We start from the raw sequence: 56,577 nt of genomic DNA on the forward strand, positions 1-56,577 counted from the left end.
TACTGTGTGAGGCTTCTGATACTTTTGCCTTGCAGCAGATCCATACGGATCCGCCGCCGCATTCCGCATCAAGCGCCCACACTTATCGGCTGTTAGTTTTTAAAGATCGATCCGCCCAACCCGCAGCACCTGAACCACCACCCGGCACCGCTTCGTTTGCGTCGCTGCGTCTGCAGCAGAGAAACGAGATTATGGAGAGCGGTCCGCGCCGCGTCAATACCCTTCTCACAAATTATTTTAAAAAGTTGAAGAGCTTAAAAATTGAGCAGTGCCGCGTACAACATGAATTAGTTAGGCGTCCAATAGGATTCCCATAGGCGCCGCGTCGAGTGAAGGTGCGAAAAGCCGTTAAGCAGCTTTTCCACAGAAAATGTTCGCAAGGCTGTGGATAACCGCTCCACAACCGCGCCAAGTACTTGATCCAAAACCATTCTCGCGCGTTGCGCGCGAAGCGTCGCCGCTTGCGCGGCCACGCGTCACCGTCCTATTCAGGCGGACTTCATCGTCACCCGCGCATTCGTACGCATAAAAGCACTGCGCTCGACCATCGCGCCGAACAACAGCCCGATCGTCGTCCACATGACCACCTGCATGCCGATCGCCGCAACGCGGAACTTCCACAGCAGCACGGCCGGGAACGTGGCCGGCACTTCATTGATGACCGGCATCGACAGTTGTACGGCCGCGATGATCGCGACGAATAGGAGCCCCGCGACGATCGAGCCGTTCCATGCACCCAGCTTCGCCGCCGCGCGGCGCCGCACCTTCAGCGAAAACACCATCGTCGCGAGAGAAATCGCGATCATCAGAAAGAATAGGCCCGTGCGCGCGCCGATCGTGTCCGGGTCACCGACCGACGGCGGATTGGCCGGATACTTGATATTCGGCACGACCACGATGGCGATGAACGCGCCAAGCGCGAGCCACGCGGACAGCGCGCGCACGCTCAACGAACCCGCGCGTCCATACGCATAAGCAAACACCAGCGAGAACAGACCGCCGAATGCCGCGCCATATGTGACCACGCCAGTCAGCAGGCCGAGGCCAGCCTGCGTCTCACGGCTCACGATTTCGGGCTCGGGCGCCTCGCCGCGCGCGGCGGCCGCTTTCTCTTCGAATGAAATCGCCTGATCGACCTGTGGTTCACCGACGATTCGCGCGAACGCGAACGTGAGCAAGCCCGCGACGATGCCCGCGAGCATCCCGCGCACCAACAATTTACCTACCATGTCGAACTCCGTTAGTGGCAGGGAAAGCCAAGCAGATGGCGGCCGTCGTGCACGAACTCATGCACGTACATGCCAGGCACGAGCGACGTCGCACCCTGTTCCGCACCAACGAAGTAAAGCGCGAACAACAGCAGCAAGCCGCCGAACACGACCCACGGCAGCAGTTCACGCAAGGGAATGGGAGTGGGCTGGACCGCCGGTTGCGCGGCGCGATCGAAAACAGCTTTGGTCATGATGGACATCTCCTGGGGTAACGCGCCCCGATAGTCGATTGCAGAGGAATGGTGCGAAGCTCAGGTCTGGCTTTCGGCTCTTGTGGATTGCAAGGCCGATTACAGTGGCGCGACCGCGCCGGGCTCTCACCGGCTTCCGTGCTTCGCAGTGTCGGTATTCTACGCGCTAAACTGCGGCTTCCGCGACGGCGAGGGCACGCCGCAACGCGCAACGCACGCCGCGAGCCCGTCAAGCCACGCAGGCAAGTGCGAATGAGGCGCTAACGCAAAGAATGGATACGCGACTATTACTGGTGAGCCATGCGGCAACGGCCGCGCAGCGCGCGGGCCGCTTCCCCGCCGACGATCCGCTCGACGCGCGCGGCCGCGCCGAAGCCGAAGCGGCGCGCGCCCGTCTCGCGCTTCCCGCCGACGCCACCGTATTCACCAGCCCCGCCGCCAGCGCCCGCGAAACGGTCGCCGCGCTCGGTCTGAGCGCCACGCCTGCCGACGCATTGGCGGATATCGACTATGGCAAATGGCGCGGCCAGCGCCTCGCGGACATTGCCGACGAAGCCCCCCGCGAACTCGCCGCCTGGACGCGCGAGCCCGACGCGGCACCGCCCGGGGGTGAATCGTTCGATCGACTTGTGCGGCGGGTCGGAGAGTGGCTCGACGCGCAACAGGCAGACGTACGTTCATGCAACGCGGTCAACGAAGCAGGCTTCGCGGCCTCTGCACACGGTCGCACCATCGTCGCGATCACCCACGCAACGCTTCTTCGAGCGGCAATCGTGCATGCCCTCGGCGCATCGCCAACCGTGTTCTCTCGCATCGAGATCACGCCGCTGTCGGTCGTCGAATTGCACCACTCGCGACGCGGCTGGTCATGGTGGCCGTCTGCCACCGCCTGAACGGAACCGTCGCTTACCTGCCCGATACCACCAGCCGCAACCGGTTCGCCCCCTCGGGAGTCAGCGTGATTTCGGTGCGTCGATCCTTCGCGCCGAGATAAAAGTGCTGACGTCCCGGCGAATTCTGATCGTGCGTTGCATCGGGCAGGCACGACGCGATGTCGGCCGCGACCGCTTCCAATGCATCCCCGTTCGAGCCCGCCGCCTGATGCGGTGTCCAAGTGCACCGGAAACTACGATGCGCGGCTGAACATTGCGCGTCGTCGCCATAAGGTTGCGCGACGCCTTTGCCGTCGTCGGGCGTCAGCGAGGTGAAGCCGTCCGGCGCCGCGGCGACGATCCGTTTGAGCGCGCCGCAAGGTCTGGGGCTGTCGTCGGCGGATGCGCCGACCGGCAGCAGCGCAACGAGCGATGCCGCGGTAAGCGTGATAGCGGAGAGTCGATAGGTTTTCATGTTGCGCGTGAAGCTTCTAGAGGGCTGCTGAAAAAGCTCGCAGCGAGCCACCCTCAACAGCACGCTTCATGCCCATGCGCGCGAACACCCAGCAGGCAGGCGGCGCAGGACGGCACACAAATTGCATGGCGCCATATCGGCCGCAACATCACGCCGCTTCCGAACAAAGCCACTGCCGACGTCATTTCAACCATCATGTCGACTACCACCGCCGCCCCCAGCCCCGCCCGCTTATCGTCGGGCATCGCAGGAATCGACGACATCCTCGGCGGTGGTCTTACGCCGAACCGCATGTACCTCGTAGAGGGTGCGCCAGGCACGGGCAAAACGACCCTGGCATTGCAATTCTTACTCAAGGGCCTCGACGAAGGGCAGACCGGTCTTTACGTCACGCTGTCCGAAACGCGTGCCGAACTGCTCGCGATCGGCGCGAGCCACGGCTGGGATCTGAGCCGCTTCAAGATACTCGAACAGCTGCCCGAAGAAGGGCTCGAACCGCAATACGAACAGAGCGTGCTGCACCCGGCCGAAGTCGAACTCGGCGAAAGCGTGCGCAACGTGATCGAACACGTCGACGAACTGAGACCCGCGCGCGTCGTGCTCGACAGCCTGTCAGAACTGCGTCTGCTGGCGGAGAACCCGTTGCGCTACCGTCGGCAGATTCTCGCGCTCAAGCACCATTTCTCGACGCGCGCATGCACGGTGCTGCTGCTCGACGACACGTCGGCCAGCGCCTCTGGCATTCAGCTTCACAGCATCGTGCACGGCGTGATCAGCCTCGACAACATTGCCCAGGATTACGGCGGCAACCGCCGGCGTCTGCGCATCGCGAAGATGCGCGGCATCAAGTTCCGCGAGGGCTATCACGACGTCACGCTGAACACCGGCGGACTGCGCGTCTATCCGCGCCTCGTCGCCGCCGAGCATCACCGCGAATTCGGCACGAGCCCGATGAGCACCGGCACGCCCGGCCTCGACGCGCTGCTCGGCGGCGGCCTCGTTCCCGGCACCAATTCGCTGATCATCGGCCCGTCGGGGGTCGGCAAAACCACCACCGTCGTGTCGTGCCTGCTGGCCGCGCTCGAACGCGGCGAGCGCTGCGCGTACTACGTGTTCGACGAAACGCTCAGCACCCTGGTGACGCGCTGCGCGACGCTCGGCATGGATCTCGCAACGCATGTCGACAGCGGCCTGCTGACGCTGCGCCAGATCGATCCCGCGGAAATTTCGCCGGGCGAGCTGTCGAGCGACGTGCGCAACGCGGTCGAAAACGAAGGTGTGCGCTATGTCGGGGTCGACAGCCTGAACGCCTATCTGCAGGCGATACCCGGCGAGCGTTTCCTGCTGCTGCACATGCACGAGTTGCTCGGCTATCTGAATCAGCAGGGCGTGGTCACGATGCTCGTGCTCGGGCAGCACGGCATCATCGGCGAGGTGCAGACCGAGGTCGACATCAGCTATCTGAGCGACGTGGTCGTGCTGTTCCGCTACTTCGAGCATCACGGCGAAGTGCTGACCGCGGTAACCGCCGTCAAGAGCCGCGCGAACGATCATGAACGCACGATCCGCCAGTTCCGACTCGGCACCAAAGGCGTCGAGGTCGGCGAAGCGCTGCGTGACTTCGAGGGCGTGCTGTCGGGCCTGCCCTCGTATCGCGGCAGCACCGCGATGCTCGGTGCGGCGAATCTGATCGACACGTCGAGACAGTAAGCGATGGAGCAGCGCGTCCTCATCCTCGCACCGTTCGGCCGCGACGCCGAAGTGATCGCCGCTGTGCTGCACAACGACGCACGCGCCTGCGTGACCTGCGACGACGCCGACGCGCTCACCAGCGAGCTCGACGCCGGCGCGGGCACCGCGCTGCTCACCGAGGAAGCGCTCGCGAACGGCCACGGCTCGGGCCTCTTTGCGTGGCTCGAACGCCAGCCCGCATGGTCCGACTTCCCGTTCATCCTGCTCGCCGCGCGCAGCATCGGCCATCGCTCGACGCGCGGGCTCGAAGTGCTCGAACGGCTCGGCAACGTCGTCGTGCTCGAACGTCCGCTCAATTCGGAAACCTTGCGGCGCGCGGTCGCGTCATCGTTGCGCGCCCGCGGGCGGCAATATGAATCGCGACGGCTCCTTGCCGAGCGCATCGAGGCACAGGACGCGCTGGAGCAGCTGAACGATTCGCTGGAAAGCCGCATCGCCGCGCGCACGCACGAACTCGCGTCAGCCAACGACCGGCTGATGGCCGAGATCCACGAACGCGCGAAGGTGCAGGCCGTGCTCGTGCAATCGCAGAAAATGGAGGCGCTCGGCCAGCTGACTGGCGGCATCGCGCACGACTTCAACAATCTGCTGAACGTGATCATGGTGAACGCGGAACTGATCGCGCGCGTGAGCGGCGACGAACGCCTGCGCGGCATGGCCGCCACCGTCAAGCGTGCAACCGAGCGCGGCGCGAAGCTGACCGGCCAGCTGCTGACCTTCTCGCGCAACAGCAACCCGAATCTGAAAGCGATCGACGTGGTCGCGCTGCTGCAAGGCATGCGCGACATCATCGCGGTGTCGCTCGGCTCCAGCATCCGCTATAGCAACGACTTCGAGCGTAATGAAATGTGGACCCGGGCCGACGCGAATCAGCTCGAGCTCGCGGTGCTCAATCTCGCGATCAACGCTCGCGACGCGATGCCGGATGGCGGCCGCCTCGACATTCACGTGGCCCTGCGCGATGCGCCCGACCAGACGCTGAAGCAAGGCCGCTACGTCGTGATCGAAGTCACCGATACCGGAGAAGGCATTCCGCCCGACGTCCTGTCGCGCGTGTTCGATCCGTTCTTCACGACCAAGCCTGTCGGCAAGGGAACGGGGCTCGGCCTGAGCCAGGTGTATGGCATCGCGAGGCAGGCGGGCGGCACCGCGCGCATCTTCAGCGAAGAAGGCACCGGCACCACGGTGCAGATCTGGCTGCCGATGCGCGAGCGGGTGGTCGCGCACAACAAAGCGGAGTCCGACGCGGAAGCGAACGCAGCCGGCGACAAGCACGTGCTCGTGGTCGAGGACGACAATGAGGTGCGCGCGATGCTCGTTGAATCGTTGCGCATGCTCGGCTATACGGTGACCGAGGCCGCCGACGGCCAGGCGGGCCTCGACCGCCTCGTCGACGATCATCCCGATCTGCTGATGGTCGACTTCGCGATGCCGGGCATGAACGGCATCGACGTGATCGCCGCGGCTCGCAAGCTGCGTGCCGATCTTCCGGTGATCCTCGCGACCGGTTATGCGGACGTGAACATTTCCGATCTCGCAGTCAAGCATTGCACGATCCTGCGCAAGCCGTTCCAGCTCGACGATCTGGCGCGCACGGTGCGGATCGGGCTGGTTGCGTGATTCGCACCGCAGACTGCTCCGGTTCGGCCACGAATTCCAAAATCAATAGTTTGCTAACGAATATTTTGGAAATACAATACCGGCCATGTCGAGTCTCGATGCCTTGCGCCGCACCGTCAGCAGCACGCTGGTCCTCGCCGCCAGAAAGTGGCGGCGCACGAGTCATGGTGTCCTCGCGGCCTTCAACGTCTCCGAAGCGTGCGCGACGCCGCTTCTGACCGCAAGCCGGCTCGGCTCGGCGGTGCGTCAGGTCACGCTCGCCGATCACATCGGCATCGAGGGGCCATCGCTCGTGCGGCTGCTCGACCAGTTGTGCGCGGCCGGCCTGATGCGCCGTGACGAAGACCCCGAAGACCGCCGCGCGAAGACCGTCGTCCTGACCGACGAAGGCCGGGCCGTCACCGCGAAGATGGAAGAAGAGCTCGTCACGCTGCGCGCGCAGGCGCTCAAAGGTGTATCGCGCGACGATCTCGAAGCTGCGCTGCGCGTGCTCGCCGCATTCACGACCGATGCCGCCGCACGTGCCGAACCAGGCGGCGGCGGCGAGCCCGAGCCGGCCAAAGGCGAGGCGCTTGCCAGCAAGGTCAAACGGACGAGCGGCAAAAGCGCGGCCAAACCGGCCGGCAAATCACGCGGCACCGTCAAGGCGCGCAAGTCCACCAGGCGCGGCGCGCGAGCCAACGCGCCGCACAACGCCGATTCCGCGTAACGGCTTATGGTCTATCCCACTCTCCGCGACTGGCTGTTCTCCGTCAAGACGTTCGCCGCGGCCATGCTCGCGCTCTACATCGGCCTCGCGTTCCAACTGCCGCGGCCGTACTGGGCGATGGCCACCGTCTACATCGTGTCGAACCCGTTCGTCGGCGCGACCCGCTCGAAGGCGATCTATCGTGCGCTGGGCACGGTGCTCGGCGCGTCGGGCGCGGTGCTGCTGGTGCCGCCGTTCGTCGAATCGCCGTACCTGTTCAGCGTGATCGTCGCAGCGTGGACCGGCACGATGCTGTACCTCGCGGTATCGGACCGCACCGCTCGCAGCTACGTGTTCATGCTGGCCGCCTATACGATGCCGATCATCGCGCTGCCATCGGTGACGAATCCGACCGGCGTCTTCGATCTCGCCGTGAGCCGGACCCTCGAGATCCTTGTCGGCATCGTCTGCGCGAGCATCGTCGGCAGCGCGGTGTTTCCGAGCCGGCTCGCGCCGACGATCATCGAGCGCACCGACGCATGGTTTCGCGACGCCGCGTTCTACGCGACCGAAACGCTATCGGGCCGTATCGCAAGCTCGGCGATTTCCGGCGCGCGGCAACGGCTCGCGAGCACGATCAACGGTCTGGAACTGCTGCTGAGCCAGCTCGCCTACGATCACACGCGGCCCGACGTGCTCGCGCGCGCGCATGAACTACGAGGCCGCATGCAGTTGCTGCTGCCTATCATGTCGTCGCTCGCCGATCCGCTTCTCGCGCTTTACAACAACGGCCCGCAACACTGGCCCGAAGGGCTGCAGACGCTGATCGACGACGTCATCAAGTGGTTCGACCAACCGCTGCCCGAGCCGAGCGAGGGCTATCACGCGGACGAAACCGCCAACGCGCTGCGCGCGCGCATCGCCGCGATGCGCCCGCCCGCCGCCGCGCTCGCGCATTGGGACGGCGCGCTGCTGTCGAATGCGCTGTGGCGCCTGGGGCAAGTGATCGACGTGTGGCAGGACTGCCGCTCGCTGCGCATCATCATCACGCGCGAGGAAGGTTCGTGGCGGCCGCATTTCCGTCACTGGCGGCTCGGCGGCACCGAGCGCTTCTACGATCGCGGCATGATGCTGTTCGCGTCGCTGTCGGCGGGCGCGGCCGTGGTGCTCGCGTGCGCGCTGTGGATCGGCTCGGGCTGGAACGACGGCGCGAGCGCGGTCACGCTGGCGGCAGTGGCCTGCTGCTTCTTCGCCGCGCTCGACGAGCCCGCGCCGTTCGTGTTCCGCTTCTTCGTCGCGACGGGCGTCGCCGTCGTGGCCGCGGGCCTCTATCTGTTCGTCGTGCTGCCGCAGGTGCACGACTTCGCGATGCTGGTGATCCTGTTCGCCGCGCCGTTCATTCTGGTCGGCACGCTGATTCCACGCCCGCAGTTCAACATGGTGACGGTGCTGGTCGCGGTGAACACGGCCACCTTCATCAGCATTCAGGACGCTTACGACGCGAACTTCCTGACGTTCCTGAACGCCAACCTCGCGGGCCTTTCCGGCCTGCTCTACGCCTATCTGTGGACCCGCGTGACGCGCCCGTTCGGCGCCGAGCTCGCCGCGGCGCGCCTGTTGCGCTCGAGCTGGGCCGACGTCGCGCTGACCGCATCCACGCGGCCGATCGAAGATCCGCGCAACCTCGCCGCGCGCATGCTCGACCGGTTGATGCAATTGATCCCGCGCCTCGCGGCCACCGACGATTACCGCCATCCATCGATCGAGAGCTTCCGCGACCTGCGCATCGCGTTCAACGCGCTCGATCTGCGCCGCCTCACACGCAAGCTCGGCGGCGAAGCGGCCGGCGCGATCGAGCATGTGCTCGATGGAGTGCGTACATACTACGAGAGCTGCGTCGCTCGACGCCACCGCGAGCCGGTACCGGACAGCCTGATGTCGTTGATCGACGTGGCCGTCGCGCGCGTCACCGCGCAGGGGCTCGCCAACGCCGCGGCGCCGACCGAGACCTCGCCGACCTCGGCGCGCCAGTTGCGCGATGCGCTGCACGCGCTGGTCGGCTTGCGTCTTTCGCTGTTTCCGGCGACCCTCACGAAACCAACGCCGACCGAACCGGAGGCCGCCGCGTGATGTACCCATTCTTGCGCCACCGCTCGTACCCGCTGGCGCGCCCCGCCCCCCCTTTTCCCAGTTCCCGCGATGATCGGTGAAATCGATATCTTCGGCGTGTTCGTACCGTCCGTGCTGGTCCTGATGTTGATCGCGTATCTGATCAACCTCGGCATTCGCACCGTGCTCGATTACGCCGGGTTTTACCGCTTCGTCTGGCATCGCTCCGTCTTCGATCTCGGCATCTATGTGCTGGTGCTGGGCCTTGTCGTCGTCGTTTCGCACAGACTAATAACGTGAAAAAAACCTGGTTCTCCGTCGGTCAGATCCTGCTGACCCTGATCGTCGTGGTGGTCGCGGCATTGGTGCTGTGGAAACTCGTCAACTACTACTTGTTCGCGCCGTGGACCCGCGACGGCCACGTACGCGCCGACGTGATCCAGGTCGCCCCCGACGTGTCGGGACTGATTTCGTCGGTCGAGGTCATGGACAACCAGCAGGTCAAGCAGGGCCAGGTGCTGTTCAGAATCGATCAGGCGCGCTACACGCTCGCTTTGCGTCAGGCCGAGGCAACCGCGCAGCAGCGCCGCGCGACGCTCGATCAGGCGCGCCGCGAATACGCGCGCAACCGTCAGCTCGGCAATCTCGTGGCCGCCGAAGTGCTCGAAGAAAGCCGTTCGCGCGTCGACGCGGGCGAAGCCGCGCTTGCCGATGCGAACGTCGCGATCGACACCGCGAAGCTGAACCTCGAACGTTCGACGATCAAAAGCCCGGTCGACGGCTATCTGAACGACCGCGCGCCGCGCGCTGGCGAATTCGTCGCGGCGGGCCGCGCGGTGGTCGCGGTGGTCGACATGCATTCGTTCCGCGTCGACGGCTACTTCGAGGAGACCAAGCTGCGCGGCATCGACATCGGCCAGCCGGTCGACATCATCGTGATGGGCGAGCCGAAGCCGCTGCGCGGGCACGTGCAGAGCATCGTCGCCGGCATCGAAGACCGCGACCGCACGCAAAGCGCCAATCTGCTGCCGAACGTGAACCCGGCGTTCAGCTGGGTGCGGCTCGCGCAGCGCATTCCGGTACGCGTCGCGCTCGATGAAGTGCCCGCCGATTTTCGCCTGATCGCGGGGCGGACCGCGACGGTGTCGGTGCGTGACCTGTCGCCGGTCAGGACCCGAGCCGTGTCGGGCACGGGCGGCGCATCTGGCTCGGTCGCCGCTTCGGCTGCGCCGGTGGCGCCGGGTTCGTCGGTGGGCTCCGGGTCGGCCGGGGCAACGGCCACCGCACCGTCGGGCGCGTCGCAATGAAGTTCGTGCGTACCTTGTCCTCGCTGGCGCCGCGCTTGCCGCTGCTGCCACTGCTGCCGTTATTGCCGCTCACCTTCGCGCTGAACGGCTGCATCAATGTCGGGCCGAACTACACGCTGCCGAAACAGGCGCTCGTCAATGCGCCGCTCGCCACCGGAGCGATCGAGGGCGCCGATCCCACGCTGACGTCGAACCTCAATACGCCGACCGTCTGGTGGAAGCTATACGACGATCCGGTGCTGAACGGTCTGGTCGAACAGGCGTTGAAATCGAATACCGACCTGCGCGTCGCGGCCGCGAATCTCGCGCGCTCGCGCGAAGCGCTGGGCGTGGCGCAGGCGCAGGGCGGCTTCTCGGGCAACGCGTCGGTGGCGATCCAGCGCGCGCAGGAATCGGCCGAGCAATTCCTGCTGTTCGAGAAACTGCCGGTCGCCAATCTGGGCGACATGGGCATCAACGTCTCGTACGAAATCGATCTGTTCGGCAAGCTGCGCCGCGGTGTCGAAGCGGCGGCGGCGGACACCGAGGCGGTGGAAGCCGCGGGCGACCTCGCGCGCATCACCGTCGTTGCGGACGTGGTGCGCTCGTACGTCGAACAATGCTCGGCGGCGGAGGAATTGCACATCGCGCAGCAATCGCTCGCGTTGCAGAAGCAGCGCGTGGATCTGTCGCGCCGTCTGCGCGACGCGGGCCGCGGCAACCAGACCGCGGTCACGAGCGGCCAGACCCAGGTCGAGACGCTGACGGCAGACATTCCGCGCTACACCGCGCGCCGCAAGATCGCGCAATACCGGCTCGCAATGCTGCTGGCGCAGTCACCGTCCCAGTTGCCGCCGGCCGTGCTCGCGTGCGACCGGCTGCCGCAAATCCACCAGCCGATTCCGATCGGCGACGGCGCCGGGCTGCTGCGGCGGCGCCCGGATGTGCACGAAGCCGAGCGTCAGCTCGCGGCGTCGACGGCGCGCATCGGCGTCGCGACCGGCGCGCTTTACCCGAGTATCAGCATCGGCGCGTCGGCGGGCTTCACCGGCATTCTGGAAGACATTCCCACCCAGCCGACAGCGCGTTGGGGCTTCGGTCCGCTGATCAGCTGGAACTTCCCGGCCAATGGCGCGCGGCAGCGGGTCCGTGAAGCCGAAGCGTCGAGCCAGGCCGCGCTCGCGAAGTTCGACGGCGTGGTGCTGGGCGCTCTGCGTGAAACCGAGACCAACCTCGCAACCTACGCGTCCGATTACGCACGCGCTGAAGCGCTGCGCGCGGCGCTGAAGTCGGCCGCGCAATCGGCGGATGAAACGCATCGGCTGTATCGCGCGGGACGCGAGTCGTTCATCGCCGACCTCGACGCGACGCGCACGCTGACGTCCGCGAAGTCGCAGCTCGCGGCGGCGGAAGGGCAGGTGGCGGTCGATCAGGTCAATCTGTTCCTGTCGCTGGGCGGCGGGTGGGAGGTCGGCGGGCAAAGCACACCGGGAGAAACGCGGCCGCAGTTGCAGGCAACACCTGTGGCGGGCAAGCCGAGCGTGAAGTCGGGAGCGTCGGGCGCCGCGACTGCGAAAGCGCCTTGATCGGCCGTCTTACGATTTATTTTTTACAAGCTTTCTTTTTGCTTTCCCTTTCGGTTAAATACGTGACACCACTTCAACTACGGGGTCTCGTATGTCGCCATTCATGCAGGGCGTAGTCACGTTGGGCGGATGCATCGGTATCTTCACCGCGGTGGTGACGGTAGTCGAAATGTTTGCGCGTTGAGTTGGGCGGGCGGCGCTCCGCAAGAGCGGCTCAGCTCTTGCGCGCCTTCGCCGCCGCCTGATGTATCGCCGCCCGCACCCGCGGATACGTGCCGCAACGGCACACCACCGGCGACATCGCCTCGTCGATGTCGGCATCGGTCGGATCGGGCTTGTGTTTCAGCAACGCGCAAGCCGCCATCAATTGCGCGCTCTGGCAATAACCGCACTGCACCACATCGAGTTCGAGCCACGCGGTCCTCAGCGCCTGCGCCTCGCGTCCCTGCAAACCCTCGATCGTCGTGATCTTCTGCGTATGCAGGCTCGACATCGGCGTCTGGCAAGCGAGGCACGCGGCATCATCGAGATTGATCGTGCATGCGCCGCAGATGCCCACGCCGCAGCCGAACTTGGTGCCGGTCATGCCGAGATCGCAGCGCAGTACCCATAGCAGCGGCATGTCCGGGTCGGCATTGACCAGCACCCTGCGTCCGTTGATGTTCAGTACCGCCATGCCTGCCTCCTGAGTCGCCACGCTGCATCGCAAGCTGTTGCCTGTCCGCCGTCCGTCATGCAAGCCGCAACGGCAGAGCCCGCAAACGCTGCCCCGTCAGCGCGAACACCGCATTGCCCACCGCCGGCGCGATCGGCGGCACGCCCGGCTCGCCGACACCTTGCGGATGCAGTTGGCTCGGCATGATGTCGACTTCGATCGCCGGGCACACATTCATCCGCACGACCGGAAAGTCCACGAAGTTCTTCTGCTGCACCTGGCCGTTGACGATCGTGATCTCGTTCTGCAACGCGCTCGACAGCCCAAACACGATGCCGCCTTCCATCTGCTGACGGATCAGGTTCGGGTTCACCGGTAAGCCGCAATCGATCACGCACACCACGCGATGCACGCGAATCTGCCGGTTGGCCCCGATCGACACCTCCGCGACCTGCGCCACGACGCTGCCGAATGCCTCGTGCAACGCGACGCCACGGGCGCAGCGCGCGCCATCGGCGGCGGGTTCGAGCGGACGTCCCCAGTCCGATAACTTCTCGACACGCTTCAGGACCGCGAGATGACGCGGATGCTGGGCGAGCAGCATCGCGCGAAACGCGATCGGGTCCTGGCCGGCCGCGGCGGCGGCTTCGTCGGTGAAGCTCTCGGTGAAGAAGGCCTGATGCGAGTGGCCGACCGAGCGCCAGAAGCCGATCGGCACCGGCAATTCGACGATCTTGTGCGACACGCGCGCGGCCGGCCACTCGTACGGTTGATCGAACGCGCCTTCGCAGGTGGTCTTGTCGATCGGAATGCGGGGCATGCCGTAGTAGCGCGCGAGCGCATCCGGCACGATCGCCTGGCCCGCCGACTTCGCGTGCCACGCGACCAGCTTGCCCTGTTCGTCGAAGCCGGCCTGCAGCCATGCCGCGCACGCGGGCCGGTAGAAGTCGTGCGTGAAATCCTGCTGGCGCGACCAGATGGTCTGCACCGGACGGCCATCGGCCTCGCGCGCGATCGCCGCGGCCTGCGCGACGAAATCGAGTTCGAGGCGCCGGCCGAACGCGCCGCCCAACAACTGCGTCTGCACATCGACGAGATCGACGTCGAGGTCGAGCACTTTCGCCGCATGGTGCCGCGCGAGCCGCGGCATTTGCGTCGATACCCAGACGGTCGCCGCGCCGTCGGCGACCTGCACCGTGCAGTTCAGCGGCTCGACCGCGCCATGCGCGAGGTAGGGCGCGTGATAGACCGCTTCGATCTTGCGCGCCGCGCGGCTCATCGCGTTGTCGACGTTGCCGATGACGTAATACACGTGACCGTCCGTATGGTCGAGCGCGTCGACGAGGTGGCGATCCACCTCCGTGCTCGACAGCTTCGCGGCTTCGCCGTGATGCCAGCTCACGTTGATCGCCTCGACCGCGTTCATCGCGTGAAACGCATTGTCCGCGATCACGGCTACGCCGCCGGTGCCGCCCGCATACGGCCGCACGGCGAGCGCCTTGATGAAGCCCGGCATCTTTTGCGCGGGCGTCGCGTCGAAATGCGCGACCGTGCCGCCGAGCGTCGGGCACATCACGACGCTCGCATAGACCAGGCCGTTCGGCAGCACGTCGATGCCGAAGCGCGCCGCGCCGTCGATTTTCGACGCGGCTTCGAGGCGCCGTACGGGCTGGCCGATCAGCTTGAAGTCGGCGGCCTGCTTCAGGACCACGCTGCGCGGCAGCGGCTGGCCTGAGGCCACCGACGACAACTCGCCGAACGTCGCCTTATGTCCCCGCGGATGCAGCACGTAGCCCTGTTCCGCGCGGCATTCGCGGACCGGCACGTCCCAGCGCTCGGCCGCCGCCCCGATCAGCATCACGCGCGCCGACGCGCCGGCCTCGCGCATCGGCGTCCAGAGATCGTTCATGCTCGACGAGCCGCCCGTCATCATCGTGCCGATCTCACGCACCGCCTTGCTCGTAATCCACACGGTGCCGCGCCGGATATAGCTGTCGTCGTCCGGGCGAAACGGCAGATCGTCGACGATGCTCTGCACCGCGTTGTAGATCCGGTCGATCGGCGCCTCTTCGACGTGCACCTGCGACCAGTCGGCGTCGAGCTCTTCGGCGAGCAGCATCGCAAGCCCCGTATGGATGCCCTGCCCCATCTCGGCCTTCGGCACGATGATCGTCACACGGTTATCGGTGTCGATCTTGACCCAGCCGTTCAGCGCGACCTGCGTGCCTTGCGTCGGCAGCGGCGTCGACGTCATCAGGCGCTGGCGCGGCGGCAGCACGCCCCAGCCGACCAGCAGCCCGCCCAACGCACTGGCGCCGCCAAGCAGAAAGGTTCTGCGCGTCAACATGGCATGACTCGCTCGGCTGGCTCGATGGTAGGAAAGCGGCGACAGCGCCGATGCACCCGTCTTTGACTGCGAATAGTAATAAGACGAATCGGCGTGCGTGAGACTTAATTGCGCGCGTGAACCTGGAGCGGCCGTGCGGCGTGGAAAGGCGGGGACTGATAGCGGTGGGGGAAAGTCGTGGGGTGTTTCATTAACTGCTGTCGCGCGGGCCGCGGTGTGCGAGCGCGATTAAAACCGCTGGCACACCACGAACCTTGCGCTTTGATTCAATCAGGCGATCATGCGACCGGATCAACGGCGGTTCGAACCCGAGACTACATCGATCCATACGGCCAGCACGAGGATGCCGCCCTTCACGATCATCTGCCAGTATGCGTCGACGTCGAGCATCGACATGCCGTTGTCGAGGCTCGCCATCACCAGCGCGCCGATCAGCGCGCCGTACACGGTGCCGGAGCCGCCGCGCATCGACGTGCCGCCGATGAAGCACGCGGCGATCGCATCGAGCTCGCCCATCGAGCCGGCCGACGGCGAACCGGCCGCGAGCCGCGCCGTGTTGACGATGCCGGCGAACGCGCACATCAGCCCCATCAGCGCGAAGATCGCAAGCTTCACGCGGTCGGTGTTGACACCCGAGAGCCGCGTCGCTTCGAGGTTCGAGCCGACCGCGTAGATGCGGCGTCCGAACACGGTCTGCGTCGCGATCCACGTGAAGATGCCGAGCAGCGCGAGCAGCAGCAACACCGGCACCGGAATGCCGCCGTAGTTGTCGAGCATCGCGACGAAGCCGGCGAGAATCGCGCCCGCGCCGACCACCTTCGCGACGTCCTGCCAGAACGGCACGACGCGCAGCTGATAACGCTGCCGGTTGGCGCGCTGGCGGATCGTCAGGAAGGCCAGCAGCACGAACAGCACGACGGCGAGCGTGTCGCCGGCGAGCCGCGGCAGATAGCCCTGCCCGACGAACACGAAGCTGTCCGACACCGGCGCGATCGTCGAGCCGCCGGTAATGCCGAGCAGAATGCCGCGATATGCGAGCATGCCGCCGAGCCCGACGATAAACGACGGCACGCGCCGATACGTCGACCACCAGCCGTTGAACAAGCCGACCACGATGCCGAGCAGCAGCACGACCGGAATGGTCACGCCGATCGGCCAGTGCCGGTTCACGTCGAGAATCGCCGCGACGCCGCCGAGCAAGCCGAGGAGTGAGCCGACAGACAGGTCGATTTCACCGGCGATGATCACGAACACCATGCCGCACGCCAGCATGCCGGTAATCGACATCTGCCGCAGCAGATTCGACAGGTTGCGCGGCGTGACGAACGCGCCGTGCGTAAGCGCCGAAAAGAAAATCCAGATCACGGCCACGGCAATCAGCAGCGCGAGAATCTTGTAGCGCGCGAACAGTTGCTGGAGCCGTTGCGAGCCGCCGAATGGGTCTCGCGGCGCGGCGTTGTCGGTGCGTTGGGAAGTTACGTCGGGAGTCATGCGGCACTCGCTGCGGTTGAGTTCGTAGATAGATGCACGGGGCGGATCGCGGCGCCGAGAATGTCTTCCTGCGTGAGACCGTCGTTGACGAAGTCGCCGCGCAACTCGCCTTCGCCGATCACCAGCACACGGTCGCTGATGCCGAGCACTTCCGGCAATTCGGACGACACCATCACGATCGACATGCCGCGCTGTGCCAGCTGGAAGATCAGCTTGTAGATCTCGTACTTGGCGCCGACATCGACGCCCCGTGTCGGTTCGTCGAGGATCAGCACGGTCGGGTTGGTCAGCAGCATGCGCGTGAGCACGGCCTTCTGCTGATTGCCGCCCGACAGACTTGCAATCGATAGCATCGGATTCGCCGCGCGCACGGAAAGCCGCTTCATTTCCGTATGAATCGTGTCGAGTTCGGCTGCGGAATCGATGCGTCCGCCCGACGCGAAACGCTGCAATACCGCAAGCGTGATGTTATGGCCGACGCTCATGCCCGGCACGATGCCGTGGCGTTTGCGGTCCTCGGGCACCATCGCGATGCCGGCGCGAATCGCGTCGATCGGCGCGCGGATCTTCAGCGGCTTGCCGTCGAGCACGACATGTGCCTCGCTGATGCCCGCATACGCGCCGAAGATCGCCTGCATCAGCTCGGTTCGGCCCGCGCCGACGAGCCCGGCGACGCCGAGAATCTCGCCGCGTCGCAACGAGAACGACACGTCGTCCACGCGCTTGCGGCGTGGATTCGTCACGTCGAAACAGGTGACGTTGCGGGCTTCGAAGATCACGTCGCCGATCGGATGCGGCTCGCGCGGAAACAGATTCTTGATCTCGCGGCCGACCATCAGCGCGATGATCCGCTCGGTCGTCAGCGCGTGCATCGGCTCGGTCGCGACATGGCGGCCGTCGCGGATCACGCTGATCGTGTCGCAGACTGCCGCGACTTCGTCGAGCTTGTGCGAGATATACACGCAGGCAATGCCGCGCCGTTTCAGATCGCGCACGATGTCGAGCAGAATCGCGATTTCCGAGGCGGTCAGCGACGACGACGGTTCGTCGAGAATCAGCAGCTTCGCGCGCTTGTTCAGCGCCTTCGCGATTTCGATCAGCTGTTGATGGCCGCCGCCGTAGTTCATCACGGGCTGCGCGGCGTTGATGCCGCTGATGCCGAGTTCGCGCAGCAGTTCGTCGGCGCGCTGATACATCGCCGCGTAATTCATGCGGCCGCCCGGCAGTGTGATTTCGTTGCCGAGAAAGATGTTTTCCGCGACCGACAGCTCCGGCACGAGCATCAGTTCCTGGTGGATGATGATGATGCCCGCGCGTTCGGTGTCGCGTACGCTCGCGGCCTTCAGCGTCTCGCCTTCCCAGGTTATTTCGCCATCCCAGGTTCCATGCGGATACACGCCGGACAATACCTTCATCAGCGTCGATTTGCCCGCGCCGTTTTCGCCGCACAGGCCCACGCATTCGCCCGGCGATACGGTCAGATCGATGCCATCGAGCGCCTTCACGCCGGAAAAAGCTTTGACGATGCCGCGCATCGTCAGAAGAGGTTGCGTCATTCGCTATGCCTCGCTGCAAGTTGGGCCGATGTTCGAGCACGCTCCCGGGCGCGACGGCCCGGGAGCGTGGCGTTCACATCACACCCGTCTCAGTGTTATTTGCTCGCGAGTTGCTCTTGCGTGTAAAAGCCGTCCTTCACGACGGTGTCGAGGTTCGCCTTCGTCAGCTTGGTCGGCTGCAGCAGCACCGTCTCGACCTTCTTCTTGCCGTTGTCGTACTGCGCGTTGAACGCCGGCTTGTCACCCTTCGCCAGCGCGACCGACAGCTTCGCCGCTTCGCCCGCGATCAGCTTCAGCGGTTTGTAGACCGTCATCGTCTGCGTGCCGGCAGCCACGCGCTTCACAGCCGCGAGGTCGGCATCCTGACCCGAGATAGGTACCTTGCCCGCGAGGCCTTGCGCCGCGAGCGCCTGGATTGCGCCGCCAGCGGTGCCGTCGTTCGACGCGACGACTGCGTCGATCTTGTTGTTGTTCGCGGTCAGTGCGTCTTCCATGATGCGCAGCGCGGTCGATGCGCTCCACTCCGGCACCCACTGCTGGCCGACGACCTTGATGTCACCCTTGTCGATCGCCGGTTGCAGCACCTTCAACTGCCCCTGGCGCAGCATCTTCGCGTTGTTGTCGGTCGGTGCGCCGCCGAGCAGGAAGTAGTTGCCCTTCGGCCGCACGTCGTAGACGCCCTGCGCCTGCATTTCGCCGACCTTCTCGTTGTCGAACGAGATGTAGGCGTCGATATCGGCGTCGAGGATCAGGCGGTCATACGACACGACCTTGATGCCCGCTTTGCGTGCTTCGGCCACCACGTTGCCGAGCGTCTTCGAGTTGAACGGCACGATCACGATTACGTCGACGCCACGCGAGATCAGGTTTTCGATCTGCGAGATCTGACGCTCTTCGCTCGCATCGGCCGATTGCACGGACACCTTCGCGCCGAGCTTTTCCGCCGCGGCGACGAAATAGTCGCGATCGCGCGACCAGCGCTCGACGCGCAGATCGTCGATGCAGAAGCCGATTTCCGGATGATCCTTGCTGGCGTGCGCGAGCGGCGCGGCGAGCGACAGGCTGGCGAGTACCGCGCCGCACAGCAGCGAGCTCAGTACGTTACGACGCATTGCGAACTTCATTTTTGTCTCCTTCGTTAGTGATCGCCGGAATACCGGACGTTTCGGTCTGCGCTGCGAGCCGCAGACTCGGACAAGCGACAACCCACAGCTTGCTGGTGCGCGCGGTCCACGTGGCCGCGCGATCTTGATTCAACGTCCGCTATAAATCGCCTGATTTACGATGTTTTCCATGTGTTCCTGCTGCCCGCTCACATGCCGCGGATTCAGATCGCGCGCCAGCGTGTCCTCCGCGAGCGTCGACAGCGAATACTCGCCGGACAGGATCTTGCGGCCGAACTCGCCATCCCAACCCGCGTAGCGTTGCCGCTTGAACTGTTCGAGGCGCTCGTTTTCGACCAGCACCGCCGCGCGTTCGAGGCCGAGCGCGAGGTTGTCGATCGCGCCGATGTGGCCATAGAACAGGTCTTCGGGATCGACACTCTGGCGCCGCAATTTCGCATCGAAGTTCATGCCGCCGGTCGTGAAGCCGCCGTGGCGCAGAATCTCGTAGAAGGCCAGCGTCAGTTCCTCGACGCTGTTGGGGAATTGGTCGGTATCCCAACCGTTTTGCGGATCGCCACGATTCGCATCGATGCTGCCGAAGATGCCGAGCGCAAACGCGGTCGCAATTTCGTGATGGAACGAGTGGCCCGCGAGCGTCGCATGATTGGCCTCGATGTTGACGCGGATCTCTTTGTCGAGACCGTGCTGCAGCAGGAAGCCATGCACGGTTGCGACGTCGTAGTCGTATTGATGCTTGGTCGGCTCCTGCGGCTTCGGCTCGATCAGCAGGGTGCCCTTGAAACCGATCTGGTGCTTGTGCTCGACCACCATGTGCAGGAAGCGCGCGAACTGCTCGCGCTCGCGCACGAGGTCGGTGTTCAGCAGCGTGTCGTAGCCTTCACGTCCGCCCCACAACACGTAGTTCTCACCGCCGAGGCGCAGCGTCGCGTCGAGCGCATGACGCACCTGGGTCGCCGCAAAGGCGAACACCTCCGGATTCGGATTGGTCGCGGCGCCGGCCGCGTAACGCGGGTGCGAAAACAGATTCGCGGTGCCCCATAGCAGCTTGACACCGGTATCCTGCTGCTTGCGCGCGAGGTAGTCGGACACGCGCAGGAAGTTCTCGCTGTATTCCTTCACGCTCGCGCCTTCGGGCGCGACGTCGGTATCGTGGAATGTGTAGTAGGGTGTGCCGAGCTTCGAGAAGAATTCGAACGCGGCGTCGGCTTTCTGAAGCGCCCGCTCCATTGCGTCGCCGGGTTGCTGCCACGGCCGCCGGAACGTGCCCTGGCCGAAGATATCGACGCCAGGCCAGACGAACGAGTGCCAATAGCACACGGCGATACGCAGATGCTCCTCGAGCGTCTTGCCGAGTACCTTCCTGGTTTTGTCGTAGTGACGGTACGCGAGCGGGTTGTCCGATTGCGGGCCTTCGTAACGAATCTCGGGAATGTGTTCGAAGTAGGACATCGGCGTCTCCAGTTGGCCCGAGTTGCCGCAAAGCGACTACTCGGGTCCCATGAAAGGTTTTCTTTGCATTCTTCACCGCGACCCGCGCGGTTTGGCCGTGCAGGCCGACGAGGTGACGCCATGCTGCCGCTTGCACGATGTGCCGGCAATTGCGAAATTTCGCAGCGCGCTTGATGTTTCTTACCGCCGGCGCGTTTGTTTACTGCCGGCGCGCGATTCGACGCCTAGAATAGCCAGACGCTTAAAAACGGAGTTGCCCCAGGCACCCGACACAATGGAGACAAAGGCGCGTGGTCCATCGTCCGCACGCCGCACACCGCCATGACCCGTCCACAAGCACCTCAGACAACCCATCGGATCGCGCTGCTGTTCAACGCGAACAAGGTCTACGATCGCGAGATCATCACGGGTATCGGCAACTACCTGCTGTCGACCCGCGTCGCATGGGATCTCTTCCTCGAAGAGGACTTCCGCTGCCGGCTCGCCGGTATCCAGCGCTTCGACGGCGACGGCATCATCGCGGACTTCGACGATCCCGCCGTCGGCGAAGCCCTGCGCGACTGCCCGCTGCCGGTGGTCGCGGTCGGTTCGTCGTACGAGGATCCGACGCAGTACCCCTCGGATTTACCCTATATTGCGACCGACAACAGCAAGCTCGTGTCGCTCGCGTACACGCATCTGATCGGCGCTGGCCTCGAAAACTTCGCGCTGTACAGCCTGCCGCAGGCGCAGGAAAACCGTTGGGCGCAACAGCGCGAACTCGCCTTCGCGCATCTGCGCAGCGCGGACGGACACAGCGCGGCGCAGATCGATAGCGAAATCTATCGCGGTCTGTCGACGAGCGCGCCGTCCTGGAACCAGGCGATCGAACAGCTGACCACGTGGCTGCGGCAACTGCCCAAGCCGGTCGGCATCATCGCGGTGACCGACGCGCGTGCACGGCATTTGCTCCAGGCCTGTCTGATCGCGGGCATTCCGGTGCCCGAGGAAGTCGCGATCATCGGCATCGACAACGATCCGCTCACGCGCACGCTGACGCGCATTCCGCTGTCGTCGGTGATTCAGGGCACTGAGGAAATGGGCCGTACCGCCGCGCACATCCTGCATCAGATGCTGCACGGCGCGCGCTTTCCGGGGCGCCGCATTCTGGTGCCGCCGGTCGGCATCAACGTGCTCGAATCGACGCGGCATCAGCCGCTCGCGAGTCCGTACGTGATGCGCGCGCGCCATTTCATCCGCCAGTACGCGTGCCAAGGCATCCGCACCGAGCAGGTGGCCGACTATGTGGGCGTTTCGCGTTCGTCGCTCGAAGAGTATTTCCGGCGCGAGCGGCAATGCACCGTGCATCAGGAGATCCTGCGCCACAAGCTCGACGTCGCGAAGTCGCTGCTGGCGAAACGCGATGCGTCGAGCGCGGAAGTCGCGATTCGTTGCGGCTTCACGTCGCTGCAATACATGTACGCGGTATTTCGCCGCGAACTCGGCTGCACGCCGCGCGAATACCAGGAGCGCGTGGGCCCGAAGACGAAAACCACTGGCTGAGCATGCTTTTCTATTTTTTCTTCGCACTGACCACATGATCAGCATCGCACAACTCTCTTCCGAACCATGGGGCACGCTGCAGGGCGGCGATCGAGTCCGGCTCTATACGCTGCGTAACGCACACGGCATGAAAGTCGCCATCAGCGACCTCGGTGCGACGCTGGTTTCGTGGCACGCGCCGGATCGCGCCGGACGTCTCGGCGATATTCTGCTCGGCCACGACACGCCCGCCGAATACGTGGCGGCCTCGACCTACATGGGCGGACTGATCGGCCGCTGGGCGAATCGCATTGCGGGCGCGCGCTTTGCGCTCGACGGCATCGAGTACACGCTGGATCGCAACGAAGGTCCGAACCTGCTGCATGGCGGCACGGTTGGTTTTCATCGCGCGTTGTGGGACGTCGCCGAGGACGACGGCGCGTTGCTGATGCGCCTGGAGTCGCCCGAAGGCGACGCCGGTTTCCCGGGCAACGTGACGGTGCAGGTGCGCTATTCGCTCGACGACAACGGCACGCTGACGATCGGCTACGAAGCGATCACCGACGCGCCGACGCCGCTCAATCTGACCAGCCATCCGTACTTCAACCTGACCGGGCGCGCGGGCACCGACATTCGCGGCCACGTGCTGTCGATCGACGCCGAGCGCTTTTTCGAAGTCGACGCGACGATGATTCCGTGCAAGCTCGCCGACGTCGCGGGCAACGCATTCGACTTCCGGCAGAGCGCGCCGATCGGCGGACGGCTCGACTGGCCGCACTCGCAACTCGCGCGCGCTGGCGGCTTCGATCATTGCTACGTGCTGCGCGAGGCGCCGGCAGACGCGATAAACGGCGACGATGGCCACGCGCTGCCGCTGCGCGAAGTTGCCTGCGCATACGATCCAGGCAGCGGACGCGAACTGACCGTCGCGACCGATCAGCGGGGCTTGCAGTTTTACACGGGCAACGCGTTGAACGGCAACCCGGGACGCGGGGGCGTTCGCTATCAACGGCACGCCGGCTTGTGCCTCGAGGCGGGCGGTTTTCCGAACGAGGTCAATATGGCCGGCCACGACGAAGTGATCGTGCGACCCGGCGATACCTACCGCCAGGTCACGACTTACCGCGTCGATGTACGCGAAGGTGTGTGACTGCATTTGCGGGCGGCTTTTCCGGTGTTTTACGAACACCGCGACGGCCAGATTACAGTTCGCCGACTAGCCGTTCTCTGCAATACTGAATTAGTCGACTAGTGGTTTTCCCGAAGTACGCACCCTTCTAGACTGTTTTTATGGCGCCGGCATCCCTGCGGCGCCGGATACACAACTACGGAGGGAAACATCATGAAATCGCTTATCCAGGCAGTTGCGCTTACGGCCGTGATCGCTGCTGCGCCGGTCGCGTCGTTCGCACAATCGGAACAGCCGGTCACGCGAGCCGAAGTCAAAGCGGAAGTGCAGCAACTCGAACAGAATGGCTATAACCCGGCCATCTCGCTCGACGCCCAGTATCCCGCGGACATTCAGGCGGCCGAGGCGCGTGTCGCCGCGATGAAAGGGAACGGACAAGCCAATACCTCGGGTTACGGGTCGCCGATGGGCGGATCGTCGCAATCGGGCCATCATCCGATGGTAGTCAATCCGGACGGTCAATAACGAGTCGCAAACGTGTTGCGAATGTCCACAGCGAGGAAAGATTCGTGAGTTAGCGGCTTTTTCCGTCTTTGCGATTTTCGCCGTTTCGAGCCGATATGAAGCGAGCGCATGTTTTCAACGCATGCGCTCGCTTTTCTACTTATACGCGGCGCTAACGACGTACCGCTAATTCCCACGCTGCCGCGGATTCAGCCAGACCGTGCCTGCGGGCATTCCGTCTGATACCAGATGTTCACCTGACGCTGCGCGCGCTCGAGACTCGCCGGATAGTCAGGATCGAAGCGTCGTTCAGGGTGGTAGCCTGCTTGCTGCAGCGCTGTCAGTTCGCTCATGTTCCGCTGATGCGTGGCCGGTGCCTTGTTCTTGAGGTCGGTCAGGTCCTGGCATTGCGTTGCACTCAGATGGGTTTGCGCGCCGCCGTTCCCGCCGCCCGCGGCGCAGCCAACGAGCGTGAGCACCAACACGGCAGGGATCGACCGTATCCGCGTCGCGATGTTCATGTCGCGCCTCCTTTTCGCTGTCGGCATTTTGAATTATTCGCAACGCCCGCGAAACTCGCCACCAATTTCATCAGCCGCGCTTTCGATACGGACATAGACTTTCCCCTTGTGAATGCCGATTTGCCCACGCATCAGCTGACCCGACGTTTTCCCCTCAACGAGGGAGCCGCGCTTCCTCATTCCCAGGAGACATGCGATGCCCCGCACCGCCGCTGAAAAACGCGCCGCTTTCCGCGCGCTGCACTCGTCTGGCTGTTTCGTGCTGCCCAATCCATGGGACGTGGGCAGCGCCCGTTATCTGCAAACGCTCGGCTTCAAGGCGCTCGCCACTACCAGTTCTGGTTTTGCGTGGTCGACCGGACACGCGGATAACAGCTTGCCGCGCGAAACGATCCTCCCCCATCTGCGCGCGATCGTCGATGCGACCGATCTGCCGGTCAATGCCGACTTCGAAAACGGCTTCGGCCGCGATTCGGAAGAAGTGGGCGAGAGCGTGGCGCTCGCGGTGGCGACGGGCGTCGCGGGTCTGTCGATCGAGGACTCGACCGGCAACCCCGCCGCGCCGCTGTTTCCGGTCGACGTCGCGGTGCAGCGGCTCAGCGCCGCGCGCCGTGCGATCGATCAGAACGGCGGCGATACGCTGCTGATCGGCCGCGCGGAAAATTTTTTCGCCGGCAAGCCCGATCTCGACGATGCCATCGCGCGTCTGAAGGCCTATGCGGCGGCGGGCGCGGACTGCCTGTATGCGCCCGGCATCCAGACGCGCGAGCAGATCGAAGCGGTGGTCGCGGCCGTCGCGCCGAAGCCCGTCAATCTGCTGATCGGCTCGACCTCGACGCTGACGTTGCAGGACGTGGCCGCGCTCGGCGTGCGGCGGATCAGCGTCGGCGGCGGGCTCGCGCGCGCGGCGTGGGGCGGCTTCATGCACGCCGCTCAGGCGCTGGCCGATGGCCGCTTCGACTTCACTGGCGCGGTGGCGGGCAAGCAGCTCAATGAGCTTTTCAATCGCAACGCGTGAAAAACGCCGTGCACACACAGGTGTTCGCGCGCCGCATCGACGTGATGGGAAAGTGGCGGCGTTTCCGATGAGAAAAGCGCGCGAACGCATGAATGGGCGCACAGAGGCACCCGTCAAGCCAAATGTTATGATCGGAAACATTGTTCGCCCCGATCAAGCGCATACCTGACCCGCAGCAAGCCTCATGGACACCCATCTCACCAAATCCGCCGACACTGCGTCCTCTGATCTCGGCCGGCGCGTGCGCGCCGCCCGTCAGGCGCAGGATCTGACGCTCGAAACCGCGAGCCGCCTGTGCGGCGTCTCGCGCTCGACGCTGTCGAAAATCGAAAACGGCCTGATGTCCCCGACTTTCGACGTGCTGCAAAAAATCGTGCTTGGCCTGAAGATCGAAATCGGCGAACTGTTCGGCTCGACGCCGAAAGTCAGCGCGAGCGGCCGGCGCGCGCTGACGCGCAAAAACGAAGGCCAGCGCCACGCGTATCGCGGCTACCAGATGGAGTTGCTTGCCACCGATCTCGCGCACAAGGCGATGCTGCCGTTTCGCATCCGCATCTCCGCGCACACGCTCGACGCCTTCGACGACTGGGGCCGCCACGAAGGCGAGGAGTTTCTCTACGTGATCAGCGGCAGCGTGTGCCTCTATTCGGAGCTATACGCGCCGACGCATCTGAACGCGGGCGACAGCCTCTACTTCGACAGCCGCACGGGTCACGCGGCGGTGTCGACCAGCGAGGAAGACGCCGAAGTGTTGTGGATGGCGACCAATGCGGACCTTCCGCATACACCGCCTGCCGCGAACGATTCAGCGAAGAAATAGCGCGCCCTGCACGGCGCGCGCGCACTCAGCGCGCCGCCAGCGCCCGTTGCGCGAGTTGCGCGATATGCAGTGCGTGTCGGCCCGTACCCTGCTCGATCTGCTCGCGACAACTGAAGCCGTTGGTCAGCACGATCGTTTGCGCATTCGCCGCCATCGCGTCGCGCACGGACGGAAATAGCTTGTCCTCGCCGATCTTTTCTGACAACGCGTGATGCTCGACATTAAAGCCGAACGATCCCGCCATCCCGCAGCAGCCGGTATCGAGCAGCTTCCATCTGACGCCGAGCTTGTTCAGCAACGCCGTATCGCCCTGCATGCCGAATAGCGCCTTCTGATGACAATGGCCATGCACGATCACATCGGCCTCGAGCGTCGGCCACTCGAACGGCTGACGCGCGACGAAATCGGCAAACAGATAGGTTTGCGTGGACAGCTTCTTCGCCAACGCATGATTGGGGAGTTGCTTCAACAACTCGTCCTTGAACACCGATAGACAGCCAGGCTCCAGGCCGACCAGCGGCACGCCGGCGGCGATGTCGTCCGCGAGATCGTCGACGATATGCGTGAGCAGTTCGCGCGCGCGTTCGAGCAGACCAAAGTCGTACAGCGGACGTCCGCAGCACAAACGCTTCTTCGGCAGGACGACGCGCCAGCCCAGTTGCGTCAGCACATCAGCTGCGGCCCGCGCGATCTCGGGCGTGAAGTGGTCGTTGAACGTGTCCACCCACAGGATCACTTTCTTTGCGTCGCCGCCGCGCGCATCGAGCGCGGATGCTTGCGGCGATGCGCTCCGTCTATAAGTCGTAGCGGCAAAGCGCGGCAACGCACGGGTCTGCGCCACGCCCGCCATCCATTTGCCGAGCGCGGACAAACCGGGCGCCGTCGTCAGAAAGTTGGTCACGCGTGGAAAACGCGCAGCCCACGGCGCCCATTCGCCGATCCGCCCCATGAACAGCGCCTGACGCGGCCGACGATTGTTTTGATAGTAGTGTGAAAGGAACTCCGCCTTGTACGACGCCATGTCCGTATGCGTCGGGCAATCGGACTTGCAGCCCTTGCATGCGAGGCAGGTATCGAGCGCTTCCTTCACTTCGCGGCTGTTCCAGCCATCGGCGATCACGTCGCCTTGCAGCATTTCCCAGAACAGATGAGCGCGCCCGCGCGTCGAGTACTTTTCCTCGCGCGTGCCGCGATAACTCGGACACATCGTGCCGCCTTCGAGCGAGCGGCATTTGCCCATGCCGATGCAGCGTTCGATCGCACGCTGAAAGCCGTCGCCTTCCTGACTCGCGAACGCGAGCTTCGTATGCAGCGTCACCGGCTTGTACGCGGGACCGATGCGCAGGTTTTCGTCGGCGCGGTATGCATGCACGACCTTGCCCGGATTCAAACGATTCGCCGGGTCCCAGATCGCCTTGAACTGCTCCATCGCCTGCATCAGTTCGGCGCCGTACATGATCGGCAGAAACTCGGCCTTCGCCTGGCCATCGCCGTGTTCGCCCGACAGCGAGCCGCCGAATTCGACCACCAGTTCCGCCGCTTCGCGCAAGAACCCGCGCCACGTCGCGATACCTTCCGCGCTGCGCAGATCGAACGTGATGCGCGCGTGCACGCAGCCGTCGCCGAAATGGCCGTACAGGCTCGTCTCGTAGCCATAGCGATCGACGAGCGCCTGAAACGCGCGCAGATAATCGCCGAGCCGCAGCGGATCGACCGCGGCATCTTCCCAGCCGACCACCGGATCGGGCTTGTCGCGATCCACCGATAACGCGACCGCCGACGCGCCGGTCTCGCGAATCGACCACACCTTCACCTGCAATGCGCGATCTTCGACGAGCACCGTCGAGATTTCCGGCCCCGCCGCGCCCGACTGAAAATACGCGGCGGCGTCGCGTGCTTGTTGCAGAACTTCATGCTGCGTATCCGCGCCGAATTCGAGCACGACCCATGCATCGCCTTCGGGCAGCAGTGCGATCTCATCCTTCTTCAGCCCGCGCGCCTGCAGGCCGCGAATAATCGCGCGGTCGAGACCCTCGACTGCGATCGGCCCGCAGCGCATGAAATGCGGCACGGCGTCCGCCGCCGTATAGATGTCGGGGAAGCCGACCACGACGATCACGCGCCTCGCCGGACTCTTCACGAGTCTCACTTTCGCCTGCAACGTGACCGCGCAAGTGCCTTCGCTGCCAACCAGCGCACGCGCGACGTTGAAGCCGTTTTCCGGCAGCAGTTGATCGAGATTGAAGCCCGACACGCGCCGCTTGATCTTCGGGAATTTCGCGCGAATCCGTTCCGCGTACGTGTCGCGCAGTTGCTTGAGCGCCGCGTAGATTTCGCCTTGACGACCACCCGCCGCGATGATGCGTTCGAGTTCTTCTTCCGAGGTCGGGCCGACCCAAAAACGCGCGCCGTCGAAGGTCGCGATTTCGAGCGCCTCGATGTTCTCGACCGTCTTGCCGGCCATCACCGAATGCGCGCCGCATGAGTTGTTCGCGATCATGCCGCCTAGCGTGCAGCGGCTATGCGTGGCGGGATCGGGCGCGAACGTGAGGCCATGCTGTTCGGCGGCATCGCGCAAGGAGTCGCACACGACGCCCGGCTCGACGATCGCGACGCCCGCAAGCGGATCGATCGAAACGACGCGGTTCAGATACTTGCTCGCATCGGCGACGACCGCGACGTTTACGCACTGGCCGTTCTGCGAGGTGCCGCCGCCGCGCGGGAGAAACGGCACGTCGTTGCGGCGGCATGCGGCGAGCGTCGCGAGCAGATCGTCGATATCGGCCGGTATCACCACACCGAGCGGGACTTGCCGATAGTTCGACGCATCCGACGCGTACAGTGCTTTGGAACCCTGATCGAAGCGCACTTCGCCGCGCACATGCTGGCGCAGATCGCTTTCCAGCGCCTGCAATACCGCGGCGCTGCCCGCGAAAGGCCTGGCGACACGCGGTTCATTCGAAGCGCCGCGCTCACCGACCCGGCGCTCTTCATCCAATGACAATGACGTCCCCACTGTGCTCCTCGTCTGCGATGCCGGCGCTTGCGCCGTCGTATGCGCTCAGGCCGCCTGGCTTGCGGTCATCCGGAAGATGCCCTGTGCGTTGCCCGCGTCGAACCGCAGGTCGGTTTCCCAGCGGCGCGCGTCCTGATCGAAACTGCGCTTGCGCGTGATGAATTCGTAGAACGAGCCCGGCACGTCGCGCGCGACGACACTGCCGTCTGCCGCGCGAAATTCGCGTTGCACGAGATCCGCGCGATACGCGGTCTGGAACACGCGCCCGGAACGCGAATGCTCGACGTCCGGCTTCATTGGCCGACCCTTCGCCTTCTGTTCGTCCGACAGCTTGAACACATCCGCGACGCGGTCGGTCGCGTGATTGAACGCGTTACCTTCGGTCGCGATCCACGCCATCTCCGCCGACTCCTTCAACAATACTTCGTAGTCGGCTTCGCGTGGCATCTCGTGCTGACGCGCGAACGCACCGACTATTACCGGTAGCAACTCTTGCGCCGCATCGATCGGCAGCACGCCGTCGCGTTCGAGTTCCCACAACAGGCCACTAGCGCGCGGCGTCAACGGATCGCGCGATGCACCGATCACGTTCGTCACCGCCTGCTGGAACGCCGCGGAAAAACGCTCCGGGTGCAGTTCGCTGACGAAGAACTGCGCGATCTCGTCGGGCGCGTCGTCATGCGCCCATGCGCGGCCGGTCATGCCGAGCCGATCGAGCGGATAACGGCCGTTGATCCGAAAGCCGAGCGGCCGCAGGATGCGCGCGAACGCGGCCTCGCCGGGGGGCAGCGCGCCGCTGTGCGGCCAGCGCACGGTGCGCAGCGCGCCATGATCGAAGTACACGCTGCCGCCGGCGGCGACGGTTTCCTCCGTATAGCGGCGGCCGTTTTCCGAGCGCGCGAGCAGATCGTCGAACAGCGCCATGTTCAGCGCCTGTGCGAGTTCGGCACGCGTGACGCTGCCGCTTTCCCACTCGTTCAACACATGCGGATGATTCAGCGTCGCAAACAGGCGCGCGGTCTTCTCCGCGCCCAGCAGCTTCACCAGCAGTTGTTCGACGTTCGCATTCTTCAGGTTTCGCATCCGGCTTCTCCACGCTAAACGTTGAGCGCCCCGCACGAGCGCCATATGACGGGCGAGATTATTCAAAATCCGCTCCGCCCCCGTAAAGCGAGATAAAATCGGCACTTGATGCGTTTTTGGAATTAACGTGCGAAAGTTCAAGATTCCCAACATGGGCGCGCTGCTCGCGTTCGAAGCCGCGGCGCGGCACGAGAGCTTCACGCACGCGGCGCGCGAGCTGTTCCTCACCGAAAGCGCGGTGTCGCGACAGATCAATACGCTCGAAAGCAATCTAGGCGTGCGGCTGTTCGTGCGCGTCAAGCAACGCGTGGTGCTGACGCGCGCGGGCAAGGTCTACAGCGCGCAGGTGCGACGCTCGCTCGAACACCTCGATCGCGACACGCTGTCGATCATCGCGCACGGCAGCGGCGGCGGCTATCTGGAACTCGCGGTATTGCCGACGTTCGCATCGCAATGGCTGATTCCGCGCATGGCCACCTTCAATGAACAATACCCGGACGTGCGCGTGAACATGGGCGTGCGTACCGCGACGTTCCCGTTCGCCGACACGCATTTCGAAGCGGCGATTCACTACGGCAAGCCGACGTGGCCGGGTACGTCGGCCGATTTTCTGTTCAGCGAGGAAGTGGTGCCGATCTGCGCGGCGAGTCTGCTGAAGCGGCCGGTCCGCAACGTCGCCGAACTACTCAACTATCCGCTGCTTCATTCGACGACGCGACCCGATGGCTGGGCGAGCTGGTTCGCAAACTTCGGCGTCGACGACAATCGCACGATGCAGGGCGTGCGCTACGAACTGCACACGATGCTGATCAGCGCGGCCGCGGCCGGACTCGGCATTGCACTGGTACCGCGCTTCTTCGTCGACACGCAGTTGCAGCAGTTCGGTCTCGTGATTCCGTTCGACGGACCCGCCGTTGCCGACGCCGCGTACTACCTCGTGTACCCAACCGAGTTGAGCCATGGCAAACCGCTCGCGAATTTCCGCGAGTGGCTGCTGCGCGAAGCGGCCGCGTACGGCGCAATTTATCCGGAGTTGGCGGAGCGACCGGAGGGGGCGTGAGGAAACTCCAGTCGCATGCGTGATTGGATCAATCACACATGCGACCGTGCGAAATTTAGTTGCCGGCGCGCGCCTGCGCCAATGCGGCCAGATTGCCTTCGCCGAAGCCATGATGTCCCTGGCGTTGCACGATCTCGAAGAAGATCTCGCCGGCGCGACGGCGTACGAAGGTCTGGAAAAACAGCAGCGGCACGCCGTCCGCGCCGATCTCACCGTCCACGAGCACATGCGTGCGCCGCAGCCGTTCGACATCGAGCCCGTGGCCCGGCAAGCGTGCATCGAGCTGCTCGTAGTAGCGCGGCGGCGGCTCGACGAATTCGACGCCGTTCGCGAGCAGACGCTCGACGCACGCGAAGATGTCGTCGGTGGCAAGTGCAATGTGCTGCACGCCTTCGCCCGGATGATCGGGCAGATACTCGTGCATCAGATTGGTCCGGCGCGTGCCCTCCTCGTACAGCGGTATGCGGATCGCGCCGCACGGCGATACCATCACGCGCGATTCCGCCGACACGTGCCAATTCGCGTGCAGCTCGTGAATCTCGCGGAAATTCAGCAGGTCGCGATAGAAGTCGATCCACTCCTGCATGCGGCCTTCGCCAACGGTTTGCGTCAAATGATCGACCGCGACCAGGCCGCTGCCCGCGTGACTCAGATCGGCTTCGGCCGTGTCGATTTCGATAGGGCGGAAGTCGATGTCGAAGATCGAGATATCGCCGAGGCCACCGCGCTGACCGCCGCGTCCGCGCCAGCGATCGACGAAATAGATGTGGGAATCGCCGATACCTTGAATCGCCGGAATCAGCAGTTCGCCGGCCCCGAGGCGTTCGCCCTCGAACTCCCACGCGCCGAGTTCCACCGCACGTGCGAACGCGCGCTGCGCGTCGGCGACCCGAATCCCGATCGCGCAGATGCCGACCCCGTATTCCTCCGCGTAGCGCGCCGCGAACGAATCGGGCTCCGCGTTGATCAGGAAATTCATCTCACCCTGACGGTATAAGGTCACGTCCTTGCTGATATGACGCGCGATCGCCTTGAAGCCGAGCCGCTTGAAGGTCTCGCCGAGCGCCTGCGGATCGCGGGCGGCGAACTCGACGAATTCGAGGCCGGCCGTGCCGAGCGGATTGTGCTCCGGCGCCATCACGGCGCGCTGCGCGGCCTCGGGAGTGGGCAAGTCGCTAGGCATGGCAATCTCCTTGTACGGTCTTTCGATGCGGTGGCCGGTGGTTCCGGGGGTCGGCGCGAACCGTTCCGGCCGTTCGCTATGGGCTGCGTGACGCGTGCCCGCTCGTAGCGTGCACGCAGCGTGCCGCAAAAATACGGGCTGCGGCGGCTTTCGCACCGTGTTTTTACACCGGGTCGCGGGGCATTCGCAACCGTCGTTTTGTACTGGTTGGTTCATACGGAGAACGGCATGCCGATGGGCGCCCGGGGGCATGCATGCGGCAGGCCGCCGGATCACTCGAGCGGCGCGTCGCCCGGGCCGCCTTTGCGCGCCGTTTTGCCGGCGGTTTTACCGCTGCTTTTGGCCGCATCCTTGCCCGACACCGCCGCCATTCTGCCCCGCGCGACCTCGCGCACCGCCTCGATGAACGCGCGCCCCACCGCCGACGGCTGCGTATCCGAGCGACGGATCAGCCCCACCGGCTCGCCGGTGCCCGCAAACGGCAGCGGCAAGCGCACCAGCATGCCGTGCGCGAGTTCGTATTCGACCGCGCCTTGCGGCACGAACCACACCGCGCCGTTTTCGAGCGTCAGCGCACGCCCCGTCGATACCGACAACACCTCGACGAACCCTGACAACGGCGCCACGCCCCACGCGCTCAGCAGGCTTTCGGTCGACTGGCGGATCAGCGTGCCGAACGGCGGCAGCACGATCGGAAAATCCTCCAGCGACGTGGCCGGCAAGCCCGTTCCCTGCGCGAGCGGATGCCCGGCGCGCACGACCGCGATCAGCGGCTCGGTAAACAACTGCTCGAAGCTCAGGCCGACCATCCGCTCGGGGTCCGCGAGACGGCCGATCGCGAATTCGATCGAACCCGCTTTCAGGCGTTCGAGCAATTCCGGATTTGCGCCGGTCGCGAGGCGCACGATCACGCGCGGCCACTGCGTCGCGAACTGTCTCAGCACGGGCGGTATTAGCGCCGCGGCGACGGTGGGCAGCACGCCGACTTCGAGCGTCGCGGCGGCCGCGCCCTCGGCGCGCGCCAGCAGATCGACGCCTTGGCGCAGCGCGCTCACGCAGGCGCTTGCATGCGGCATGAAAAGCTGTCCCTCCCGCGTCGGCACCGCGCCGTGACGGCCGCGCTCGAACAGCTTCACGCCGAGAATGGTTTCCAGCTCGGCGACCGTCTTCGATACCGCCGGCTGCGTGATCGACAGACTGTCCGCCGCCCGCTGGACGCTGCCGAACTGCGCGACGGCCAGAAAGCACTGGAGATGACGAAATTTGACGCGGCTATCCGCGAGACTGCGTTGCATAACGGAAGGTTATACGAAACGGGCAAAAACGTCATTTTTCATAACCGCCTGCTTTGTATAAAGTGCGAGTCATAACGCCGCATCCCCCGATTCCTCCAACGGAGACACTTCATGGAAGATTCAATTCTTTCCCCGCGAGATTTCGCGTCCCATCCCGAGTACATCTATCCGCCGTACGGTTCGTCGGTCAAGCGCGGCCCGACCCGTCCGCTGATTCCGCTGAAAGAACGTCTGCGCGACCAGCGCGTGCCGGTCTACGGCAGCGACGACCTCGATCCGCTCGACAACGACCTGACCCGCAACGCGGTGCGCAATGGCGAGCCGCTCGGCGAGCGCATCATCGTGACGGGCCGCGTGCTCGACGAAGGCGGCCGTCCGGTGCGCAACACGCTCGTGGAAATCTGGCAGGCGAACGCCGCCGGCCGCTATGTGCACAAGGCCGACCAGCACGACGCGCCGCTCGATCCGAACTTCCTCGGCGCGGGCCGCTGCATCACTGACAACGAAGGCCGTTACCGCTTCCTGACCATCAAGCCGGGCGCGTATCCGTGGGGCAACCATCCGAACGCATGGCGTCCGCAGCACATCCACTTCTCGCTGTTCGGCGACCACTTCGGCTCGCGTCTCGTCACGCAGATGTACTTCCCCGGCGATCCGCTGCTCGCGTTCGACCCGATCTACCAGGGCACTCCGGAAAACGCCCGTGAGCGCATGATCTCGAAGTTCTCGCTCGACATTACGCAAGAGGCCTATGCGCTCGGCTACGATTTCGACATCGTGCTGCGCGGCCCGAACGAAACCCCGATGGAGCGCTAAGCCATGACGACTCTCAAGCAAACGCCTTCGCAAACCGTTGGTCCGTACTTCGCCTACGGTCTTTGCCCGCAGCAATACGACTTCGACTACAAGAGCCTGTTCACGCCCGTGCTGGCCGACATGGAAGCGGCCGGCGAGCACATCACGATCGTCGGGCAGGTGTTCGACGGCGACGGCAAGGTGGTTGGCGACGCGATGATCGAAATGTCGCAGGTCGACTCGAACGGCCACTATCCGGAATCGCGCGAGGACATCCAGAAGACCGGCTTTCACGGCTTTGCGCGCGTCGGTACCGGTACGGACCCGCACAAGCGCTTCATCGTCGAGACGGTGAAGCCGGGCCGCGCGAATCCCGACGAAGCGCCGCACATCGACGTGATCCTGACGATGCGCGGCATGCTGCTGCACACGTTCACGCGCATCTATTTCGAGGACGAAGCGCAGGCGAACGAGCAGGACGCCGTGCTGGCGTCGGTGCCGGCCGAGCGCCGTGATACGCTGATCGCGCGACGCGTTGCCGGTACGGCCAACGTGTACCGCTTCGACATCCACATGCAGGGCGATCAGGAAACCGTGTTTTTTGACCTGTGATGCGCGATTCGTCGCGAAGCTCCGAGCAGTAAAAATCGAGCCCGCCTTGTGCGGGCTTTTTTTTGCGCGGACGTTTCGCGTTGCACCTGCGCGCGTTAGCAGCGGAAGTGATCGATGCTTTGTCCGGCGTGAATCGCGCGCGCGAGCCACGCCGGTTTATCGCCCTGACCGTCCCACGTGTTGCCGAACGCGTCGCGGTACAGCACCGCGGCCACGGCGTTCGCATCGGCTTCGAGCGATTCGGCCAGCGCTTCGAGGGTGATGTTGTGGTCGTCCATGCGTCGGCGAATCCACGCGATCATGCGCTCCCGCAGGTTCTCGTCGCGTTCGAACAGTCGTTGTTGTCCTTCTCGTTGTTTCATAAAGTATTGGTGTCGCAGCTCTTGCTGGCATTAGACAAACTGGCAACTCGCATAACAACGCGAGGCTCATGCTTAATTCAATTTTGAACGAAAGCGATTCGACGAATTCACGCGATCCCTGCAAATGCGTAAAAACCCGCATTTGCAACTGATGCCTGTCAGATTCTGAATTAAAGCGCTGGGATCAAGCGAATCGGCTACTCGAAGAATAGAAGGCGCTCGAATTGCGCCCGAGTTTCGCTTCGTGCGTCGCCTCGTCGTGGCGAGTGAACTTCAGCGTATCGAAAGTGATTCTAGCATTCGATGTATTTTGGCCGCAGCAAAGAAGTTTTTCTAATTGTACTGATTGCGGGACTTTCGAGTTTTCGGTAATCTTGGCTTCCACCACCCGATTGGCGGACAATGCGAAACTCGGGATTCGCCAGAGCATCTGGCATCGGCCCGATCTCAGGAGACACGACCATGCCCGCCTCGACCGCCATCCTCACGATCCTCGCCGCGCTGCTATTGGGCGCGATGAGTCCGGGACCCAGCTTCGTCATCGTCGCGCGCAACGCGATCGGTCTGTCGCGCGGCGACGGTCTCGCGACGGCGCTCGGCATGGGTATCGGCGGCGTGTTTTTTAGCGGCATCGCGCTGCTTGGGCTCTATACGCTGCTCGCGACGGTCGAATGGCTCTACGTCGGGCTGAAAGTAGCCGGCGGCGTCTACCTGGTTTATCTGGCGTCGAAAATCTGGCGCGGCGCCGCGAAGCCGCTCGCGTTCAGCGAAACGCAACCCGGCAATGGCGTCAATCCGCGCAAGTCGTTCTGGATCGGCTTGAGCACGCAGCTCAGCAATCCGAAGACGGCCGTCTATTACGGCAGTATCTTCGCCGCGCTGCTGCCGCAGCATCCGCCGGTGTGGTGCTATTTCGCGCTGCCGCCGGCGATCTTCGCGATCGAAGCGGGCTGGTACACGATCGTCGCACTGTGCTTTTCGAGCCAACGGCCGCGCGAAATCTATCTGCGCTGGAAGGCGTGGATCGATCGCATCGCCGCAGGCGCGGTGACCGCACTAGGTCTGCGGCTGATTCTGAATGCGCACAAGGTCGGGATTTGACGCCAACCTGAAGCGGCGCGCGCCGGCGTGACTCGCTGCGCGCCGCCCTGAAACAGCGTCAATCGCGGCGCGTTACGCTTTTCCCTCCGCCTTGATCCGCGCGCGCAACTCGAACTTCTGGATCTTCCCCGTCGAGGTCTTCGGCAACTCGCCAAAGCGCACCGCCTTCGGCAACTTGAAGCCGGCCAAAAACAGCCGGCAGTGCGCGATGATTTCCTCCTCGGTCGCCTGCGCGCCTTCCTTCAACTCGATGAACGCGCACGGCACCTCGCCCCACTTCGGATCTGCCATTGCGACCACCGCCGCCACCGACACCGCCGGATGCCGGTACAGCGTGTCCTCGACCTCGATGCTCGAAATGTTCTCGCCGCCCGAAATGATGATGTCCTTGCTGCGGTCGCGGATGCGGATATAGCCGTCGGCCGTGCGCACGCCGAGATCGCCGGTGTGGAACCAGCCGCCATCGAAAGCGGCTTCGGTCGCGCGCTCGTTCTTGAGATAGCCCTTCATGCAGATGTTGCCGCGAAACATGATCTCGCCGATCGTTTCGCCGTCGTCCGGCACCGGCGCGAGCGTGTCCGCGTCGAGCACCGCGACCGCCGCCTGCAGGTGATACCGCACGCCCTGGCGGGCGGTCAGGTCGGCGCTGATTTGCTCGTCGAGCGCGTCCCACTCCTGCTGCTTCGCGCAGACGGCCGCCGGGCCGTAGGTTTCTGTGAGCCCGTACACGTGCGTCAGGTCGAAACCGATCTGCTTCATCTTCGCGATCACCGCGGGCGGCGGCGCGGCGCCCGCGACCATCGTCGACACGCGATGCGTGATGCCCTCGCGCCATTCGGCCGGCGCGTTCGCGAGCGAACTCTGTACGATCGGCGCTCCGCAGTAGTGCGTGATGTGCTCGCGGCGAATCAGCTCGAACACGGTCTTCGCGTCGAACTTGCGCAGACAGACGTTGACGCCCGCGCGCGCGGCCACGGTCCACGGAAAGCACCAGCCGTTGCAGTGGAACATCGGCAGCGTCCACAGATAGACCGCGTGCTTCGGCATATCCCATTCGAGAATGTTGCTCAGCGCGTTCAGATACGCGCCACGGTGATGGTAGACCACGCCCTTCGGGTCACCGGTCGTGCCCGACGTGTAGTTCAGCGCGATCGCGTCCCATTCATCGGTGGGCGGAGTCCACTCGTAGGACGGGTCGCCGGTTTGCAGGAACTGCTCGTAGTCGGTCGCGCGGATGAACTGCGCGGCGTCGGCGGGCTGCGCATCGGCCACGCTGATCACGCGCAGTTCCGGGAATTCGAGCGCAGCGCGATGCGCGAACTCGCCGTGTTCGGTATCGACGATCAACGCCTTCGCCTCCCCGTGGCGCAGCATGAACAGCAGCGTCGCGACGTCGAGCCGCGTGTTCAGCGTGTTCAGCACGGCGCCGGCCATCGGCACGCCGAAGTGCGCCTCGACCATCGGCGGAATGTTCGGCAGCAGCGCGGCGACCGTATCGCCGCGGCCGATACCGGCCTCGCGCAGCGCGCTCGCAAGCCGCCGCGCGCGCTCATACGTCTCGCGCCAGTTACGGCGGATCTCCCCGTGGACGATCGCGAGCCGCTCGCCATACACTTGCGCTGCGCGCACGAGGAAATCGATCGGCGTCAACGGGACATAATTGGCCTCGCGCCGCCCGAGGCCTTCGTCGAACATGTGCTGTGTCATTGCTTCGTCTCCTGAGGCGCGAGCCGCGCCGCCGATTGTCGTGATCGTTTTCTATGAATAACCAGGGCCTAGCCTAGCAATTGTCGTCATGAACTGTCTGTCATTCAAATGACAGAGTGGCGCCGCTAGCGCCCTGCCTTGACCTGGCTCAGCCGGAACCGCTCCCACGACGCTTATCTCCAATGACCGTCGCTCCTTTCACCGACCGCGCCGACTCCCGCCCGCCCCAACGCGTCGCGCCCGCCGACCTCGCGCGGCTGTTCGCCACCTGCGCCTGGTTTCGCGCGCTCGCCGCCGAGCATCAGGCGATGGTGCTCGCCAGCGCGCACGCCGAGCACTTTGAAGGCGGCGCGTGGATCGCGCGTCGCCAGCAACCGTCCGACTATTGGATCGGCGTGCATTCGGGGCTCATCAAGCTCGCTATCTACAACGCGTCGGGCCGCAGTTGCACGCTGTCGGGGGTGCCGCCGGGCGGCTGGTTCGGCGAAGGCAGCGTGATCAAGCGCGAGTTGCGCAAGTACGACGTGGCCGCGATCCAGCCGTCGCTCGTGATGTTCGTGCCGTCCGCGACCTTCCATGCGCTGCTCGAATCGAGCCTGCCGTTCACGGGTTTCGTGATCCGGCAGTTGAACAACCGGATGGGGGAATTCATCGCATCGATCCAGAACAGCCGGCTGCTCGATGTGGACGCACGCGTCGCGCAATCGCTCGCGCAGCTGTTCAACCCGGATCTGTATCCGGACACGGGCCGCACACTGGCGATTTCGCAGGAAGAGGTCGGTTTGCTCGCGGGGGTGTCGCGGCAGCGCATCAATCAGGCGCTGCAGAACCTCGAGAAGCTGCGGATTTTGGGTCTGTCATATAACCAGATCGAGGTGCTCGATCTCGAGCGGCTAGAGGCGTACGGACGAGAGCAGATTTAGCGGCGCGGCGGGCGCACGCTATCCGGCGCGCACGCCGCCCTTGCGTGTCGCGCGCATTTCGAGAGCGGCGTCGGTCTTGAACAGCGCGAGCATGATCGCGCTCAGCACGCCCGATTTTTTCCAGCGCAGATAGTAGCGATGCGCGGTCTGGTACGGCACGCAGTGCCCGGGCATCGCGCTCCACGGTGCGCGCGTGTGCAGCACCCACATCACGCTATTGAGCACGTGGCGAATATCGATCGGCGGACGACCACGCCGCGGGACGTCGTCATTCAGGGTTTCGGGCAATAGCGGCGCGACCTGCTGCCATTGCTCGTCGGTCAACTCCTGAACGATCGGCCTCGTCCTGATGGATTCGGAAGATGGGCTATTCATGCGTGAAAGCGCACGCGCCAAGCGCGTGTCGGCGTCGCTCCAAAAAGTAGTGTCGTTACGTCAACTCGTTCGAGACTACTCGAAGCTTGCCTGGGAGAAAGTCAACTTTTGTGATCCGGAACGGCGCAATGTCAAGAATGGCAATAGGCTATTGCGTCAACGCGCTGATGGCTCGACGCGGATCGTGGTCTATCATCGGCGCGCCCGGCGCCGCCGCCCCCCTCGGCGCCCGCCGCGGCCGAACTAAAAGATCTCTCTCCACACGCAGGAAATCCCTTGAGACACATCCGCTTTATCAAGACCGCCGCGCTCGTCGGCGGCGCCGCGCTTGTCGTGACGTCCGAACAGGCTTCGGCACAAAGCTCGCTCACGCTGTACGGCGTCGCCGACGTCAGCGTGCGCTATCTGACGAATTCGAACGCCAAAAACGATGACCGTCTGTACATGACCAACGGCGCGATCACCAACAGCCGCTGGGGTCTGCGCGGCTCGGAAGATCTCGGCGGCGGTCTCACGGCGATCTTCGACCTGGAAAGCGGCATCAACATGCAGAACGGCTCGGCCTCGGATAGCCAGCGCATTTTCAATCGAAACGCATACGTCGGCGTCAGCAGTCAGTACGGCACGCTGACGCTCGGTCGCCAGAAGACGCCGCTGTTCGACCTGCTCGGCGATACCTACGACCCGCTCACGGTCGGCAACTACAACGAGAACTCGTGGCTGCCCGGCGCGCTCGGCGCGGGGCTGTACGCGGATAACGCGGTCAAGTACACGGGCATGTTCAACGGCCTGACGGTGGCCGCGATGTACTCGTTCGGCACGAACGCGGCATCGACCGGCGCGGGCGGCTTCTCGGGCCAGGTGCCGGGCCATCTCGGCGCCGGCAACATGTACGGCTTCACGCTGTCGTACGTGGCGGGTCCGCTGTCGGTCGCGGCCGGCGTGCAGCAGAACAGCGACAACAGCAATCACAAGCAGACCATCTTCAACGCGAACGCGGTTTATGCGTTCAGCTCGACGAAGCTGTACGTCGGCTATCTGCATTCGAAGGACGACACCGGCTTCGTCGACAGCGCGCTCGCGCAGCAGACGCTCGTGCCGGGCGTCGATATCGTCAAGGGCTCGGGCCGCATCGACAACGGACCGTTCGCCGGCGTCACGTGGCAGGCCACGCGCGCGCTGACGCTGACGGGCGCCGCGTACTACGACCACATGTCGAACGCGGCGATCGGCAATGGTCAGGTCGGTAGCGGCTATCGCTACACGTTCGTCGGACTGGCCGAGTACGCGCTGTCGAAACGCACCGAGGTGTACGGCACCGTCGATTTCGACAAGGTGTCAGGCGCGGCCTCGGTCGAACTGCCGGGCCGCAACAACCAGACCGGCGTTGCGCTCGGTCTGCGGACGATTTTCTAAGGCTCCGGGTCGTCATCGCAAAACGGGTGTCTCCAGGGACGCCCGTTTTTTTGGCGCTCGCATACGGAAACCGGCCTACCGGTCTGCCGCGCGCATAAAAAAAGGTGCCGCGAACGGCACCTTTCTGTACTACGGGCAGCTTCTGCTGAAGCTTAGAAGCGGTGACGCAGACCGACCGTAGCAGCCGTCTGGTTCTTGGACGACGAGGTCGGAACCGTGTTGTCGCCGCTGTAGATCGAAGCCACGCCGCCGTCGCCCATTGCGTGCTGGTACACAGCCTGAGCGTAGACGTCGGTGCGACGCGACAGCGAGTAGTCAGCCTGCAGGCCGATCTGGTGGTAACGGGTCTTCATGTCGTTACCGTCGGCGTTGATGCCGTAGCCGCGTGCGTCGGTGAACGTGTACGCAACGCCGAGAGCCATCGCCGGCGTCAGGTTGTACTTGCCGTTGATTTCGTAGTTGTTGGTGTGGCCTTGACGCTGACCAGCTGCTGCACCAACCAGGTTATCGACGCGCGATTGCGTCCAGGCCACGCCGACCAGCGCCGGGCCGAAGCCGTACGAAGCGCCTGCGCCGAACTGACGCTGACGGAAGTTGCCCGTCAGGACGCCCGACGTGTTCGCCAGAACGCCGTCCGATGCGCCGCTGGTGTTAGCAGCCGGGTTGTTTTGCTGAGCGTAGGCAGCACCGAGGTGCAGGCCTTGCCACTGGTAAGCAGCGCCCAAGCTGTACTGACGGTTGTTGGCGAAGCCACCAGCTTGGTTCGAGAAGCCGTACGTGCCGCCGAACGTGAAGCCAGCGTAGTTAGCGCTCGAGTACTTGATCGAGTTGTTGACCGACAGACCACCGTTGGTGCTCAGGTTGTCGTTGTTGAACGGGTGCGCGAAGTACGTGCCGCCCCAGCTGCCCGTTGCGGTCAACGGTGCGAGGTAGTCCTGCGCTGCGTCGTACTGGCGACCCAGCGTGACCGTACCGAATTGCGCGCTCGACAGACCGACGAAGGCCTGACGGTTGAACATGCCCTTGTTGTTAGCGAACTGGCCGTTGTTGATGTTGAAGCCGCTTTCCAACGTGAAGATTGCCTTCAGACCGCCGCCCAGATCTTCCGAGCCACGCAGGCCGAAGCGGCTCTGGTCGATGCCGCCGCTGTTTGCTGCCCACTTGGAGCTGCCAGCAACGTTGCTGGTGTAGGTCAGACCTGCGTCGATCAGACCGTACAGGGTCACGCTGCTTTGCGCGTGAGCGACCGAAGCGAACGATGCGGCAGCCGCAACGACGATGAGACTCTTTTTCATGGGAACTCCAATTCGAAAAATTTATACGGGGAGCAGGACCTGCCTCAGCAGCCGATGCATCGCATCCGCCGCCGCCCGCTTGGCCGACCCGTTCGGATCGACCGGGCACCCTTGAAGCGAAGCGTGAGTGTAGGGGGACACCCTGGTATCGACGCCGACAATTCACGCAACAGGATTTTTCGAATTTCGCAACAATGCTGGGGCCAGCGGGGATAACTTGTTGTTTTTCCAACGTTTATCGCAAGATCTAAGTGCCGGATCGCCAGCCCCAGCCAAAACGAATTTGCAACGCGCCAATATTCGAAGTTGTGCGTTTGCAACAGTGTTTTAATACGCGCGACCTAATCGGGTCGCAGCAAACTGACGAAAAAACCCCGATATTTCTTGGAATCGAACGGCTCGAATGATGGTTTTCCGCGTTGTTTGAAATTTATTTTGCAATCGCCGGAACTTAATCGAGTTAATGCAGTCAGCTTGGCGTGTCTAGCAATTAATCGTTTCAGGCGGGGCCGATTAACTTGTCGAATCGACAAGACCGCTTATTCACTTGATCCTTATTGGCCAGCTTAAGCAGTTGCTGCCACTCCCCGGCAGCACATCGGTTCTAGCCTGCCTCGTCGAATCAGCATTCACTTTTGAGAAACCGCCATTGCGACGGTCTTCTATTTCACGCTTTGTCACGTCTCTATAAGATGCGCTCGCGACCAAGCGAAGAAGCCTTCAGCACGGGCATTGCCCGGAGGTGAATTGCGGCGCCGGCCGCCGCGTGACAAGACCCGTGCTGAAAGCGGACGGCGTGTATCAACAAGCCTTCCGCATTCAATTAACGGCCGGGCGGCACCCGCATTTACACGGAGTTTCCCTGATTACGCGCGAGCACCGCTTATGGCTTGCGGGGAGCGCGCTTGAGCGCCTCCTCGTCCTCGGGCGAGGAACCCGGCGCGAGCGGGTCGGTGTCGGGCGGCGCGTCGGGCAATGGACGCGGCTCGCCGTCGGATTCCTCCAGCGGCTGATTCGGAGGCGCGGCGGGGTCGATGTTGGGTCGGTTTGCATGACGGCCTCCAGGTGACGGGAACAGCTCCCTACGCTGGATGCGCAACGGCTATTCCTGAGATCGCTGGCAGTTCGCCGCCTTCGGCGCCTGTAGAAATCGCGCTGGCTCGAAACCGAATTTGCAACGCCACGCCCGACGAAGGCCGCCCCAAAAACAAAAAGGGTTCCGGAATGTGCCGATAACCAAATCGCGACCGCAAATTAAAGGATAAGCCGTCCGTTCATAGGGCTCGCAGGCCGGCTACGACTGCGGCGGAAAAGTATAACTTGGCCCATCGAACGCGATTAAAGCATAAATCGTCTAAAAGAATATCTCCCTGCGCAACGGCTTCATTTTACCCGCCTTAGTACGAGCAGAATCGCGCTAGCATAGGTCATGGCTGCAGAGGTAGCAGACTCACCGACTGAGGCGCCCCCTTGGCGCCCGACCTAGAGGAGATCGCATTCATGTCGACGCCCCAACGCACCCGGCGCAGTGCTACCGATGTCGGAAATCCAAGAGCAGATGATGACCAGGCAGCATGTGGTTCCTGATGATTTCCCGAGAGAGCGGTGGCCTGCCCTCGTGCCCGGTTCACAGCCCAAGCTTCTGGTGAGCGAGAAGGACGGGCGGTATTACACCGATCTCGCAGGAGACGAGCTGTGGACGCGATATGACGCTTGTGAGGATCTTGCCCGTCAGCTATCGGTGTACGCCTCGCGAAAGATGTCTGGGTTTAGTCTGTCGCTGGACGATGCACTCGATCGGGCTGAGAAAGGTGTGAAAGCAAAGGTCAGCGCCGGCCTGTGGGATTTTTCTCCTGCTGAGATAGCGTGGGTGATGAAGCGCACGCGTGAGTTACTGTCGGTAGCGGCAAGCGGCGCAGGAAGAAGTGGGTGTTTATGACGTTGCCGTCGACTGTAAAGCCTCGCGTTGGGAACGCGCGTTCCGGGAAGGACTCTGCCCGCCTTCGACAATCGCGACTTCTATGATCTGCGAACCTTCGGGTGCTTAGACAACTAGACCACATGCATCACCACTCCAATAACATCAGCGACAAACCAAGCCCCTTAATAATAGATCTGAAGACTTTGGGACAATCGGTGGAGCGCACCCGGCTCGCCTGTCAACTCACGCTTGTTGACGCTGCGAGCTACATCGGCGTCTCGAGGGGCGTACTTGCTCGCATTGAGGCCGGACAATCTGTGGGCACGGAGCGCCTGTTCAAGGTGCTGACGGAACTAGGACTTGCCGTGCTCGTCATGCCGAAGTCCGACGCCGGAGACGCCTTGCAGGCGGTCGGCCATACGGTGAACTGGTTTGAAATCGCGTCGCGGCGGTCCGCGGCCAAAAAGCCCGAAGCGAAAACAGCCCGTGTACTAGACAATCCGACGCCGACGCTTTTCGTCGACTTCGACGGAACGCTTCACGCAGGCCATTCCTATATAGACAAAGACGAACAGATCTCTCTCGACTCCGGTCGGCCGCTCTTCGAATTCGCTCCAATCCTAGCTGACATGCTTGTGCCCTACCCGGCCGTCGAGATCGTGCTTACTACCTCGTGGTTGCAACGATTCCGAGTCGAGCAAGTCATCGCATTCCTGCCGCCAGCGCTCGCTCGTCGCGTCGTCGGCACTACCTCGGACATAAAGCCGCGTTTTAGCTATTTGCGAAACGGCTCAGGTCGGACTGATGTCATTGCTCAATACGCATTTGGGAACCGTTTGAAAAACTGGCTTGCGCTGGACGACTCTGTGTTCGATGCGCATCTCTTCAGCCGCGAAGGCGGCGAACCGGTCGCAAACTTTCTGTTGTTGGACTCAGCACTCGGAATCAGCGACGACCGGGCACTGGCGTGCCTGCGGACTTAGCTGGACAGGGTCGGCTCGAGCGACTCCGGCGAAGCTGCCGAGTAATGCACCGGCATCCGAGATGTCCGAGTCGCCTTCCTTCGCGAACCCGGCAAGCAATCGGGATTAATTTTTAAAGTTGGCGGCTCAAAATGTGCTCGCCGTCACTGGAGACGGTGAACACAACCGGAGATACAAAGATGAGCAAGAACAGCGGCAGCGGAAGCAGCAAGGGAAGCAGGACCGGTTCGTCGCGGAACCGGGCGAGCGATCACAATCGTGAGCAACAGCTAAATTACAACAACGACAAATATTGGCGATCGCGCGGAGAGGAAGGCCGCCCGGCGAACTGGGAGGCCCATAGATACCGGCTGTGTCCCAGCAAGATCGAGAACAGCCAGATCAAGCGGCGCTGGCCGGGCGTGTCGTCGAATTCAACGTTGAAATGCGCGAAGTCCACCTGCGCCTGCTGACCGGCCGGCGTCTCGAAACGCACTTCAAAGCCGCGCTGGCGCGGTGGCCGTATCTCGCGCAGCAGATCGCCCAACGCGGTGCGTCTGCCTGGATAGCCCATCGACCGAATCTCCCTCAGCAGCCGCTCGACACTCAGTTCGGGGAAGGCACGCACCCGCTCGGTCACATAGCTGACGAACGGGTCAACGACACAAGGTCGCGGCGCACGCAGACCGTAGCGCGGCGCCTGAACGCCGTCCCGGATGTACTTGCGAACTGTCTTGCGATCCATACCAAGCCGGGCGGCAATGGCCGAGACGTTCAGCCCCTGCCGATGCAGTTCCAAGATCGTCATCCCATCTCCCAGATCGATCATCGAAATCCCCGTCAGCGTGGGCCTGAACGGGGATATCGTCGGTGATCAGCCGACGAGGTGCGCGGCTACGCCGAGCACCTCGTCCTTCAACCAACTGGGGATTTTTACTTCGTCGATGGGTCAGTTTCTAATCGGCGCTGACAGCCAGTCATGGAGTAGGTTTTTCTTTTGTGTTTGCGCGGTCAATCAGATGCGCGTTCCATCCTCAATCGTTTGACATGCTAGTGGTGCCATTTTGTCCAACATCATTGTATGGCTTACGCGTACTCGAAAGCTGCTGAACACTAACCGACATCAATCGATCTCGACAACGATCGAGTGCGCAGCACGGACTTCTGGGCCCGCAGCTTCCGCCAGCCAAGCCAAGCTGAATAAATTATCCTTTCTACAGTTCAGGGCCGGTCTCAATGATGGGACTTTCGAAGATTGCCCTCAAGTTACTACTCCGCCTTAAGCGGTGCTTTTCAAAACACAAGGAAGAAGCCGAAAGCATCGTTATTTTCCTATGAGATTCTTACGCGTGGACTATATTTGGATTTATTGCGTGGAACCGCAACGATCTGAAGGTCTGAAGAGAAAGAGGTGGCGCGATGAAAGTCAAATCCTGGCTAGTTGTGGCTGCTGCTGCGGCGGCTCTGACGGACTTCACAGCGGCATATCCTGAAGAGGCGTTGAGTGGGACGACGTTGAGTGGCACGCCAATGGTGGTCATACGTTTGAACGCCACGCAGTCCAACAGGGGAAAGATTGCGGTCGCGACGTTGCTCCCCGGCGTGCCGGATTGCTGCGGGTCACCAAGGACCGAGCTGCGAGTCTGGATCAGTGGTGTACCAAATCCGACCACCCTTCCACCCCGCGTCTTCACCTACATCTATCCAGGTCAGTGCGGATCGTTGGGCCCACAACCGGCGTACGATTTGAACCGGCGGAGGGTCATTCTCGGTAACGGCCTCCCAGGGTCCATCATGTGGATCTCCCGTCGCGTCGAAGCCCCGATCAACGGATTGACGTCCTCGAACTACGCATTGGTGTTGCGTACGAGTCCGGCAGATGGGAATGTGGATATTTTCTGCGGAAACCTCAAAGGGAATCCCAGCATCGAAACACCGCCGGCAAATCCATCATAGGCCTACCGAGAGTGCTGATCACGAGGTGACCCTGATGCGCGCTGCCAAGGAACTGCTGCCATATCGGTGATTGTCAATGTAGTTGTCGCCTCACTTCACGCACACTGCTCTAATTCGGCCCGGGGCGTGCGCTCCGGATTGAGCTTCGGCGTACGAGTTCCCGTTACTCACGCGTGGTCGGCTGAACGAAGCCACCACGCCCAGGTTTTCCAGCGTGGCGAGCATCGTCGCGCCCTTCATCGCGCTACCGTTGTCCGAGTGCAGCACCGGCGGACGCCCCGCTAGCCCCTCCGCCAGACTCGTGCGCCGCATAAGCAATCTGGCAGGTTCTGCAGATTCCGCGTCCTGCACTTCGTGGCCCACGATCTTGCGGCTGAACACATCCAGCACCATGTACCAGTAGTAAAGCTTGCCGTTGATCGCTGCAGGCACCCACGTGATGTCCCACGACCAAACCTGATTCGGTGTCGTCGTACAATGACTGGTGACCGCACGAGGCGAAGGCTGGAGGTTGCACGCGCAGGAAGCCACGGCCGCGAGTTTGCTGTGGTGGCCTAGGAGGTACGGGCGTTGGCCAACAGGAGTGTGGAGTCAGCGAAGGGGATCAAGGCCCTGATCAGCGATTCGGCATCGAAGATCGAGAGGGGGACGTCCAGCGTGGCCAACGCACGTCAGGCCATGGAGAACATCGTGGCTTCGGTGAATCGCGTGTCGGACATGACTCAGGAAATCACGGCCTCCGCCGTGGAGCAGTAGCGGGGGATGCACAAGGTTGATCAGGCTGTGCACAGACCCGATGAACTGCTGGCCTCGAACGCGGCGTTGGTGGAGCAGACGGCAGCCGCCAACTCTTCTTTGACGGAGAGCACCCAACGATTGTCCCGCGACCTGGTTTTGAAGTAAGGACCGCAAGTACCGCAAGGACAGACCCGAGCGCGCGCTATACGCAATCGATTTCACGAAAGACCGAGGTCACCAAAACACCCTCTTTTCCGACCTACCTGTGAGGGTCCAGAAAGTGGCTCAAAAAACCTGTTTCTCGACCCATCGTGGCTGACCCTAGGGAATCACCGGCATACCGGCCGCGGCTTCCTTCAGGGACTTTCGCTTTCAGGTCGAAATTATGCAATAGTAATTCACTTATCAACTGCAAAAATTCGAATTCCAATCACTGAATATTCATCTATTAAGTCAAAACGAATCCAAAAGATAATTCAATAATAAATGTACGGGCTACGTTGGTATTATTTTTATGCGGCTTGCTGATTCGGAACTCGGCTCTCATCCGGCGTCAAGTTGCGACGAAGGACCACGGGTTTGCCGCCATACATTTGCTTGCTCACCCACGCGGAGAGTGCGGAGTCCATGTACTCGGCGTGTCCAGGAAACCAGTCAACGAGGGCCTGCGCGAGGCTCTTGATCTCTTCCAGACTGACCTCCCCAACGATGGCCAGTTCATGGACCTGATGAACCGCATCCGACACCTTCTGGTGCTCATCCATGTGGCAGTTGCGGTTCGGAAACGCGGTACTGTCCATCAACTCCAACTCCATCGAGAAGTGGGAATCCAGGTGCTGTTCAAGCGCTGCTAGACACGCGACTGCTGTGGCATCCGTGCACTGCTGAAGCTCGGTCACGACGATCACGAATTCTTTATGCGTCGCATCGATTGGACCATGGCCCAACAGCATCGCATCGCTCCATTGCAGCGTTTTTGTATCATTGCTCATTCTTTGATTCTCCCGCTATACCAGCGCATTAGCGATTCGCGATTCGACCTTCCCTCTGTTATTCGCCTTCCAGAGGCACGGGGTTATGCAGCCGCTTCCTTTGCGTGTTGAGCCGCGAGCCAGTCGTGCATGAACTGGGCCGGTGATATAAAGCCGAGCGACAAATGACGACGATCGCGGTTGTAGAACACTTCGATGTATTCGAGCAAGTCCGCCGCCGCTTCGCGATCCGTACGAAGGCGCGTTGCATAGACCCGTTAGTTTTTTAGGCTGTTGAAGAAGCTCTCCGTCGGCGCATTGTCGCAACAATTTCCTGTGCGGCTCATAGAGCAACGCATGCCATTGTCAGACCACGGCTTCCCGATTGAACAGGTCCAGCACGACCGTCAGATATAGCCAGCCCTCGTCGGTCCAGATGATGTGATGTCCGCGCTGAACACCCGATTTGCGACACCCGGCGCGAACTCGCGGTTCAACAGGTTCGGCGCGACGGGCAGCTTGTGCCGGGAATCAGTCGTGATGCGGTAACGGCGCTTGTGGCCGCCAGGATACCGTTCTTGCTCATCAAATGCTTAACGCGTGCCTTGCTGGCTGGAAACCCGCGCTGGAAGACGAAGTTTTGGGCGAAGCTCAAATTTAATCCGATCTCAAAACACCATGAGAAGCATAACGGAGGCCATAATCGCACCGGCAAATCCCCATGAATCCGCCTTCGTACCGCCCGCTTGCCCGTTCTTAACGAAAGAGCCCCCCAGGTGGCAAACGCCGACGACGCCAAACCCCAGCATCACGCTGGCGATACGCACGAGACAGTACGATCCAAGATCGTCAATCTGATTCTCAACTCCAGACACGGTTCGCAGGTACAGACCGAGCCCCCCGCCCAACCCCGTCACCGCCAGCACCGCGCTGGGCCACACGTTGCCCACCAATCCGCCTCTCATGGTTGTCTCCCCCTCTTGCTGTCTTCGAAACATCTATGACTGTTTTTAATTATGTTAAAGTGGACGCCGCACAGCAATTAGGCATAAACCCTACTTTTAGGCAACTACGTCAGTTTTCTGGAGTTCTTTCTGGAACGTAGTTGTGCGATAGTTGAATTTGATATTCGCTTCTGACCTGACACGACGGGTAATGCACTTTTCACCCTTAATATCTTCACTCACAGAAAGCCCAATGAAGACCGCTAGAGACAACTTGTCCCGTTCCACAAGATCGGACAGTACTTGGCAAGCCGAGAAGAGCCAATTGATGCGGCGGCAGCTGATGGAAGCCGCCGTGCAATGCCTGATTGACATTGGCTATACGCAAACCACGACCGAGAAAATCGCAAGTATGGCTGGGGTCTCCAGGGGTGCAATGACGCACCACTTCAAATCCCGGGCGGAAGTATTCGAAGCCGTCGCGAACTACATTGTCGAGCAACGGGCAATCGAATACGAGAAAGCGATTAGTCGTATCGAGATGCCGTCAAGCGGCAAGCCCGATCTGAAGGCCATGCGGGCAACCATTTCGGCCCTCCAGAAGTACTATGCGGTTCCGACGTTTATTGCCTACAGGGAACTTCTGCTGAGCGCCCGTTCGGATAAGGACCTGCATCGCATTCTTGTACCCCTGTCAAAATCGCTCGATGAGAAAATCTCGACCAGCCTAGTGAACAAGTTCCCGATCTGGTCTGAATTCAAAGAGACCAGCGAAGTCCTGCGGGATTTGATTCTGCATACACTTCAAGGTATCGCATTTGATTACGTGGCGCCCCTGTCGGGCTCGCGACTGCAAAACCTGCTCGATCTTCTGGCCATCGTATCTTTCGACGAATTCAATCGCGCTTTGCGTCTGAAGCGCACCTCCCACGTCTGATACTCAAATTAAAACAGAAATAGAAGAAAGGCGTTGACAATCCCCAATCAACGCCCCTCTATGCCTAGGTCGCTCGTCAGCCTACGAGTGACCACGTGCTCGGTTTAGGCTCGGCCTTTGCGCTGGCCTGCATGCTTGCCGGCCAAATAGCCGAAAACCATAGCGGGTCCTAGCGTGCCGCCAGCGCCGCCGTAGGTCATGCCCATCGGCGATGCCTGTGCGTTGCCCGCTGCATAGAGGCCCTGAATGGGCTTACCATCTGTGTCGAGGACGTTCGAGTTGACGTCGGTTTGCGGCCCACCTTTGGTGCCCAAGCAGCCGCTTTCCACCGGGATAGCGTAGAACGGACCTTGGTCGAGCTTGCCCATGGTTGCCGCACGCGAACTGCGGTGTGCGGGCGACCCCCACCAGATGTCGTTCGCTGCGTTGCCACGTTGGAAGTCGGTGTCGTCCAGCGCGTCCACCTGTTCATTCCAGCGCTTCACGGTAGCTTCCAGACCCGCGGCGTCGATACCGACCTTCTCAGCCAGTTCCGCCAGCGTTTCGCCTGCAGCAATCCACTCAGGTGGGCGCATGCCATGCTCGAAACCATCGCTGAGGCCGCCGACGAATGGGTTGTTGCTGTAGTAGCCTTGGTCGAATACGAGCCAGCACGGGAGGTTCGCGTACTGGAACGCCGATACGTCCTGCTCGTGGAATGCGGCACCGAACGCGTTGTAGTTCGCTGCTTCGTTGGTGAAACGTTTGCCCTTCTTGTTCACCATGATCGAGCGCGGGAACGTACGCTCCCACGTGCAAAGTTGCAAGCCTGTACCATTGACCGATTCCGGCATTGGCATGATCGGAATCCACCAGGCTTCGCGCATGTTGCCGAGCATTGCCCCGACCTTCATGGCAATCTTCAGGCCGTCACCTTCGTTTTCCGGAACTGCAACCGTTTTGGTCATCGGACCACGAAGGAATGCACGGACCAGGTCCTTGTTGTGCTCGAAGCCGCCCGTGGCGATCACGACGTTCGGAGCCGTAACCGTCTTCACGCCCTCTGCCGTTTCGATCTTGACACCGGCAACCGCGCCGTTCTCCATGACGAGATCGATGGCGCGCGAGTTCAGTTGCGGTTCGATGCCCCGGTCCAGACATGCGCGAAGCAGACGACCGATGAGGGCTTGGCCCATGCCGCGCTCATCATTTTCACGACGGCGTTGCTTTTCAGCAGGGTCGATCTCCGTCGGAACCGGTTGACCCAGCGTCGTTTCCCCGACCGTGATGTTGTTATCCGGCCAGTACGGAGAGACCGTAACCTTGTCCTTCCACTCACCCAAGTTGCCGAACGGGAAGATGTGGCATTCGAGCGTACGACCACCTTCGCGCATGGCACCCGGAAATTCCGAATGGTAATCAGGGAAGTTGTAAATGCAATCGAACGTAACCGGGGAGCATTTGCCCAGGAAGTCGATCATCTCCGGGCCCGCATCCACGAAGGCTTCAGCAATTTCCGGAAGGATCGTGCCATGCGAGAGGGCGGCCAGATAAGTGAGGGCCTTCTCGCGCGAGTCTTCGCGACCCGGAGTTGGCAGACCGTGATTCGGAATCCAAATCTGGCCCCCCGACCACGCCGACGTACCGCCGACATCACCACGCTTCTCGAACACTGCAACGCGCGCACCACCTTCGTGGGCTGTCACAGCAGCCGTCAGTGCCGCAGCCCCTGTGCCAAGCACGATTACGTCAAAGTCACTCATTCGTATCTCCGCTTTATCTCTTCTTTAACGCAGGGGGCCAGCTGTCCCCTATGAGTTACGCTTTTTGCTCTTCCCAGGCGACTCCTGCGGCATCGCGACCAGCACGGCGGCCAAAGTAGCTTCCTGGTCCGAGGCTCATGCCACTGCCGTAGGCTTTTCCGCTCTTCGGAATGTGGGCGGCGCTAGCCCCCACCACATAGAGACCCGGAATCGGTTGGCTGTACAGGTCGAGAGCACGCCCACGTTCGTCGGCGCGAATGCCACCGAGAGTGATGAAGACATAGGTGGATTTGTTAAAGCTGATGTCAAAAGCGGCCCACGAACCGTTGCCCAGCGGCTTCAGCCAATCTACGTGCTTGTGGAAACGCTTGTCCTCGCCTTTCTCCGCGCCTTCGTTGTATTCGTTGAGCGTGCGAACCAGCGAACCTTGCGGAAGCTCCAACGCGGCCTCCATGGCATCGACCGTTTCGAAGCCGTCGATCAGCGTGTGCCTGGCGTGAGTGATCTCCGGATAAGCGAAAATTTCCTCGTCAACGATCAGGTACGCTTTCTGTCCCGGCTGCTCCATGATGAAGTTAGCCAGACGACCGTGATATACATCTTCGGCAACGAAACGTTCGCCATTGGCGTTAACGACGATGCCTTTGATGAGCTTGCCTGGAGGGTAGATCGAAGCCGTGGGAATTACACCATCCATGTTGACGGGATTGGCCCCTGCCGAGATGCCGAGGCGCACGCCCATGCCATCGTTGCTGGGGATACCCAAGGGTTCACTGGTCTCGCCCAGCAGCGGCAGATACTTCTTGATGAGCGGCTGCGACATGTTGTGTGAGCCACAGGCAATAATCACCCCGCGACGCGCTTTGACGAAGAAGGTCTTGCCCGGCTGCTTGACTTTGATGCCGACCACGCGCTTGTCGGAGTCCTGTACGAGTCCGACCACTGCGCTGTCGTAGATAGCTGGAATGTCCTGCTCGATACAGCGTGCGAGCAAAGGCTTCATGCCTTCAGCACCTGCGTTTTCACCCATACCCGCTACCTTGTGGCCCCGGGGAGCGGGCTTTGCAGCTTCGCGGAAAGGCCATGCCTTTTCATTGCCCGTCCACATCAGGCACGTGGTATCAGCGAGCCACACCGCCTTTTCGCCGTGGTATGTGCGCTCGAACGGAACGCCTTGATCTTCGAGCCAATCGAAGTGATCCTTGCTGTCCCGGCAGAACGCGAGAGCCGCATTTGAATCCAAAGGATCGCAGCAAGACATCATGAATGCGGCCATTTCTTCAGCCGTATCCTCGTATCCGGCGACTTTCTGCACTTCTGTTCCACCGCCCAGATAGAAGATGCCCGACGACATGGCGCTGGCTCCACCACCGCCCGAAGCGCGTTCGACGATCAGAACTTCCGCGCCAGCCTTGTGGGCTTCGAGCGCAGCACAGGTACCGGCAATACCTTGGCCCGCAACAATCACATCGACTTCCTTCTCCCAGGACGTAACGTCTTCGGGCGAAATGATTTGCGGAATTTCAATATTGTCTTCCATCTCAACATTCCTAAGCGATTAATAATTACGCACAGGGTCGGTACCATCGAACTGCAACGATTCCATTCGAATACGTTCGTAGAATTCGAGCAGGCGTGGTTCGGATGCGTATAGTTCTATGAAGTGACCGTGCTGCTCCACCGCGTCCATCATGGCGAAGTTGATGCCGGATGCCGCTTCTCCATAGAACCCCTCTGCAAACCCCTGCGCTTCAAAGTCTTTCATTGCCTTGGCAAGGTCATCGACTACCAAAGCGATATGATGAAATCCGGTGCGCCCATCAGGGTATAGGTCCGAGAATACCGAGGGCTCTGAACTGTGCACCTGAACGAGCTCGACCATGACATCGCCCCATTGACCGTAGGCCGAAGTGTGATCGAATACGCCGGGTTGGCCACGGTAACGAGCCAGGTTCAGGGGAACGTGATCGATCACGAGAAATGGGCCAGACCCAAATGCCGCCGAGTGCGCCGCCGCTGCCTTTCTCGCGTCTTTGACGTGGAAAGCGACTTGCCGAATACGGTACTGCATAAAAGAGCCGCCCACTTCCGCCTCCCTGATTAGAGCATCGTGGTGATGTCGCCAGCGAACCCGGCCATCGTGCCACCATCCACCGCCAGCTCTGCACCCGTGATGAATGCCGCCTCGTCGCTGATGAGAAACAACGAGGCTTGCGCCACGTCTATCGGGAAACCAACACGCCCGAGGGGAATGCTGAAGTTCTGCGCCATCTCCTTCGTGTCCAGATCGCGCTCCGGATTAATCATGGGCGTGTCGACCGCCCCAGGATGCACCGAATTCACGCGAATGCCGTGACCCGCCAGATCGAGTGCAGCGCTTTTGGTCATACCCCGCATCGCCCACTTGCTGGCGTCGTATATGGTCATACCCAGTGAACCGCGCAAGCCATTGATCGATGCGATATTGACGATAGCGCCCTTGCGCTTGGGAATCATCGCCTGCGACACCGCCTTCATGCCCAGCCACGAACCGCGCACATTGATTGCCATCACACGGTCGAAATCGGCCGTTTGGCTTTCGTTGATTCTGGAGAAATGCGTAACGCCTGCGTTGTTCACCAAGCCATCGACGGCGCCGAAATGATCCAGCGTACGGTTCACCACGTCAGTCCACGCCGCTTCTTCCGTGATGTCATGCTTGATGAACAGAGCGCGCTCGCCCAGGTCTTCAGCAACCGCGTGACCTTCACTCGCGAGTACGTCGGTGAGAACCACACGAGCGCCCTGCTCCACGAACAAGCGCGCGGTGGCTTCGCCCTGCCCACGAGCGGCCCCCGTGACGATAATCACCTTCCCTTCGATACGACCCATGCTGTGTCCCCTCCTTGTCTCTACGCGCTTATGACGCAGCGGCGGCCGCCAGCGGCGAATTCGCCACGGCACGACGACCTGCCTGGCGACCCATCGTGATAGCAGGTCCGATGGACATACCGCCACCCGGGTAGCGCCGGCCTTGAATAACGCCCAGGACTTCGCCTGCGGAATACAAGCCCGGGATAGGCACCCCGTCCTCGTCCAGCACGCGGCACTGGGTGTCGATGTCGAAACCCGCACCCGTGCCGCCAATCACCGAAGCCTTGACCTCGCAAGCGTAAAACGGCCCGGTACGAACCGGGAACGTCTTCTCTTCGGTTTGACCCCAGTGGCGATCCACGCCTGTGTCGCAGTCTTCGTTGTACTCGGATACTGTGTGTGCGAGTGCGCGCGGCGACAATCCGCACAGGGTTGCCAGATCGAACAGCGTTTCGGCTTTGAGGATTTCGCCTTTGGCGACTCGTTGACGAATCGTCGCCTCTTCCCATGTCGGGAGGTTCTCGCCAGATCCGTAAGGATTGAGATAGCGGAGATCATGGCTTGCGATCTTCAAGGCTTCTTCATCGAAAATCGCCCAGGCACGCCCTTCCGGTTGCTCGTTCAGCGCGTAGCCCGAAATAGCGTAGCTGGCCATCTCGGGTATGAAGCGTTTGCCTTTGATGTTGACCATCATGAGCCACGGCGGCAGGAACGGTTCGAGGAACTTGCCGTGCCCCGAATTGGGAAGCAGCAAGCCGGTATCGTGGCCGACGATAGCCGCACCGACCTGTTCCGCCAGCTTCAGGCCGTCACCCAGAATGAACGGAGCATCCTGGTGCACTGCCCATGTGCGGCTACCGTGTTGCGCAGCCGTGGGGAAGAAGCGCGCGAGCATTTCCGGCGAGTTGCCGAAACCACCCGTCGTGACGATCACAGCGTGAGCCGTCAAATCCGTACCCAGTGCGTGGACGCCAACGACCTTGCCGTTTTCCATCAGGAGACGTTCAACGCGTGTACCGAAAGCCACATCGATGCCCAAGACGCCTACGCGGTTGCTGAGTGCTTCAGCAATACCGGCGCCTGCAATAGCACAGGGGTGCGCGCGAGGCACCGTTTCGATACCACCCTTTGTCAGCAGTTCAGGCGGGAATACTGCACCGAGTTCGATCAGCCATTCCAGGCTCGTCGCACTGTTGTCGGCGATGAAGCGCATTATGTCGGGCTTAACGCGCCACTGGTTGATCGTCATCACGTAGTCGAACATAGCGTCTGCACTATCCTCGATTCCCCGCGCACGTTGAACCGATGTACCAGCAGCGAAAAACACCCCACCGGAGAGCGC

The 56,577-nt window shown here is 62.6% G+C and carries 50 protein-coding genes, 3 pseudogenes and 1 riboswitch (1 of these 54 only partly in view); of the genes and pseudogenes, 25 read left to right on the forward strand and 28 right to left on the reverse strand.

Going from position 1 to position 56,577, the window contains the following annotated elements; genetic code table 11:
• On the forward strand, nt 1-317 hold a 317-nt coding region (locus AB3X86_RS07145), incomplete at its 5' end, for a hypothetical protein (RefSeq protein WP_368595417.1).
• 171 nt (nt 318-488) lie between these two features.
• On the opposite strand, the gene AB3X86_RS07150 is transcribed toward AB3X86_RS07145, so the two are convergent.
• Together AB3X86_RS07150 and AB3X86_RS07155 are read right to left on the reverse strand one after the other, a co-directional pair.
• Nucleotides 489-1,229: a CbtA family protein gene (locus AB3X86_RS07150; RefSeq protein ID WP_368595418.1), complete on the reverse strand. Its 741-nt coding sequence runs from the start codon at nt 1,227-1,229 to the stop codon at nt 489-491.
• An 11-nt stretch (nt 1,230-1,240) separates the two neighbouring features.
• The gene (locus tag AB3X86_RS07155) at nt 1,241-1,462 is read right to left on the reverse strand and encodes a CbtB-domain containing protein (protein WP_176378948.1); all 222 of its coding nucleotides are present in this window, start codon (nt 1,460-1,462) and stop codon (nt 1,241-1,243) included.
• Nucleotides 1,463-1,502: 40 nt separating this feature from the next.
• Nucleotides 1,503-1,658: riboswitch (cobalamin riboswitch) on the reverse strand.
• Nucleotides 1,659-1,734: 76 nt separating this feature from the next.
• Between AB3X86_RS07155 and AB3X86_RS07160 the strand changes: the two genes are divergently transcribed.
• Nucleotides 1,735-2,355: a histidine phosphatase family protein gene (locus AB3X86_RS07160; protein ID WP_368595419.1), complete on the forward strand. Its 621-nt coding sequence runs from the start codon at nt 1,735-1,737 to the stop codon at nt 2,353-2,355.
• 13 nt (nt 2,356-2,368) lie between these two features.
• On the opposite strand, the gene AB3X86_RS07165 is transcribed toward AB3X86_RS07160, so the two are convergent.
• Nucleotides 2,369-2,809, reverse strand: a complete 441-nt coding sequence (locus AB3X86_RS07165) for a hypothetical protein (RefSeq protein ID WP_176378946.1) — start codon at nt 2,807-2,809, stop codon at nt 2,369-2,371.
• A gap of 195 nt (nt 2,810-3,004) precedes the next feature.
• On the opposite strand from AB3X86_RS07165, the gene AB3X86_RS07170 reads away from it, so the two are divergent.
• The 7 genes from AB3X86_RS07170 (at nt 3,005) to AB3X86_RS07200 (ending at nt 11,850) form a co-directional block, all read left to right on the forward strand.
• Complete coding sequence (locus AB3X86_RS07170; RefSeq protein WP_368595420.1) at nt 3,005-4,519, forward strand: ATPase domain-containing protein; 1,515 nt, start codon at nt 3,005-3,007, stop codon at nt 4,517-4,519.
• A 3-nt stretch (nt 4,520-4,522) separates the two neighbouring features.
• Nucleotides 4,523-6,181, forward strand: coding sequence for an ATP-binding protein (locus AB3X86_RS07175; protein ID WP_368595421.1), 1,659 nt, complete (start codon nt 4,523-4,525; stop codon nt 6,179-6,181).
• 85 nt (nt 6,182-6,266) lie between these two features.
• Complete coding sequence (locus tag AB3X86_RS07180) at nt 6,267-6,890, forward strand: MarR family winged helix-turn-helix transcriptional regulator (RefSeq protein WP_368595422.1); 624 nt, start codon at nt 6,267-6,269, stop codon at nt 6,888-6,890.
• 6 nt (nt 6,891-6,896) lie between these two features.
• A complete protein-coding gene (locus AB3X86_RS07185) occupies nt 6,897-8,999 on the forward strand; it encodes an FUSC family protein (RefSeq protein WP_368595423.1) in 2,103 nt (700 codons plus the stop codon).
• 69 nt (nt 9,000-9,068) lie between these two features.
• Nucleotides 9,069-9,278 carry a DUF1656 domain-containing protein gene (locus AB3X86_RS07190; RefSeq protein ID WP_176123222.1) on the forward strand — a complete coding sequence of 70 codons (210 nt, stop codon included), beginning with the start codon at nt 9,069-9,071 and terminating at the stop codon, nt 9,276-9,278.
• Nucleotides 9,275-10,285 (forward strand): efflux RND transporter periplasmic adaptor subunit, encoded by a 1,011-nt coding sequence (locus AB3X86_RS07195; protein WP_368595424.1) that lies wholly within the window; start codon nt 9,275-9,277, stop codon nt 10,283-10,285. Before AB3X86_RS07190 ends, AB3X86_RS07195 begins: the two co-directional genes overlap by 4 nt.
• Nucleotides 10,282-11,850, forward strand: coding sequence for an efflux transporter outer membrane subunit (locus tag AB3X86_RS07200; protein ID WP_368595425.1), 1,569 nt, complete (start codon nt 10,282-10,284; stop codon nt 11,848-11,850). Before AB3X86_RS07195 ends, AB3X86_RS07200 begins: the two co-directional genes overlap by 4 nt.
• Before the next feature lie 214 nt (nt 11,851-12,064).
• On the opposite strand, the gene AB3X86_RS07205 is transcribed toward AB3X86_RS07200, so the two are convergent.
• The 6 genes from AB3X86_RS07205 to xylA form a co-directional block, all read right to left on the reverse strand.
• Complete coding sequence (locus AB3X86_RS07205; RefSeq protein WP_368595426.1) at nt 12,065-12,526, reverse strand: (2Fe-2S)-binding protein; 462 nt, start codon at nt 12,524-12,526, stop codon at nt 12,065-12,067.
• A gap of 55 nt (nt 12,527-12,581) precedes the next feature.
• Entirely contained in the window at nt 12,582-14,852 is a 2,271-nt protein-coding gene (locus tag AB3X86_RS07210) for a molybdopterin cofactor-binding domain-containing protein (RefSeq protein ID WP_368595427.1), read from the reverse strand.
• Between the two features lie 291 nt (nt 14,853-15,143).
• A complete protein-coding gene (locus tag AB3X86_RS07215) occupies nt 15,144-16,343 on the reverse strand; it encodes a sugar ABC transporter permease (RefSeq protein ID WP_368595428.1) in 1,200 nt (399 codons plus the stop codon).
• A complete protein-coding gene (gene xylG, locus AB3X86_RS07220; RefSeq protein ID WP_176107255.1) occupies nt 16,340-17,899 on the reverse strand; it encodes a D-xylose ABC transporter ATP-binding protein in 1,560 nt (519 codons plus the stop codon). The genes AB3X86_RS07215 and xylG overlap by 4 nt, the downstream gene beginning before the upstream one ends.
• 95 nt (nt 17,900-17,994) lie before the next feature.
• A complete protein-coding gene (gene xylF, locus AB3X86_RS07225) occupies nt 17,995-19,023 on the reverse strand; it encodes a D-xylose ABC transporter substrate-binding protein (RefSeq protein WP_368595429.1) in 1,029 nt (342 codons plus the stop codon).
• 129 nt (nt 19,024-19,152) lie between these two features.
• Entirely contained in the window at nt 19,153-20,475 is a 1,323-nt protein-coding gene (xylA, locus tag AB3X86_RS07230) for a xylose isomerase (RefSeq protein ID WP_368595430.1), read from the reverse strand.
• Between the two features lie 321 nt (nt 20,476-20,796).
• Here xylA and AB3X86_RS07235 point away from each other — a divergent pair, with 321 nt between their 5' ends.
• From AB3X86_RS07235 to AB3X86_RS07245, 3 genes are all read left to right on the forward strand, one after another.
• The gene (locus tag AB3X86_RS07235) at nt 20,797-22,017 is read left to right on the forward strand and encodes a DNA-binding transcriptional regulator (protein WP_176107252.1); all 1,221 of its coding nucleotides are present in this window, start codon (nt 20,797-20,799) and stop codon (nt 22,015-22,017) included.
• 34 nt (nt 22,018-22,051) lie between these two features.
• Nucleotides 22,052-23,146 (forward strand): aldose epimerase family protein, encoded by a 1,095-nt coding sequence (locus AB3X86_RS07240; RefSeq protein ID WP_368595431.1) that lies wholly within the window; start codon nt 22,052-22,054, stop codon nt 23,144-23,146.
• Nucleotides 23,147-23,338: 192 nt separating this feature from the next.
• A complete protein-coding gene (locus AB3X86_RS07245; RefSeq protein WP_176378933.1) occupies nt 23,339-23,650 on the forward strand; it encodes a DUF4148 domain-containing protein in 312 nt (103 codons plus the stop codon).
• 188 nt (nt 23,651-23,838) lie between these two features.
• Here the strand turns inward: AB3X86_RS07245 and AB3X86_RS07250 are convergent, their stop codons facing one another.
• Nucleotides 23,839-24,150: a hypothetical protein gene (locus tag AB3X86_RS07250; protein ID WP_368595432.1), complete on the reverse strand. Its 312-nt coding sequence runs from the start codon at nt 24,148-24,150 to the stop codon at nt 23,839-23,841.
• A gap of 196 nt (nt 24,151-24,346) precedes the next feature.
• Here AB3X86_RS07250 and AB3X86_RS07255 point away from each other — a divergent pair, with 196 nt between their 5' ends.
• Both AB3X86_RS07255 and AB3X86_RS07260 read left to right on the forward strand, forming a co-directional pair.
• Nucleotides 24,347-25,168, forward strand: coding sequence for an oxaloacetate decarboxylase (locus tag AB3X86_RS07255; protein ID WP_368595433.1), 822 nt, complete (start codon nt 24,347-24,349; stop codon nt 25,166-25,168).
• Between the two features lie 184 nt (nt 25,169-25,352).
• A complete protein-coding gene (locus AB3X86_RS07260) occupies nt 25,353-25,988 on the forward strand; it encodes a helix-turn-helix domain-containing protein (protein WP_176107248.1) in 636 nt (211 codons plus the stop codon).
• 25 nt (nt 25,989-26,013) lie between these two features.
• Here the strand turns inward: AB3X86_RS07260 and AB3X86_RS07265 are convergent, their stop codons facing one another.
• A complete protein-coding gene (locus AB3X86_RS07265) occupies nt 26,014-28,986 on the reverse strand; it encodes an FAD-binding and (Fe-S)-binding domain-containing protein (RefSeq protein ID WP_368595846.1) in 2,973 nt (990 codons plus the stop codon).
• Between the two features lie 63 nt (nt 28,987-29,049).
• Nucleotides 29,050-30,087 (reverse strand): DUF1338 domain-containing protein, encoded by a 1,038-nt coding sequence (locus AB3X86_RS07270; protein ID WP_368595434.1) that lies wholly within the window; start codon nt 30,085-30,087, stop codon nt 29,050-29,052.
• Between the two features lie 127 nt (nt 30,088-30,214).
• Here AB3X86_RS07270 and AB3X86_RS07275 point away from each other — a divergent pair, with 127 nt between their 5' ends.
• Nucleotides 30,215-31,147, forward strand: coding sequence for a LysR substrate-binding domain-containing protein (locus tag AB3X86_RS07275; RefSeq protein WP_176107246.1), 933 nt, complete (start codon nt 30,215-30,217; stop codon nt 31,145-31,147).
• A gap of 55 nt (nt 31,148-31,202) precedes the next feature.
• On the opposite strand, the gene AB3X86_RS07280 is transcribed toward AB3X86_RS07275, so the two are convergent.
• Both AB3X86_RS07280 and pcaQ read right to left on the reverse strand, forming a co-directional pair.
• Nucleotides 31,203-32,330, reverse strand: a complete 1,128-nt coding sequence (locus AB3X86_RS07280; protein ID WP_368595435.1) for a 4-hydroxyphenylpyruvate dioxygenase family protein — start codon at nt 32,328-32,330, stop codon at nt 31,203-31,205.
• 272 nt (nt 32,331-32,602) lie between these two features.
• Complete coding sequence (gene pcaQ / locus AB3X86_RS07285; RefSeq protein ID WP_368595436.1) at nt 32,603-33,625, reverse strand: pca operon transcription factor PcaQ; 1,023 nt, start codon at nt 33,623-33,625, stop codon at nt 32,603-32,605.
• 111 nt (nt 33,626-33,736) lie between these two features.
• On the opposite strand from pcaQ, the gene pcaH reads away from it, so the two are divergent.
• Nucleotides 33,737-34,441 carry a protocatechuate 3,4-dioxygenase subunit beta gene (gene pcaH / locus AB3X86_RS07290; RefSeq protein WP_176123237.1) on the forward strand — a complete coding sequence of 235 codons (705 nt, stop codon included), beginning with the start codon at nt 33,737-33,739 and terminating at the stop codon, nt 34,439-34,441.
• Between the two features lie 3 nt (nt 34,442-34,444).
• Nucleotides 34,445-35,032 (forward strand): protocatechuate 3,4-dioxygenase subunit alpha, encoded by a 588-nt coding sequence (pcaG, locus tag AB3X86_RS07295; RefSeq protein ID WP_368595437.1) that lies wholly within the window; start codon nt 34,445-34,447, stop codon nt 35,030-35,032.
• A 95-nt stretch (nt 35,033-35,127) separates the two neighbouring features.
• Here pcaG and AB3X86_RS07300 read toward each other — a convergent pair whose 3' ends face one another.
• Entirely contained in the window at nt 35,128-35,394 is a 267-nt protein-coding gene (locus tag AB3X86_RS07300; RefSeq protein WP_176123238.1) for an H-NS family nucleoid-associated regulatory protein, read from the reverse strand.
• A gap of 462 nt (nt 35,395-35,856) precedes the next feature.
• Between AB3X86_RS07300 and AB3X86_RS07305 the strand changes: the two genes are divergently transcribed.
• Entirely contained in the window at nt 35,857-36,495 is a 639-nt protein-coding gene (locus tag AB3X86_RS07305; RefSeq protein WP_368595438.1) for a LysE family translocator, read from the forward strand.
• Nucleotides 36,496-36,567: 72 nt separating this feature from the next.
• On the opposite strand, the gene AB3X86_RS07310 is transcribed toward AB3X86_RS07305, so the two are convergent.
• Nucleotides 36,568-38,202, reverse strand: coding sequence for an acyl-CoA synthetase (locus AB3X86_RS07310; RefSeq protein WP_368595439.1), 1,635 nt, complete (start codon nt 38,200-38,202; stop codon nt 36,568-36,570).
• 182 nt (nt 38,203-38,384) lie between these two features.
• On the opposite strand from AB3X86_RS07310, the gene AB3X86_RS07315 reads away from it, so the two are divergent.
• Entirely contained in the window at nt 38,385-39,125 is a 741-nt protein-coding gene (locus AB3X86_RS07315; RefSeq protein ID WP_368595440.1) for a Crp/Fnr family transcriptional regulator, read from the forward strand.
• 18 nt (nt 39,126-39,143) lie between these two features.
• On the opposite strand, the gene AB3X86_RS07320 is transcribed toward AB3X86_RS07315, so the two are convergent.
• On the reverse strand, nt 39,144-39,500 hold the full coding sequence (locus AB3X86_RS07320; protein WP_368595441.1) for a transposase: 357 nt from the start codon (nt 39,498-39,500) through the stop codon (nt 39,144-39,146).
• A gap of 285 nt (nt 39,501-39,785) precedes the next feature.
• Here AB3X86_RS07320 and AB3X86_RS07325 point away from each other — a divergent pair, with 285 nt between their 5' ends.
• Nucleotides 39,786-40,916, forward strand: coding sequence for a porin (locus AB3X86_RS07325; RefSeq protein ID WP_368595847.1), 1,131 nt, complete (start codon nt 39,786-39,788; stop codon nt 40,914-40,916).
• A gap of 152 nt (nt 40,917-41,068) precedes the next feature.
• Here the strand turns inward: AB3X86_RS07325 and AB3X86_RS07330 are convergent, their stop codons facing one another.
• The gene (locus AB3X86_RS07330; RefSeq protein WP_368595442.1) at nt 41,069-42,211 is read right to left on the reverse strand and encodes a porin; all 1,143 of its coding nucleotides are present in this window, start codon (nt 42,209-42,211) and stop codon (nt 41,069-41,071) included.
• 1,537 nt (nt 42,212-43,748) lie between these two features.
• Between AB3X86_RS07330 and AB3X86_RS07335 the strand changes: the two genes are divergently transcribed.
• Nucleotides 43,749-44,150 (forward strand): hypothetical protein, encoded by a 402-nt coding sequence (locus tag AB3X86_RS07335; RefSeq protein WP_368595443.1) that lies wholly within the window; start codon nt 43,749-43,751, stop codon nt 44,148-44,150.
• A gap of 122 nt (nt 44,151-44,272) precedes the next feature.
• Nucleotides 44,273-45,115, forward strand: coding sequence for an HAD domain-containing protein (locus tag AB3X86_RS07340; protein ID WP_368595444.1), 843 nt, complete (start codon nt 44,273-44,275; stop codon nt 45,113-45,115).
• A 337-nt stretch (nt 45,116-45,452) separates the two neighbouring features.
• Here AB3X86_RS07340 and AB3X86_RS07345 read toward each other — a convergent pair.
• Nucleotides 45,453-45,923, reverse strand: a pseudogene (locus tag AB3X86_RS07345) (helix-turn-helix domain-containing protein); the annotation flags it as partial.
• A 590-nt stretch (nt 45,924-46,513) separates the two neighbouring features.
• Here AB3X86_RS07345 and AB3X86_RS07350 point away from each other — a divergent pair.
• Nucleotides 46,514-47,050 carry a hypothetical protein gene (locus AB3X86_RS07350; protein WP_368595445.1) on the forward strand — a complete coding sequence of 179 codons (537 nt, stop codon included), beginning with the start codon at nt 46,514-46,516 and terminating at the stop codon, nt 47,048-47,050.
• 141 nt (nt 47,051-47,191) lie between these two features.
• Here AB3X86_RS07350 and AB3X86_RS07355 read toward each other — a convergent pair.
• Nucleotides 47,192-47,557: pseudogene (locus AB3X86_RS07355) on the reverse strand (transposase); the annotation flags it as partial.
• Nucleotides 47,558-47,620: 63 nt separating this feature from the next.
• Between AB3X86_RS07355 and AB3X86_RS07360 the strand changes: the two are divergent.
• Nucleotides 47,621-47,806: a hypothetical protein gene (locus tag AB3X86_RS07360; RefSeq protein ID WP_368595446.1), complete on the forward strand. Its 186-nt coding sequence runs from the start codon at nt 47,621-47,623 to the stop codon at nt 47,804-47,806.
• A 494-nt stretch (nt 47,807-48,300) separates the two neighbouring features.
• Here the strand turns inward: AB3X86_RS07360 and AB3X86_RS07365 are convergent, their stop codons facing one another.
• From AB3X86_RS07365 to AB3X86_RS07375, 3 genes and pseudogenes are all read right to left on the reverse strand, one after another.
• Nucleotides 48,301-48,780 (reverse strand): bacteriohemerythrin, encoded by a 480-nt coding sequence (locus AB3X86_RS07365; protein WP_368595447.1) that lies wholly within the window; start codon nt 48,778-48,780, stop codon nt 48,301-48,303.
• 83 nt (nt 48,781-48,863) lie between these two features.
• Nucleotides 48,864-49,384, reverse strand: a pseudogene (locus AB3X86_RS07370) (IS3 family transposase); the annotation flags it as partial.
• A 43-nt stretch (nt 49,385-49,427) separates the two neighbouring features.
• Nucleotides 49,428-49,724 carry a hypothetical protein gene (locus tag AB3X86_RS07375; protein WP_368595448.1) on the reverse strand — a complete coding sequence of 99 codons (297 nt, stop codon included), beginning with the start codon at nt 49,722-49,724 and terminating at the stop codon, nt 49,428-49,430.
• Between the two features lie 322 nt (nt 49,725-50,046).
• Between AB3X86_RS07375 and AB3X86_RS07380 the strand changes: the two genes are divergently transcribed.
• On the forward strand, nt 50,047-50,640 hold the full coding sequence (locus tag AB3X86_RS07380; RefSeq protein ID WP_368595449.1) for a TetR/AcrR family transcriptional regulator: 594 nt from the start codon (nt 50,047-50,049) through the stop codon (nt 50,638-50,640).
• 104 nt (nt 50,641-50,744) lie between these two features.
• Here the strand turns inward: AB3X86_RS07380 and AB3X86_RS07385 are convergent, their stop codons facing one another.
• The 5 genes in view from AB3X86_RS07385 to AB3X86_RS07405 are tightly spaced (at most 55 nt apart) and all read right to left on the reverse strand, a layout consistent with a single transcriptional unit that may run on beyond the window.
• Nucleotides 50,745-52,382 (reverse strand): FAD-dependent oxidoreductase, encoded by a 1,638-nt coding sequence (locus tag AB3X86_RS07385; protein WP_368595450.1) that lies wholly within the window; start codon nt 52,380-52,382, stop codon nt 50,745-50,747.
• 55 nt (nt 52,383-52,437) lie between these two features.
• Nucleotides 52,438-53,922: an FAD-dependent oxidoreductase gene (locus tag AB3X86_RS07390; RefSeq protein WP_368595451.1), complete on the reverse strand. Its 1,485-nt coding sequence runs from the start codon at nt 53,920-53,922 to the stop codon at nt 52,438-52,440.
• Nucleotides 53,923-53,940: 18 nt separating this feature from the next.
• The gene (locus tag AB3X86_RS07395) at nt 53,941-54,468 is read right to left on the reverse strand and encodes a VOC family protein (RefSeq protein WP_368595452.1); all 528 of its coding nucleotides are present in this window, start codon (nt 54,466-54,468) and stop codon (nt 53,941-53,943) included.
• 14 nt (nt 54,469-54,482) lie between these two features.
• Nucleotides 54,483-55,253 carry an SDR family NAD(P)-dependent oxidoreductase gene (locus AB3X86_RS07400; RefSeq protein WP_368595453.1) on the reverse strand — a complete coding sequence of 257 codons (771 nt, stop codon included), beginning with the start codon at nt 55,251-55,253 and terminating at the stop codon, nt 54,483-54,485.
• Between the two features lie 28 nt (nt 55,254-55,281).
• Nucleotides 55,282-56,577, reverse strand: partial view of an FAD-dependent oxidoreductase gene (locus tag AB3X86_RS07405; protein ID WP_368595454.1) — the 3' portion only. It continues 141 nt past the right edge of the window; 1,296 of the gene's 1,437 nt are visible here — the last part of the coding sequence; its start codon lies off the right edge, out of view; the stop codon is at nt 55,282-55,284.

It is taken from the genome of Paraburkholderia sp. BR14374 (assembly GCF_040948685.1).
In the GTDB taxonomy this organism is placed as follows: Bacteria; Pseudomonadota; Gammaproteobacteria; order Burkholderiales; family Burkholderiaceae; genus Paraburkholderia; species Paraburkholderia youngii.

What these genes read in the sequence shown, in the direction of transcription:
- AB3X86_RS07350 (WP_368595445.1), top strand. Translation starts at nt 46,514, where the DNA reads ATGAAAGTCAAATCCTGGCTAGTTGTGGCTGCTGCTGCGGCGGCTCTG.
- AB3X86_RS07180 (WP_368595422.1), top strand. Translation starts at nt 6,267, where the DNA reads ATGTCGAGTCTCGATGCCTTGCGCCGCACCGTCAGCAGCACGCTGGTC.
- AB3X86_RS07215 (WP_368595428.1), bottom strand. Translation starts at nt 16,343, where the DNA reads ATGACTCCCGACGTAACTTCCCAACGCACCGACAACGCCGCGCCGCGA.
- AB3X86_RS07160 (WP_368595419.1), top strand. Translation starts at nt 1,735, where the DNA reads ATGGATACGCGACTATTACTGGTGAGCCATGCGGCAACGGCCGCGCAG.
- AB3X86_RS07240 (WP_368595431.1), top strand. Translation starts at nt 22,052, where the DNA reads ATGATCAGCATCGCACAACTCTCTTCCGAACCATGGGGCACGCTGCAG.
- AB3X86_RS07170 (WP_368595420.1), top strand. Translation starts at nt 3,005, where the DNA reads ATGTCGACTACCACCGCCGCCCCCAGCCCCGCCCGCTTATCGTCGGGC.
- AB3X86_RS07270 (WP_368595434.1), bottom strand. Translation starts at nt 30,087, where the DNA reads ATGCGAAACCTGAAGAATGCGAACGTCGAACAACTGCTGGTGAAGCTG.
- AB3X86_RS07260 (WP_176107248.1), top strand. Translation starts at nt 25,353, where the DNA reads ATGGACACCCATCTCACCAAATCCGCCGACACTGCGTCCTCTGATCTC.
- AB3X86_RS07365 (WP_368595447.1), bottom strand. Translation starts at nt 48,780, where the DNA reads ATGAGCAATGATACAAAAACGCTGCAATGGAGCGATGCGATGCTGTTG.
- AB3X86_RS07150 (WP_368595418.1), bottom strand. Translation starts at nt 1,229, where the DNA reads ATGGTAGGTAAATTGTTGGTGCGCGGGATGCTCGCGGGCATCGTCGCG.
- AB3X86_RS07210 (WP_368595427.1), bottom strand. Translation starts at nt 14,852, where the DNA reads ATGTTGACGCGCAGAACCTTTCTGCTTGGCGGCGCCAGTGCGTTGGGC.
- AB3X86_RS07400 (WP_368595453.1), bottom strand. Translation starts at nt 55,253, where the DNA reads ATGGGTCGTATCGAAGGGAAGGTGATTATCGTCACGGGGGCCGCTCGT.
- AB3X86_RS07335 (WP_368595443.1), top strand. Translation starts at nt 43,749, where the DNA reads ATGTCGGAAATCCAAGAGCAGATGATGACCAGGCAGCATGTGGTTCCT.
- AB3X86_RS07200 (WP_368595425.1), top strand. Translation starts at nt 10,282, where the DNA reads ATGAAGTTCGTGCGTACCTTGTCCTCGCTGGCGCCGCGCTTGCCGCTG.
- xylF (WP_368595429.1), bottom strand. Translation starts at nt 19,023, where the DNA reads ATGAAGTTCGCAATGCGTCGTAACGTACTGAGCTCGCTGCTGTGCGGC.
- AB3X86_RS07250 (WP_368595432.1), bottom strand. Translation starts at nt 24,150, where the DNA reads ATGAACATCGCGACGCGGATACGGTCGATCCCTGCCGTGTTGGTGCTC.
- AB3X86_RS07375 (WP_368595448.1), bottom strand. Translation starts at nt 49,724, where the DNA reads ATGAGAGGCGGATTGGTGGGCAACGTGTGGCCCAGCGCGGTGCTGGCG.
- xylA (WP_368595430.1), bottom strand. Translation starts at nt 20,475, where the DNA reads ATGTCCTACTTCGAACACATTCCCGAGATTCGTTACGAAGGCCCGCAA.
- pcaQ (WP_368595436.1), bottom strand. Translation starts at nt 33,625, where the DNA reads ATGCAACGCAGTCTCGCGGATAGCCGCGTCAAATTTCGTCATCTCCAG.
- AB3X86_RS07185 (WP_368595423.1), top strand. Translation starts at nt 6,897, where the DNA reads ATGGTCTATCCCACTCTCCGCGACTGGCTGTTCTCCGTCAAGACGTTC.
- AB3X86_RS07155 (WP_176378948.1), bottom strand. Translation starts at nt 1,462, where the DNA reads ATGACCAAAGCTGTTTTCGATCGCGCCGCGCAACCGGCGGTCCAGCCC.
- AB3X86_RS07235 (WP_176107252.1), top strand. Translation starts at nt 20,797, where the DNA reads ATGACCCGTCCACAAGCACCTCAGACAACCCATCGGATCGCGCTGCTG.
- AB3X86_RS07320 (WP_368595441.1), bottom strand. Translation starts at nt 39,500, where the DNA reads ATGAATAGCCCATCTTCCGAATCCATCAGGACGAGGCCGATCGTTCAG.
- AB3X86_RS07385 (WP_368595450.1), bottom strand. Translation starts at nt 52,382, where the DNA reads ATGAGTGACTTTGACGTAATCGTGCTTGGCACAGGGGCTGCGGCACTG.
- AB3X86_RS07305 (WP_368595438.1), top strand. Translation starts at nt 35,857, where the DNA reads ATGCCCGCCTCGACCGCCATCCTCACGATCCTCGCCGCGCTGCTATTG.
- AB3X86_RS07330 (WP_368595442.1), bottom strand. Translation starts at nt 42,211, where the DNA reads ATGAAAAAGAGTCTCATCGTCGTTGCGGCTGCCGCATCGTTCGCTTCG.
- pcaG (WP_368595437.1), top strand. Translation starts at nt 34,445, where the DNA reads ATGACGACTCTCAAGCAAACGCCTTCGCAAACCGTTGGTCCGTACTTC.
- AB3X86_RS07175 (WP_368595421.1), top strand. Translation starts at nt 4,523, where the DNA reads ATGGAGCAGCGCGTCCTCATCCTCGCACCGTTCGGCCGCGACGCCGAA.
- AB3X86_RS07315 (WP_368595440.1), top strand. Translation starts at nt 38,385, where the DNA reads ATGACCGTCGCTCCTTTCACCGACCGCGCCGACTCCCGCCCGCCCCAA.
- AB3X86_RS07205 (WP_368595426.1), bottom strand. Translation starts at nt 12,526, where the DNA reads ATGGCGGTACTGAACATCAACGGACGCAGGGTGCTGGTCAATGCCGAC.
- AB3X86_RS07245 (WP_176378933.1), top strand. Translation starts at nt 23,339, where the DNA reads ATGAAATCGCTTATCCAGGCAGTTGCGCTTACGGCCGTGATCGCTGCT.
- AB3X86_RS07380 (WP_368595449.1), top strand. Translation starts at nt 50,047, where the DNA reads ATGGAAGCCGCCGTGCAATGCCTGATTGACATTGGCTATACGCAAACC.
- AB3X86_RS07255 (WP_368595433.1), top strand. Translation starts at nt 24,347, where the DNA reads ATGCCCCGCACCGCCGCTGAAAAACGCGCCGCTTTCCGCGCGCTGCAC.
- AB3X86_RS07280 (WP_368595435.1), bottom strand. Translation starts at nt 32,330, where the DNA reads ATGCCTAGCGACTTGCCCACTCCCGAGGCCGCGCAGCGCGCCGTGATG.
- AB3X86_RS07390 (WP_368595451.1), bottom strand. Translation starts at nt 53,922, where the DNA reads ATGGAAGACAATATTGAAATTCCGCAAATCATTTCGCCCGAAGACGTT.
- pcaH (WP_176123237.1), top strand. Translation starts at nt 33,737, where the DNA reads ATGGAAGATTCAATTCTTTCCCCGCGAGATTTCGCGTCCCATCCCGAG.
- xylG (WP_176107255.1), bottom strand. Translation starts at nt 17,899, where the DNA reads ATGACGCAACCTCTTCTGACGATGCGCGGCATCGTCAAAGCTTTTTCC.
- AB3X86_RS07300 (WP_176123238.1), bottom strand. Translation starts at nt 35,394, where the DNA reads ATGAAACAACGAGAAGGACAACAACGACTGTTCGAACGCGACGAGAAC.
- AB3X86_RS07190 (WP_176123222.1), top strand. Translation starts at nt 9,069, where the DNA reads ATGATCGGTGAAATCGATATCTTCGGCGTGTTCGTACCGTCCGTGCTG.
- AB3X86_RS07165 (WP_176378946.1), bottom strand. Translation starts at nt 2,809, where the DNA reads ATGAAAACCTATCGACTCTCCGCTATCACGCTTACCGCGGCATCGCTC.
- AB3X86_RS07310 (WP_368595439.1), bottom strand. Translation starts at nt 38,202, where the DNA reads ATGACACAGCACATGTTCGACGAAGGCCTCGGGCGGCGCGAGGCCAAT.
- AB3X86_RS07340 (WP_368595444.1), top strand. Translation starts at nt 44,273, where the DNA reads ATGCATCACCACTCCAATAACATCAGCGACAAACCAAGCCCCTTAATA.